The organism is Paenibacillus sp. JT31N11, from assembly GCF_056269285.1.
This window is the reverse complement of record NZ_JBWDNQ010000001.1, coordinates 346,029-403,699: the sequence shown is the minus strand read 5'-3', so window position 1 is coordinate 403,699 and position 57,671 is coordinate 346,029. Positions and strand designations below refer to the sequence as shown.

Annotated in this window: 52 protein-coding genes and 1 pseudogene (2 of these 53 cut by a window edge); 9 read left to right on the top strand and 44 right to left on the bottom strand. The window is 50.6% G+C overall.

Annotated elements, in window-relative coordinates; translation table 11 throughout:
* On the top strand, positions 1–1,009 hold the 3' portion of the coding sequence (locus tag AC0YNV_RS01855; RefSeq protein WP_475765355.1) for a histidine kinase. Its footprint begins 794 nt before the window's first position; only the last 1,009 of its 1,803 coding nucleotides appear in the window; the start codon falls outside the window, past its left edge; it ends in the stop codon at positions 1,007–1,009.
* A 120-nt stretch (positions 1,010–1,129) separates the two neighbouring features.
* On the opposite strand, the gene AC0YNV_RS01850 is transcribed toward AC0YNV_RS01855, so the two are convergent.
* The 12 genes and pseudogenes from AC0YNV_RS01850 to AC0YNV_RS01795 form a co-directional block, all read right to left on the bottom strand.
* Positions 1,130–2,335 carry a multidrug effflux MFS transporter gene (locus AC0YNV_RS01850; protein ID WP_210045732.1) on the bottom strand — a complete coding sequence of 402 codons (1,206 nt, stop codon included), beginning with the start codon at positions 2,333–2,335 and terminating at the stop codon, positions 1,130–1,132.
* Positions 2,336–2,578: 243 nt separating this feature from the next.
* On the bottom strand, positions 2,579–3,328 hold the full coding sequence (locus tag AC0YNV_RS01845; protein WP_475765353.1) for a C40 family peptidase: 750 nt from the start codon (positions 3,326–3,328) through the stop codon (positions 2,579–2,581).
* Positions 3,329–3,515: 187 nt separating this feature from the next.
* A pseudogene (locus AC0YNV_RS01840) lies at positions 3,516–3,971 on the bottom strand (sensor histidine kinase); the annotation flags it as partial.
* A 146-nt stretch (positions 3,972–4,117) separates the two neighbouring features.
* Positions 4,118–5,068 carry a 6-phosphogluconolactonase gene (locus AC0YNV_RS01835; protein WP_475765351.1) on the bottom strand — a complete coding sequence of 317 codons (951 nt, stop codon included), beginning with the start codon at positions 5,066–5,068 and terminating at the stop codon, positions 4,118–4,120.
* Between the two features lie 31 nt (positions 5,069–5,099).
* Positions 5,100–5,810 (bottom strand): PIG-L deacetylase family protein, encoded by a 711-nt coding sequence (locus AC0YNV_RS01830; RefSeq protein WP_475765349.1) that lies wholly within the window; start codon positions 5,808–5,810, stop codon positions 5,100–5,102.
* A gap of 71 nt (positions 5,811–5,881) precedes the next feature.
* Positions 5,882–6,616, bottom strand: coding sequence for a metallophosphoesterase family protein (locus tag AC0YNV_RS01825; protein ID WP_475765347.1), 735 nt, complete (start codon positions 6,614–6,616; stop codon positions 5,882–5,884).
* 22 nt (positions 6,617–6,638) lie between these two features.
* Positions 6,639–7,313 carry an HAD family hydrolase gene (locus AC0YNV_RS01820; protein ID WP_475765345.1) on the bottom strand — a complete coding sequence of 225 codons (675 nt, stop codon included), beginning with the start codon at positions 7,311–7,313 and terminating at the stop codon, positions 6,639–6,641.
* A 194-nt stretch (positions 7,314–7,507) separates the two neighbouring features.
* Positions 7,508–9,076 (bottom strand): extracellular solute-binding protein, encoded by a 1,569-nt coding sequence (locus AC0YNV_RS01815; RefSeq protein ID WP_475765343.1) that lies wholly within the window; start codon positions 9,074–9,076, stop codon positions 7,508–7,510.
* A gap of 209 nt (positions 9,077–9,285) precedes the next feature.
* A complete protein-coding gene (locus AC0YNV_RS01810) occupies positions 9,286–11,043 on the bottom strand; it encodes a sensor histidine kinase (RefSeq protein ID WP_475767256.1) in 1,758 nt (585 codons plus the stop codon).
* Positions 11,044–11,519: 476 nt separating this feature from the next.
* Positions 11,520–12,599 carry an AI-2E family transporter gene (locus AC0YNV_RS01805; protein WP_475765341.1) on the bottom strand — a complete coding sequence of 360 codons (1,080 nt, stop codon included), beginning with the start codon at positions 12,597–12,599 and terminating at the stop codon, positions 11,520–11,522.
* A gap of 196 nt (positions 12,600–12,795) precedes the next feature.
* Positions 12,796–13,581 carry a class I SAM-dependent methyltransferase gene (locus AC0YNV_RS01800; protein ID WP_475765339.1) on the bottom strand — a complete coding sequence of 262 codons (786 nt, stop codon included), beginning with the start codon at positions 13,579–13,581 and terminating at the stop codon, positions 12,796–12,798.
* A gap of 27 nt (positions 13,582–13,608) precedes the next feature.
* Positions 13,609–14,349, bottom strand: coding sequence for a methylenetetrahydrofolate reductase (locus AC0YNV_RS01795; protein ID WP_475765336.1), 741 nt, complete (start codon positions 14,347–14,349; stop codon positions 13,609–13,611).
* A gap of 146 nt (positions 14,350–14,495) precedes the next feature.
* Between AC0YNV_RS01795 and AC0YNV_RS01790 the strand changes: the two genes are divergently transcribed.
* Entirely contained in the window at positions 14,496–15,920 is a 1,425-nt protein-coding gene (locus tag AC0YNV_RS01790; RefSeq protein ID WP_475765334.1) for an RsmF rRNA methyltransferase first C-terminal domain-containing protein, read from the top strand.
* A 501-nt stretch (positions 15,921–16,421) separates the two neighbouring features.
* Here AC0YNV_RS01790 and AC0YNV_RS01785 read toward each other — a convergent pair.
* The 6 genes from AC0YNV_RS01785 to AC0YNV_RS01760 all read right to left on the bottom strand — a co-directional run bounded on the left by AC0YNV_RS01785 (position 16,422) and on the right by AC0YNV_RS01760 (position 22,797).
* Entirely contained in the window at positions 16,422–17,216 is a 795-nt protein-coding gene (locus AC0YNV_RS01785; protein WP_475765332.1) for a Cof-type HAD-IIB family hydrolase, read from the bottom strand.
* Positions 17,217–17,294: 78 nt separating this feature from the next.
* Entirely contained in the window at positions 17,295–18,059 is a 765-nt protein-coding gene (locus AC0YNV_RS01780; RefSeq protein ID WP_379113723.1) for a pseudouridine synthase, read from the bottom strand.
* Positions 18,060–20,042, bottom strand: a complete 1,983-nt coding sequence (locus AC0YNV_RS01775) for an RsmB/NOP family class I SAM-dependent RNA methyltransferase (protein WP_475767254.1) — start codon at positions 20,040–20,042, stop codon at positions 18,060–18,062. It abuts the gene before it with no gap.
* 313 nt (positions 20,043–20,355) lie between these two features.
* A complete protein-coding gene (locus AC0YNV_RS01770) occupies positions 20,356–20,880 on the bottom strand; it encodes a DUF309 domain-containing protein (protein ID WP_475765330.1) in 525 nt (174 codons plus the stop codon).
* Entirely contained in the window at positions 20,881–21,684 is an 804-nt protein-coding gene (gene yjbM, locus AC0YNV_RS01765) for a GTP diphosphokinase (RefSeq protein WP_210045717.1), read from the bottom strand.
* Between the two features lie 18 nt (positions 21,685–21,702).
* Positions 21,703–22,797 carry a quinone-dependent dihydroorotate dehydrogenase gene (locus AC0YNV_RS01760; RefSeq protein WP_475767252.1) on the bottom strand — a complete coding sequence of 365 codons (1,095 nt, stop codon included), beginning with the start codon at positions 22,795–22,797 and terminating at the stop codon, positions 21,703–21,705.
* Positions 22,798–22,990: 193 nt separating this feature from the next.
* On the opposite strand from AC0YNV_RS01760, the gene AC0YNV_RS01755 reads away from it, so the two are divergent.
* Positions 22,991–23,131, top strand: a complete 141-nt coding sequence (locus AC0YNV_RS01755; RefSeq protein WP_475765327.1) for a hypothetical protein — start codon at positions 22,991–22,993, stop codon at positions 23,129–23,131.
* Here the strand turns inward: AC0YNV_RS01755 and AC0YNV_RS01750 are convergent, their stop codons facing one another.
* The 3 genes from AC0YNV_RS01750 to AC0YNV_RS01740 all read right to left on the bottom strand — a co-directional run bounded on the left by AC0YNV_RS01750 (position 23,132) and on the right by AC0YNV_RS01740 (position 26,498).
* Positions 23,132–24,532 carry a L,D-transpeptidase gene (locus AC0YNV_RS01750; protein ID WP_475765325.1) on the bottom strand — a complete coding sequence of 467 codons (1,401 nt, stop codon included), beginning with the start codon at positions 24,530–24,532 and terminating at the stop codon, positions 23,132–23,134.
* Positions 24,533–24,847: 315 nt separating this feature from the next.
* Complete coding sequence (locus AC0YNV_RS01745) at positions 24,848–25,084, bottom strand: ferredoxin (protein ID WP_210045714.1); 237 nt, start codon at positions 25,082–25,084, stop codon at positions 24,848–24,850.
* A gap of 124 nt (positions 25,085–25,208) precedes the next feature.
* Positions 25,209–26,498, bottom strand: a complete 1,290-nt coding sequence (locus AC0YNV_RS01740) for a DNA polymerase IV (protein WP_475765323.1) — start codon at positions 26,496–26,498, stop codon at positions 25,209–25,211.
* 260 nt (positions 26,499–26,758) lie between these two features.
* Between AC0YNV_RS01740 and cimA the strand changes: the two genes are divergently transcribed.
* A complete protein-coding gene (gene cimA, locus AC0YNV_RS01735) occupies positions 26,759–28,372 on the top strand; it encodes a citramalate synthase (protein WP_475765321.1) in 1,614 nt (537 codons plus the stop codon).
* A gap of 78 nt (positions 28,373–28,450) precedes the next feature.
* On the opposite strand, the gene AC0YNV_RS01730 is transcribed toward cimA, so the two are convergent.
* The gene (locus tag AC0YNV_RS01730) at positions 28,451–29,014 is read right to left on the bottom strand and encodes a TlpA family protein disulfide reductase (RefSeq protein ID WP_475765319.1); all 564 of its coding nucleotides are present in this window, start codon (positions 29,012–29,014) and stop codon (positions 28,451–28,453) included.
* Between the two features lie 177 nt (positions 29,015–29,191).
* Here AC0YNV_RS01730 and AC0YNV_RS01725 point away from each other — a divergent pair, with 177 nt between their 5' ends.
* Complete coding sequence (locus tag AC0YNV_RS01725) at positions 29,192–30,493, top strand: MFS transporter (protein WP_475765317.1); 1,302 nt, start codon at positions 29,192–29,194, stop codon at positions 30,491–30,493.
* Between the two features lie 86 nt (positions 30,494–30,579).
* Entirely contained in the window at positions 30,580–31,104 is a 525-nt protein-coding gene (locus AC0YNV_RS01720; RefSeq protein WP_475765315.1) for a M67 family metallopeptidase, read from the top strand.
* Here the strand turns inward: AC0YNV_RS01720 and AC0YNV_RS01715 are convergent.
* The 3 genes from AC0YNV_RS01715 to AC0YNV_RS01705 are packed head-to-tail and all read right to left on the bottom strand — an operon-like array spanning position 31,051 to position 34,289.
* The gene (locus tag AC0YNV_RS01715; RefSeq protein ID WP_210045710.1) at positions 31,051–31,785 is read right to left on the bottom strand and encodes an exonuclease domain-containing protein; all 735 of its coding nucleotides are present in this window, start codon (positions 31,783–31,785) and stop codon (positions 31,051–31,053) included. The genes AC0YNV_RS01720 and AC0YNV_RS01715 overlap by 54 nt on opposite strands.
* Before the next feature lie 20 nt (positions 31,786–31,805).
* Positions 31,806–32,876 (bottom strand): DUF294 nucleotidyltransferase-like domain-containing protein, encoded by a 1,071-nt coding sequence (locus tag AC0YNV_RS01710; RefSeq protein WP_475765313.1) that lies wholly within the window; start codon positions 32,874–32,876, stop codon positions 31,806–31,808.
* 42 nt (positions 32,877–32,918) lie between these two features.
* Complete coding sequence (locus tag AC0YNV_RS01705) at positions 32,919–34,289, bottom strand: ammonium transporter (protein ID WP_475765311.1); 1,371 nt, start codon at positions 34,287–34,289, stop codon at positions 32,919–32,921.
* A 435-nt stretch (positions 34,290–34,724) separates the two neighbouring features.
* Here AC0YNV_RS01705 and AC0YNV_RS01700 point away from each other — a divergent pair, with 435 nt between their 5' ends.
* Both AC0YNV_RS01700 and AC0YNV_RS01695 read left to right on the top strand, forming a co-directional pair.
* Positions 34,725–35,168 carry a MerR family transcriptional regulator gene (locus AC0YNV_RS01700; protein WP_475765310.1) on the top strand — a complete coding sequence of 148 codons (444 nt, stop codon included), beginning with the start codon at positions 34,725–34,727 and terminating at the stop codon, positions 35,166–35,168.
* Positions 35,169–35,192: 24 nt separating this feature from the next.
* Entirely contained in the window at positions 35,193–35,876 is a 684-nt protein-coding gene (locus tag AC0YNV_RS01695; RefSeq protein WP_475765309.1) for a zinc metallopeptidase, read from the top strand.
* Positions 35,877–36,095: 219 nt separating this feature from the next.
* Here AC0YNV_RS01695 and AC0YNV_RS01690 read toward each other — a convergent pair whose 3' ends face one another.
* The 14 genes from AC0YNV_RS01690 to cymR form a co-directional block, all read right to left on the bottom strand.
* Positions 36,096–38,249 (bottom strand): methyl-accepting chemotaxis protein, encoded by a 2,154-nt coding sequence (locus tag AC0YNV_RS01690; RefSeq protein ID WP_475765308.1) that lies wholly within the window; start codon positions 38,247–38,249, stop codon positions 36,096–36,098.
* Positions 38,250–38,539: 290 nt separating this feature from the next.
* Positions 38,540–39,796 carry a peptidase U32 family protein gene (locus AC0YNV_RS01685; RefSeq protein WP_475765306.1) on the bottom strand — a complete coding sequence of 419 codons (1,257 nt, stop codon included), beginning with the start codon at positions 39,794–39,796 and terminating at the stop codon, positions 38,540–38,542.
* A gap of 37 nt (positions 39,797–39,833) precedes the next feature.
* Complete coding sequence (locus AC0YNV_RS01680) at positions 39,834–40,799, bottom strand: peptidase U32 family protein (RefSeq protein WP_475765305.1); 966 nt, start codon at positions 40,797–40,799, stop codon at positions 39,834–39,836.
* Positions 40,800–40,802: 3 nt separating this feature from the next.
* Positions 40,803–41,942: an endolytic transglycosylase MltG gene (gene mltG / locus AC0YNV_RS01675; RefSeq protein ID WP_475765303.1), complete on the bottom strand. Its 1,140-nt coding sequence runs from the start codon at positions 41,940–41,942 to the stop codon at positions 40,803–40,805.
* A gap of 187 nt (positions 41,943–42,129) precedes the next feature.
* On the bottom strand, positions 42,130–42,426 hold the full coding sequence (locus AC0YNV_RS01670) for a DUF1292 domain-containing protein (protein ID WP_210045702.1): 297 nt from the start codon (positions 42,424–42,426) through the stop codon (positions 42,130–42,132).
* Between the two features lie 35 nt (positions 42,427–42,461).
* On the bottom strand, positions 42,462–42,773 hold the full coding sequence (locus AC0YNV_RS01665; RefSeq protein WP_210045701.1) for a DUF1292 domain-containing protein: 312 nt from the start codon (positions 42,771–42,773) through the stop codon (positions 42,462–42,464).
* Positions 42,774–42,781: 8 nt separating this feature from the next.
* The gene (gene ruvX / locus AC0YNV_RS01660) at positions 42,782–43,198 is read right to left on the bottom strand and encodes a Holliday junction resolvase RuvX (protein WP_475765301.1); all 417 of its coding nucleotides are present in this window, start codon (positions 43,196–43,198) and stop codon (positions 42,782–42,784) included.
* A 27-nt stretch (positions 43,199–43,225) separates the two neighbouring features.
* On the bottom strand, positions 43,226–43,489 hold the full coding sequence (locus tag AC0YNV_RS01655; RefSeq protein WP_210045699.1) for an IreB family regulatory phosphoprotein: 264 nt from the start codon (positions 43,487–43,489) through the stop codon (positions 43,226–43,228).
* Positions 43,490–43,537: 48 nt separating this feature from the next.
* A complete protein-coding gene (gene alaS / locus AC0YNV_RS01650) occupies positions 43,538–46,180 on the bottom strand; it encodes an alanine--tRNA ligase (protein ID WP_475765299.1) in 2,643 nt (880 codons plus the stop codon).
* Positions 46,181–46,569: 389 nt separating this feature from the next.
* Positions 46,570–47,640 carry an AI-2E family transporter gene (locus AC0YNV_RS01645; RefSeq protein WP_210045697.1) on the bottom strand — a complete coding sequence of 357 codons (1,071 nt, stop codon included), beginning with the start codon at positions 47,638–47,640 and terminating at the stop codon, positions 46,570–46,572.
* 262 nt (positions 47,641–47,902) lie between these two features.
* Positions 47,903–48,097, bottom strand: coding sequence for a hypothetical protein (locus AC0YNV_RS01640; protein ID WP_210045696.1), 195 nt, complete (start codon positions 48,095–48,097; stop codon positions 47,903–47,905).
* Entirely contained in the window at positions 48,094–48,645 is a 552-nt protein-coding gene (locus AC0YNV_RS01635) for a PRC-barrel domain-containing protein (protein ID WP_210045695.1), read from the bottom strand. Before AC0YNV_RS01635 ends, AC0YNV_RS01640 begins: the two co-directional genes overlap by 4 nt.
* Positions 48,646–48,661: 16 nt before the next feature.
* Entirely contained in the window at positions 48,662–49,816 is a 1,155-nt protein-coding gene (locus tag AC0YNV_RS01630) for a cysteine desulfurase family protein (RefSeq protein ID WP_475765297.1), read from the bottom strand.
* Between the two features lie 64 nt (positions 49,817–49,880).
* Positions 49,881–50,300 (bottom strand): cysteine metabolism transcriptional regulator CymR, encoded by a 420-nt coding sequence (cymR, locus tag AC0YNV_RS01625; protein ID WP_210045693.1) that lies wholly within the window; start codon positions 50,298–50,300, stop codon positions 49,881–49,883.
* A 250-nt stretch (positions 50,301–50,550) separates the two neighbouring features.
* Between cymR and mnmA the strand changes: the two genes are divergently transcribed.
* The gene (gene mnmA / locus AC0YNV_RS01620) at positions 50,551–51,651 is read left to right on the top strand and encodes a tRNA 2-thiouridine(34) synthase MnmA (protein ID WP_475765295.1); all 1,101 of its coding nucleotides are present in this window, start codon (positions 50,551–50,553) and stop codon (positions 51,649–51,651) included.
* 125 nt (positions 51,652–51,776) lie between these two features.
* Here mnmA and AC0YNV_RS01615 read toward each other — a convergent pair whose 3' ends face one another.
* The 5 genes from AC0YNV_RS01615 to AC0YNV_RS01595 all read right to left on the bottom strand — a co-directional run.
* Positions 51,777–53,129: a hemolysin family protein gene (locus AC0YNV_RS01615; RefSeq protein ID WP_210045691.1), complete on the bottom strand. Its 1,353-nt coding sequence runs from the start codon at positions 53,127–53,129 to the stop codon at positions 51,777–51,779.
* Between the two features lie 247 nt (positions 53,130–53,376).
* On the bottom strand, positions 53,377–54,687 hold the full coding sequence (locus AC0YNV_RS01610; protein WP_475765293.1) for a replication-associated recombination protein A: 1,311 nt from the start codon (positions 54,685–54,687) through the stop codon (positions 53,377–53,379).
* 254 nt (positions 54,688–54,941) lie between these two features.
* Positions 54,942–56,285 (bottom strand): Nramp family divalent metal transporter, encoded by a 1,344-nt coding sequence (locus AC0YNV_RS01605; protein ID WP_210045740.1) that lies wholly within the window; start codon positions 56,283–56,285, stop codon positions 54,942–54,944.
* Positions 56,286–56,484: 199 nt separating this feature from the next.
* Positions 56,485–56,964 (bottom strand): hypothetical protein, encoded by a 480-nt coding sequence (locus tag AC0YNV_RS01600; protein WP_475765292.1) that lies wholly within the window; start codon positions 56,962–56,964, stop codon positions 56,485–56,487.
* Positions 56,961–57,671: the 3' portion of a tRNA threonylcarbamoyladenosine dehydratase gene (locus tag AC0YNV_RS01595; RefSeq protein ID WP_475765291.1), read on the bottom strand. The gene runs 45 nt beyond the window's last position; 711 of the gene's 756 nt are visible here — the last part of the coding sequence; its start codon lies beyond the right edge, outside the window; its stop codon occupies positions 56,961–56,963. Before AC0YNV_RS01595 ends, AC0YNV_RS01600 begins: the two co-directional genes overlap by 4 nt.

Below are 57,671 nucleotides of genomic sequence, written 5' to 3'. Positions count from 1 at the left end.
CCATATTCAGTCCGAGCAGCATGAGCTTCATTATATCCTGCTTATTCCGCAGGATGTCTTGTACCGCGTGCCTACGCTGCTGCGGCAGGTTACTTTCATTCTGCTGATCGGCTCATTTCTGATCGGGATTGCCATCACCTATATTTTGACCAAACGCAACTACAATAACTTAAAGAACATTGTGTCGATTATTTCAGCAGCCAAGCATGACCGGCCTCTTCCGATGCAGTTGAATAAGGTTTCGGATGAATACGGCTTTATTTTGCAAAATTTTATCAAAACGTTTATCGAGCAGGATTTTCTGAAAACACAGCTGTCCAATCGAAGCTACGAACTGAAATACATGGAGCTGCTGGCGCTGCAATCGCAGATCAATCCCCATTTTCTCTACAATACCCTGGAAATTATCAACTGGAAGACGCTTGGACTGTCCGGCGGACCTAATGACGCCAGCAAGATGATCGAGCATCTCAGCGATATTTTGAAATACGCCTTGAGCAGCCCGAAGCAAACGGTTATTGTAAACGAGGAAATCCGCTACACGGAAATTTATCTGGAAATCCAGAAAATTAGAAACAAAGACAAGCTTTCGGTTATTTGGGATGTGGATGACGATACCAGATATCTGCCGATCCTGAAGCTGATTTTGCAGCCTTTGATCGAGAACAGTATTTATCACGGAATTAAGGAGAAGACGGGAAGATGCGCAATCAAGATTAAAATCCATCATAAATCACCCAACATATGGATTCGGGTAATCGATAATGGCAGGGGGATGACCAAGCGGCGCCTTAAAGAAGTACGGGATAGGCTTGAAGGTACAGAAGTGCTGTCCGTGCACAGCGGGGACGCTTCCTCCCGGAGCGGCTCCGGTCATATCGGATTGTCTAACAGCAGCAAACGGTTGATTCTATCATATGGAAGAGAGCATGGCCTGCGCATCCTCAGCAAGGACGGATGGGGAACAAGCGTGGAAATCTCCATCCCGATCGAAGCCCGGCAGTCTTAATGAGGCCGCAAAGGTAAAACCTGCAAGTCACCAACTCGCCACAGACAGTCGGCAGTCCTGACAAAAAAGCCTGCACCGCAAAGGGTGCAGGCTTTTTTGCATGCTGGCTGAAGCTGATACTCAAGCAAGCCTTGTCTTCGGCACTCTAACGAGCCCAAAGTAAGCAAGCAGGGCCAGGAAGCTAGTAGACAGCAGAATAACGCCCATAGGAACAGCCGTGTACTCGCCGGCAACCCCGACAAGCGGGGAAACGATGGCGCCAATTACGAACGGGAACAATCCAAGCAGGGCCGATGCGCTCCCCGCGATATGACTCTGCGTCTCCATCGCCAGCGAGAAGGAAGCCGTCGATGTGATGCCGATTGACGCGACAAATATGAACAGCAGCGCAACCAGCGCAAACAACGGGCCCTTCAAAAGAATGACGAGCAGAACCCCGATACTGGTCGTCCCTGCGAGCAGCAGCCCGATCGTCAGGAAGCGGCTCTCCGATACCCGGTGGGCCAAACGGCCAACCACCTGGGAGCCTAGAATCAGGCTGATCCCATTAGTTCCGAATAACAGGGCAAACAGCTGTGGAGACGCTCCGTAAATGTTCTGATAAATAAACGGCGTGCCGGATACGTAGGCGAAAATTCCGCCGATCATAATGCCCTGCGCAAGCGCATATCCCATGAACTGCCTGTCCCTCAGCAGGACCTGGAAATTTTTGAACAGCTCGCCAAGTCCGCCGGGTACACGTTTGTCCACCGGCAGGCTTTCCTCCAGCTTCCAGGCAGCCGTGACAACCAGAAGAATCCCCACGATGCCAAGTGTAATAAACACACCGTTCCACGATGTAAAGGAGATGACGCCGCTGCCTGCTACCGGAGCAATCAGCGGGAACACATTGTTCACCAGCATCAGTATGGAGAAAAACTGGGTCAATTCACGGCCGCTGTAATGATCCCGGACAACGGCACGGGAAATGACAATGCCGGCCGAGGCTGCAAAGCCCTGTATAAACCGGGCCGCAATGAAGAAAATAATATTCGGGGCGACCGCACAAACAAACGAAGCAATTAAATAGAAAACAAGTGAAATCAATAAAGGCTTGCGTCTTCCATGAACATCGCTCAGAGGGCCCATAATCAGCTGTCCCAAACCTAATCCGACCAGACATGCGGTCAGACTCAACTGAACCAACGATGCTTTTGTTCCAAAATCAGCTGCAATCTCAGGGAATGAGGGCAAATACATATCGATCGTAAGCGGACCAAGCGCTGAAAATGCGCCTAAAATCAAGGCAAACCGTATTGAATTTTGTTTCTTTTTTACTGTTGTCATTGCTGCTGCTTCTCCTAACTGCTACTGGAAGTTGGTAAAAAGGTTAGTATCTTCCTTTCTTATATTGGCTATCATTTATTGTAAAAAACGGCTGAATTCTATAATAACACATCCTTCTGCTTCGTAGAGTAATGAAATAATATTAAATTTTCAAAACTTCCGCCGTACTGAACCTGCTGCCGGTATAACACGGCAAAAAAGCCGCCATGAAGGCAGCTCTGTTCGAAAAAATATAAAGTTGGATTAGTCCTCGTGGCGGTCTCCGTGCCGGTTGCCGGATTTCCATCCTTCGTTATGTTCCCAATGAGATGACTGATTGCCCGTTTGCTGATCCGTCGGAGCCTTAACCGCTGGCTGTGAGCTATCTTCTGCGGGCTGTGAGCTATCTTCTGCGGGCTGAGTTGTCTGATCATCCGATTGCTGATCTGCCGGAGCATTCACAGCGGGCTGCGAACCATCATCAACAGGCTGTGATGCCTGATCTTCCGAAATGACACGACGTGCCGTAACAAAATCATGATCCCACGTGCTTCCCGCAAAATCGGAAATTGTAACGCCTATGCCGACCCGGTAAGTGTGGAGCAATTGTCCGTCACCCATATAAATCGAGACATGATTAATCGTTCCGTCTCCGTTCGTATCGGAGAATACCAAATCGCCGGCCTGCAGATCGCTTTTGGCTACTTTGGTTCCAGCCTTCGCCTGCTCGCGCGAGGAACGGGGAAGATCAATCCCATTTTGCTTGAATACATATTGGACAAAAGAGGAACAATCAAATGAGCTGGTTATTCCCGATTTTGCCCCAAACTTATAAGGAACGCCCAGAAACTGCTTTCCTGTTGCAATCACGTTGTCCGCAGTTGAGGCGCTGGAGGAAACAGCCGCTTGAGCTGACTGGGGTGTGATTAGTATGCTGCCGGAAAAGGCAACCGTGAGACTGAAGCCGATTCCTGCGATCATTTTGACCATGTGGTTTTTTTTCATGTTGTCCATGTCTCCCTCCCAATAGGAAAGTTGGATTTGGCGATCACCTGATACCACCATAACACAACTTTAAACGCCCACCATTTCCCATTGGTTAAGAAAACCCTTTCACCACCTGCATTTCCCTGCGATTATGAGAGATTGATGAGAATTTGCTGAGCAGATTAGCCTTGACAAAATAGACAGCATAAGTCTGTCAGTCCCTGAAACCTTCCTCTGCAGAGCTGCCGTTATCGAACTGCGTTTGTTCACGCTTCAATAGAAGTGTCACCGTTGTGCCGAGACCCTGTTCTGTTGCGAGCTGAACCTGGCCCCCTGCGATACGTGCCCGCTCTTCCATGCTGAACAATCCCACGCCCTTGGTGTGAGATTTCGCATCGAAGCCATGACCTTTATCCCTGATTTGCACGGTGATTCCCGCATCGGTCTCAAGCATTGACACTTCGGCTTCAGCCGCGTCGGCATGCTTGGCGATATTGGTCAGCGCTTCCTGAACGATGCGGTAGATCGCTGTTTCTGCCTGTATATCAAGCCTTTTGCGGAGATTGCAGGTAAACTTTACATCGATACCGTAATGCGAGGAATAATTCTCGATATAGGTTCGAATCGCCGGCACCACGCCGAGATCATCCAGCACCGAAGGACGAAGCTCGCTTTATCATGATACCCTGAATTAATGATCCGATGATCACGTCCGATCAGCTCTTCCCGCTTCCCGCTCATATTGCGAGATTTCACAAAATTTCTTGTTCACATAGGAGAGCCAAACAAAGCCGGGCCCATTCCTCAAGCCGGATCTCAATTAATTTCCGCATCAAGCGGACCGGCGAGTTCCCTCAGGAAAAACAATTTGCCCGGAAGTGTCGGCATATAGGTGGAAGGCAGCCACATGTCGGGGCCGTAGCGCAGTGTTGTCCAGAGCGAAAGCCCCTGCCACTGCATGCCGCGCCCCAGAGCGCCGTCGCAGCCGCCGATGACCCTGTCGGATTGGAGAAACAATCCTGGTCCAATGGTATTCGCGCGGCAGGGCACCAGCGTTGTGCGGCTTTTGAAGCTGGTGACGGCATTTTGTTCAATGGTCAGAGGATGGAGCTTCGCGCCAAGCCGGTGCGTCTCTTCCCGCCACTGCTGTTCAGTGCTGAATTCCGCAGCGAAATGCGGCTCCCAGAAAGCAATATGCAGCATGCGGCCGATCCCGAAGACGGTGATAAGCTCGGCCCCATCCTTCCTCAGCCTCTCTATCCTGGATGCATAAGCCGGCAAGCTGTCCGCTGTAGCAAAATTTCGCTGCATTACCGGAACCGTCAGCTCGCCAAGCGGCCCGTAGAATGCCTGCTCCATCGCATATTGAAAAGATCCTTTATTCTCCGGCGGCAGCGTGCGCCCATCCCCGTCGCTCCATTCATCCATGTTAAAGCCGTGGACATGCGAGCAATCCACCTGCCACTCTTTCAGAAAATAGACCGCCCATTTATACATTCCCATCGGTCCAGCCGGCAGTATGATCGCCAGCTTGCGGCCCGCTTCTTTGCTTATCCGGATTTCCCGGGCGATTTCATGGCCCATCTTCACATCCAGCTCCTGCACCTCTTCACAGGAAACCGGCTGAAAGTCCGCATGCCAAAAGGCTTGAGGCTCCTGAATGCTTTCCGGGCTGTTCGCGCAGCATTGGTCGATTCTGTCCATATCCCAGCCCGCAGGATAGAAGCCTTCCAGCATGGAATCCTTCAGCGTTCGCATAAAATTCATCGCCGTCACGCTCCTGTTCTTCTATTAACCGTTAAGGGAGAAGCCGCTCCGTTGTCAGACGCGGCCATGCCTGGCATTGCTGAAAGCCTTCCGCGTACGCTTTGCCGCACTGCAATCCGCGAAATTTGGAAACGGTCCGGACAAAATCCAGAAAATCGATGCCGTCATGCTCATACAGCCATTTGATCTGGCTCTGATGACAGTCGTTCATTTGAATTTTAACATCAATGAAATCCGATATATCCACATATTCGGTCGGCAGAAAGCCTACGCCCGCAAGCGTATCCATATAGAAAATCGGGGCAACTTTTTCATGTGCGGGCAATCCGTTTTCGACTGTATAATGGGGCACGGTTGCTGCGAAGCTGGCATCAAACACCGCCCTGGATACCTCCATATGATCCTTCATATAATCCTCGGGCGGGTGCGTGATGATATAATCGGGCTTCACCTTGCGGATCACCCCGGCCAGCCGCCCGATCAGATCGGCCTCATCCGACTTGACCGTCAAATCGGGCTTATTCAGGCTGATGACCTGAGCGCCGATCAGGGCCCCCGCATTCCTGGCTTCCTGCTCGCGAATCTTGATCAGATCCGCAGGCGCAATGACTTTATGCCCTTTATCCCCATTCGCCACATGCACCATCGTAATTCCATGCCCCTGTGAAGCAAGCTTTGCCAATGTTCCGCCGCAGCCGATTTCCAGATCATCCGGGTGACACCCGACAGCGAGCACATTCACGTGGATTCCTCCTCCTGTCGTTCCAGCTCCTCATCGCCTTAGCCAGATCGTTTATTCTCCTTTTTATCCATTCATCTCTTCTGTCTGCCCCGGTACACAGCCGTTCTGAGCTCCAGCGAATAAGACTCCAATTCAGGCATCTCCGCCTCAACCGCCTGCCGGATCGCAAGATCAATATCATACGGGACTCTCACCAGCTGGATGCCAAAAGGGGACAGCTCCGCACTATGCAGCTGCCCCTCCAGTATCGCATAAGAAGCCTGGTTAATCTCCAGGGGGTTGCCCACGCTTCCCGCATTAAATAATGTTTTTCCTTCGAAATTCTGCACGTAAGCATTATGAACATCGCCATATCCAATAACATCCGCATCGCCCGCATACTCGCAATATTCGGAATGCCGGAATAAGGACAGTCTCGACTCATGGGTATCCCATGGCTGAATCCGTTCATGCACACTGCGGGGTGAGGCATGGAACAGTCTGATATGTCTGCCGCTCATTTCAAACTCATGGATCATCGGCAGACTCCGGAGGTAATCCAGCCGCCCCGGGCCCAAATTGTTCTGATGCCAGATGATTGTGGGGTATTCGCTGTCTTTAGCCATAATCTCATCCCAATTTCCCCTGACCACAATCGTACAGACCTCTCTGACGCGGTCAACTGCCTTATCCCCGCTTGGACCTTTGCCAACCAGATCGCCCAGACAATAAATGGTTGAGATCCCCCGTTTATGAATATCCGCTACCACCGCGTCCAATGCAGGGATATTCCCGTGAATATCCGAAATAACGGCTATTCGATCCATGAAATCACCTCAGTGTTTTCGTTTAATTGACCTTGTGGCGCGCACTCAGAAATGCGATGACTTCTTCCAGACTCTTGTCTGTCATGGAGTCGATCAGAAGATCATAATCCGCAAACGCAAACTGTCTGGTCATTTCGTTCGGCACGACCACGCAGTGAAGTCCGGCCGTCCTGGCGGCATTGAAGCCATTCAGGGAATCTTCGAAAGAAATCGCTTCATCCGCCGCAACCTGAAGCTTGCCCAGACTTTTCAGGTAGAGCTCGGGATCCGGTTTAACCTTCGATACCTCATCCGCTGTCGTGACATAATCAAAGTACTCCGTCAGTTGAAATTGATTAAAGAAAGGCTCAATCCATGAGATGGTGGAACTTGTCGCCAATGCCGTCTTTAAATTCAGCTTCCGTGCCGCCTTTAAATAATCCATCACACCGGGACGCAGAGCCGATTCGAACAACAGCTTCGAGTAAATAGCCTGAAACTTCGTACGGACGACTTCCGGGTCAATGGTTTCTCCAAGACAATCGGATATGTACGTGTAGGGATTGAAGAGATCATGGCTGGTACCTACGCATTTGGCGTATTCCGCCAGGGGCAGCTCCGCTCCATATTCGCGGTATACCTCGCAAAATGCATGATAGGATGGCGTTTCCGTATCAATAATCAATCCGTCAAAATCAAATACAACTGCTCGAATCATGCAGGATCACTCTTTTCTGTCAGGATGTCTGTCTGTTAACGGAGATCCATTTCACCGGGCTCCTACTCAAAATCATACAACAGATTGATGGGCAAGTGTAACTTATCAATAGAATCATTTTATGCGTGTTTACGGCTGATCCATGCAAACAGGGATGCTCCATTTTGGAACATCCCTGTTTTACGCCTGGCTTTTTATTTTTTGCTTGCCAGATAGGTATCGATTTGCTTTTGCGTCTCCTGCAGAATCTTGTCAAGACCATTGTTTTTCTGCTTCTCAATATAATCCGCGACAGCTTCATCCACATTTTTGACCATCCCGAATTCAATCGGTCTGCTGATTTCCTCCGTCGCCTGATCGCGCTTGGCTATTTCATTCTTCATGGCATCTTCGGCGATAAACAAACCGTCAATCGGGGAGTTCACATTGTTTGGCTGGCTGGCGAATTCCGCTTCCTTCAACCAGAAATCCTGGCCGTAGGTCATTGTCGGACGCATGAACTGCGGCTTCCAGAAGGCCCACTGCCCGCCCCACTCCATATAGTTGCTGGTTGTCGTCGTCATGCCTTCCGGATACTCGGTCGCTTCGCCATTGAGCACATAGGTTTTGCCTTCAATGCCGTACTGCACCAGATCGTACAGCGTCTTGTCGGTTTCTATCATATCCAGGAAACGCAGAACACGATCGGGATGCTTCGAATTCCGGTTGATGGCGACTACATTGGCCAGCGCAGTCCGGTTAACAAACTTTTTATCGGGATAGAGCAGCGACGTTTGCTGCTTGTAGTTCGGATCGGCGAAGCCCGGATCAGCATTCGCCCATTCATGGGAGGTGACGGTGAAGAGCGTTTTGCCGTTTCTCCACTGCGCGGCTCCGTCCTCCTTGTCGATCATCGCATCGCGGTTGATCAGCTTATCATCATACCATTGCTTGGCCAGCGCCGCTGCTTCCTTGAAGAAGGGCTGCTGCTCAATCGGTTGAATCTTGATAGCCGGATCATTCAGGTAGAAGCCGAGCCCGTGAAAATTAAGATCCACCCACTCATCACGAATCATATAAATGGATAGCGGCGTCGTCCGCGACAGCTTCTCGTTCGGATACGCTTTCTTCAAATCACGCAGCAGTTTATCGATATCTTCTATCGTTTTGATGGAATCGGGAGCTATCGTGATTCCGGCCTTCTCGGCCAGATCGGCCCGCCACCCGGCGAACTTGCGCTCATTCATCTTCATCGTCCACGGAAGCCCGACGATTTGACCGTTTACGGTAGCCGCGGACAGCGTTCCCTGCTCTTCATATTTTTTGTTCAGATTGGGAGCATATTTCGGAAGCAGGTCATTAAGAGCCATATATGAGCCTTTAGCCGCCATTTGCTTGTAAGACAGCCAATCGCCGTCGAAGTTCATATCCCAGTCGTCCCCGGATGCGGCCATGACCAGCATCTTATCCTTGAAATCGCCGAAAGGAATGAAGTTGACAGTGAAGCGGATATTAAGCCCCTTGGATTTCACATAATCGCTGATTGCAGACCAGACCTCATCGGTCGCCGCCTTCTTGTCCCCGCCAAAATAAAACTTGAGCAGCACCTCGTCTTCCTGCTCCGGCGCCGGTTCGGCCGCTCCGTCGGTTTTTTCGGACGTATTGGCAGGCTGATTCGACTGATTCGGCTGATTGCCCTCATTGCTGCTGCTGCACGCAGCAAGCAGCATTACAATTAGCAGCGCGGCCATGAACAGCGGTATTCTTGATTTTCTTCCTGGCATCTGGACTTCTCCCCTTACTTGATCGAATGATGTTTCAAATCTTGATAGTATTATCATAAGTTTGGGGGCAAAAGGTTACTATGAGCTAATCTTATCCTTTGCGGTGCGATATTAGCCTGTTGACCGAGACTTCTGCTTGAGGGAAGGCGCACACTATTCTTAAGCTTCCTTAGTATGGTGCCGTGCGCAAATAACGGCAAAAACCGACCCTATCGGACGGCTTCCGCCACCTCCCCCCGCAGCGTCTCCTCTTCAAGAATCGGATGCCGCAGGGTGATCTTCGTCCCGATTTCCGGGCCTGTTTCGATTTTCAGCTTGTAGTTGTCACCAAAATACAGCTTAAGGCGGTCATTCACATTCCGCAGCCCGACGCCTCTATGCACAGGCTTGCCGCCATGATCCATGTCCCTGTTCAGCTGTAAAAGCGTCTCGTCCGGAATGCCTTTCCCATTGTCCACAATATCGATGACCATATCCTTTCCTTCCCTGCGGGCGGAAATCAGAATTTTGCCTTTCTCAAAATTGTCCCGTATGCTGTGCTGGATGGCATTCTCTACCAGTGGCTGAAGCAGCAGGCGCAGAAACGGACTCGACATCGCTTCGCTGTCGCAGGCATACAGGATTCGCACCGTTTGGCCCATCCGGGCCTGCTCGATCAGGACATAGGCCTTGACCTGCTCGATTTCACGCGCCAACGTCGTAATTTCATTCCCCTGATTCAAGCTCAGCCGCAGCAAATTGCCAAGTGCCGAGACCATTTCACTGATATCGCTCCGCCCGTGGCTCTCGGCCTTCCAACGAATGGACTCCAGCGTGTTGTACAGAAAATGCGGATTGATTTGATGACTGAGCACCTGGAACTCCAGCTCCTTCTTCTTCCTCTCGGACCGGGAGGCCTCCTCTACCAATCCTTCTATCCGCTGCGTAAGACTGTTTACCCCCCGGTACAGCCAGCCCACCTCGTCCCCGCGGGAGGAATAGGGAAGCTGCCTGAAATCCCCGGTTTCCATTCTTCTCATCAGCCGGACCAGCTTAGCAATAGGCTGCGTATAATTAATCGTGATATAGACGACTACGCCCAGGCAGCAGATTAAATAGATAATGAGAAAAATAATGAGCAGCCGGTTAATCTCATCAATCGTTCCCGTTAATTCCTGAAGAGGCGTAAGGCTGACAATCGACCAGGGAACGGAATCCATTTTGACAAAAGTAGCCAGATAGGTTGTGCCCTCCATGGTAATGGACTGCGAGCCCTCCCTTCCTGAATGAATAAGCTCATTAAACCGCGGCGAAGGGAGCAGGCTGCCTGTCCATTCATTACGGCCGGAATCGAAGAAAATCATGCCCTCATCATTGAGAAGCAGCAGCTTCTGCTCAATCAATTGATCCGATGGCGAGAAGAAACGCTTCAACTGGTCCTCGGACAAATCGGTCGCAATGATTCCGCGGGGAATCTGATCGTAGAGTCCCGAGAATCTTTTTACATAAGAAAGCAGCGGCTTGGAATATTTGCCCCGCTGGGGCATGGACAAATGCCATGTCGGACTGATCGAGGCTTTGGATTCCAGAAACCATTCCTCTTCTCCAACCTCTACGGATTCACCGATTGTGCTCATATAAGAGGGATAGTGGGAGGGATTGATAGGGTACACATGCACCCGGAATGCATCGATCAGGGGCGTACTCGGATACAGGATCGTCAACAGGTTGACCGTGAACGCTTCTTCCTCGGCCTGATTGCCGGGCTCCTTCTCCAGCAGCTCCTGGAGCTGTTTGTTGCCGATGAGATCATTCACCTGGTCGTTGACAGAATTCAGATAGATTTCGAAATTTTTTCTGGCCTGCTGCAAATAGCTCATGGACATGGTCGTATTGGCATGGGAAATCCCTTCGATCGATTTGATATGCGCGTAATAAGCGAACAGCAAAAAAGGGACGATAATGATCATAAAAAAGATCAAAATCATCCTGTTGCGAAAAGACGATGTGAAGCGCAAAGAGACTTTATTCATCCGTCAATTTTCAAAAGAAGCATGATGCGCCTCCCCCTCTCTTCGATGATGATAGCCATTAGGACATCAATGTTCTACAATCTTATACTTGTTGCAAATCAAGATGCAATATGGCATTCTTAACTCTTTGTGGGACATTCATGCCGGATTGCTGCCCTTGATACAAGGAGTGCCAGCGATTTTACAAATCCATTGGATATGGCAGGTCCGCTGCATATTTATAGAATACATTATTTGGTAACCGTCTGTTAATAGACAATCCTCGCAGCAGATCTGCCATAGAAAAATAACGGGATACAGAGACGTGCAAGTCTCCTATCCCGTTATTTATTCTTGCTTATGATTCGGCTGCATTCATCATATTCATATCCGCATGTCTAACTTCATGTCATATCACGCTTCTTGCAAGTGTCCCGATGTCCCGATCCAAGTTACGCATTCTCCCAGCTCTGCTTGAAGAACAGCTGATAGACCTTCGTTACAATGATCTTGAGAATCATGTAAATCGGTATAATAAGCAGAATCCCAATAATTCCGGCCATATCTCCTCCCACCAAAGCAAGGATGATCGTCGTCAGAGGATGGATATCCAGCTGTTTGCCAAAAACATACGGAGCAATCAGATTATCCTGGATTTGCTGTGCCACCAGAATAATAATAAGCGCCCAGATTGCCGTCGTAGGCGATTCTATAAACCCGATAATGACAATCGGAACCGCCGAGAGAATCGCACCGACAAATGGAATGAAATTCAAAATAACAGCCACTACGGTAAGCAGCAAAGCATAAGGCAGCCCGATAATGAGAAAACCGCAATACATCAGAACACCCAAAGACAGATTCACGATCACTCTGCCCACGATAAAACCACTTAGCGCATTGTCGATTTCGTCCATAACCTCGTTTCCTTCATCTCGAAACCGTTTTGGCATAAAGCTGACAATTTTGCGCCCGAAATTCCCGCCTTCCTTTAGCATATAGAACAAAATGATCGGGAAGATAAACAGGATGATGGCGAAATTGGAAATGATCGAGAACAGGCTCGTAAAATAATCCGTCAGCACGCCAAAACCTTTGTTCAGAAAATCGGTTAACCGGTTGAGCGGGCTAAGGTCCCCAGGGAACAGATTTCCGATAAATCCGTTCTTCTCCAGCTTCTCCACCTGCTCGCTGAGCGTATTGAACAGGGTCGGCGCATTATCAACCAGATTCACAAGCTGCGTCCGCAGGGAAGGCCATACCCCGATGCTGAAACCTACCAGAACGATGGCAACAACCAGGTAGATCAGCAGGATCGACAGCGCCCGGTTTATTTTATAGCGTTCCATCATGTTTACAAGCGGCCGGAGCAAATAATAGAAAAACACCGATAGCATCAACGGAACAATGATAATGCTGAATAGAGACAGGATGGGCTTGAAAATAAAATCCACCCGCGATCCCAAATAAATGATCCCTATCACCAGAAGGATCGCGATACACAATCGGATAAAGCTGTTCAATTTGATCATTGCTTGTCCTCCCCTGTCATTTCCGGTTTCCTTTATTTACCCACTTCCAGCACAAATCCGACCGTTTCTCTCACGCTCTCATTATCTCCTATGAATCCCCGTGCATCAACCGGCTGGTCCTGTTATCAAAAAAAATGACCACCCGTATGCTCTATACGGACATGGTCATCAAAAATTTCATATTTCGTTAATTTCTCTATTTCCCCTTCACAGCCTGAAATAAAGCCGACTCCCCTGTAAAGCTGACCAGTTCTCCAGCTTCATCCCTGGTGATCGAGAAATAATCAATCACCTGCGGCTCGGCCTGAAGCATGGATGCTGCCAGCGCAGCCCGTTCGTCTTCCGGCAACCCGGATCTCTCGCACCAGGAACGATAATCAAACGTTTTCGGAAAACACGTCATCCCTTCAATCCGGAATCCCGTCGTTTCGATCATACGGATCCATTCGGATTTTTTATAGGCGCGCACATGGCTTGCGTCTCTGTGCTTCTCGATCCGGTTATAGAATTGATCGAACGCGTCGTTCTCCGGCGTAATATTGTCAATCAGCAGCAGCCTTCCACCTGGCCTTACGACCCTAAGCGCTTCCGCCAAAAAAGCTCCCACATCGGCAAAGTGATGAGCGGCGATCCGGCAGGTGACCAAATCAAAGGAATGCTCGTCAAAAGGCAGCGCCTCCGCATCCCCCGCAACGAAATCAATATTGGCATGTCCATCGCTGCGGATAAACGCAGCTGCGGTATTGAGCATATCCTCCGTCAAATCATAGGCAATCACATGATGCACCAATGGAGCGAGCGCTTTGGCCACATGTCCCCCGCCTGTTGCAATATCCAGTACGTTCATCTGCTTATTGGCATTGGATGCGGCAACCAGCTGCGCCAAATCCTCGCCTTTGGCATGAAGCGGACTTGTGATATACTTTTCGGCGTTTTTGCCGAACTGCTGCTGTACCTGTTTTTTGATGGAATCTGACGACATGAATTTTCCTCCTTTATGTTCCAGCTTTTATTGAAAAATCCCCGTTAAATAAGCGGCAATATCATTTTTGATCGGCATGAAGTAGATATTGCTGCCACTTCCATAAGCATAATCCAGCGCCTTGCGGCCAAACGCAATATTCCATTCCAGCGTAGGCTCGAAATCCGCAGGGAAGAGGGCTTTATTTTTAACCTCCCAGTAATTTCTGGACTTCACGGACGTTACCGGCGATACTCCCCAGAAGGTATCAACTGGCTCCAGCAGCTTCAGGTACTTGTCCATCATGCGAAGATCAAAAAAAGGCTGTGTGAAAAATCCGTCAGCCCCCGCATCGAGCTTTCTTTGTGCATACTCATATTCGGCCTGCACATCGCTTCGATAGGGATCCAATGCGGCATAAATCCGGGTCTCGGGGCTTGCGGCCTTGATCTTCCTGATCAAATCGATGCTGGTGGTCGGATAAACGGCACGGCTCATATCCTGCGGCGCGTCGCCGGTAATGACGAGAATCTCTGAAATGCGATTGCGGTGCAGCTCTTCTAATAGTTTCATAGGAACATCGGGATCAAAATCAATAGCCCTTATATGCGGGATACTGTTCTCAAAATAGGGTTTGGATATGGCCGTGCCTTCCCAGCTGCGGATGCTCAGCCTGAGCAAATCCGGTATATTTACCGTATTGACGGATGGAAAATGGGTTTTGATAAATTGAAGCTCCTGCTGCAAATGCTCCGCTAGTCTTGGAACCAGTTCAATCGATATTCTCATAGGCACTCCTTTTTGTTGATAGCTTTATATCAAATTATAGCATGAATAGATTGCCGTATCAGGCTGTCCATTCGCCTCTTTATGGTATAATAATCTGCATTGTATTGCCCAGCCTGCCATCTCTGCTGAAAAGGAGCTAAAATACCGTGCCCGTCACACTCCCGGATGCTTTCATCCATCAAATGCGCCAGCTTCTGCCCCATGATATGGAAGCCTTTCTCCAGAGCTACAACGCCTCCCGGACCTTCGGCCTGCGGATCAATCCGCTCAAGCCCGCTGCCGGGCAGCCGCTGCTTGCGGAAGCTGTCCGGCAGTTCAGGCTGGAGCCTGTCCCATGGTGCGGAACCGGCTATTATTATGAAGAAGCGTCAAGGCCCGGCAAGCATCCATACCACATGGCCGGACTTTATTATATCCAGGAGCCCTCGGCGATGACGGCCGCGGAGCTGCTTGACCCTCAACCAGGCGAGCTTATTCTTGATCTGGCTGCTGCTCCAGGCGGCAAAACGACCCAGATCGCCGGAAAAATGGCCGGTCAGGGCGTTCTGATCGCGAATGAGATCCATCCCGCCAGAGCCAAAATATTAAGTGAAAATGTGGAGCGCTGCGGCATTGCCAACGCTATCGTGACAAGCGCCGCCCCCGATGAGTTATCCCGCCAGTTTCCGGGGCTGTTCGACCGGATTATGCTGGACGCCCCATGCTCGGGCGAAGGCATGTTCCGCAAGGATGAAGCGGCCATCAGTGAATGGTCGGTGGCGCATGTTGCCATGTGCGCGGCCAGGCAGGCGGATATTCTGGATCATGCCGCCATTCTGCTGAAGCCCGGAGGAAGGCTGGTTTATTCAACCTGCACCTTTAACCGTCTGGAGAATGAAGAGACGATTGCTGCCTTCTGTTCCAAATATCCGGCGTTCAGCGTTATGCGACTGGAACGCATATGGCCGCATATAGAACGGGGAGAAGGCCATTTTGTCGCTGTGCTCCAAAAAGCCGGGACTTCTTCCCCCGCGTTTGCTGGAGATGCTGGCGACAGCCCGTCTGCCGCGGAACAGCACCCGGGCAAGTCAAAGCGTGAGCGCCGCCGGAATCACACCGCAGCGGGAACCAACGGCCTCGAAGCGGATATGGCGCTCATGCGCGCCTTCGCCGAAACAGCGCTGCCCGGCGGATGGACGCTGGGGCCAGGCGAGCCGCTTCGCTTCGGCGACGCCCTCTATTGGCTGCCGCATCCGGCAAGCGGCGGCACAAGCCCCATCGGGGCAGGGGACCTTAACGGTCTCAAGGTCCCCCGCCCCGGCCTGCACCTCGGCGACGTGCGCAAGAACCGCCTGGAGCCGGCGCATGCTCTGGCTATGGCAGTCCCGGCTGGCGCCGCCGCATGGATGCAGAGCTACCGGCCCGAGGCGCCGGAGATCGCCGCCTTCCTGCGCGGAGAGACCCTTCCCGCACAGGAGAGCAGCACCGGCTGGGGCCTCATAGCCGTAGACGGCCTCCCGCTTGGCTGGGGCAAAGCCAACGGCGGCCAGATCAAGAACCACCTGCCCAAAGGGCTGCGGCGCTTCACCTGAAGGACACCAGCACGCCAGCTCCCGACACTCCCCGGCAGCTGCCTTCCATAATTGAGCGGCAGTCTCTGCGTATCACAGCAGGACATATGCCCAAATATGGCCGCAGCCTGGGCTGCTGTCCAGTCGCATGCCGGTTTTCTTCATACTATACTGTATACCGAGTACCGAAGATCATCATGAATGACCAGAAGAAACGGTGCCGGAATTATCTTTTCAGGGAGAAATTTGCTTGTCCGGAGCTGTCGGAGGATACGGAGGTTTCACTTCGGCCGGCGCAATATTGGTCCTGTTCATTCTGCTGGTCATCTTAACCTGCCGAATCCTGTACGGATCAATCCCGTTTGCGCACAAGAAGAGCTGGCGCCGTCCTTGGGCGGCGCATCAAGCTTCTTTATTTCAGAAAATACATATGACGGAAAGGCAGACTTCCTTACAGTAGTTAAGAATAAAACCGCCTGAGGGAGTTCCCTCAGGCGGTTTTGCATTCCCTATAAAGCCTCATCACCAGGCATAAGTACGCAGCGCATATGCGACACCATCTTCTTCATTGGAGAACGTCACCGCGCTCGCAGCTGCCTTAACCGCCTCCGGCGAATTGGCCATCGCAACGCCAAGTCCCGCGAAGGTCAGCATGCCGATATCGTTATAATAATTACCGATAGCCATCACCCGGCTGCTGTCGATGCCGCGCACATGCGCAAGCTGGGTAAGCGCCGTGCCTTTGCCGGCTTCCGGATGCTGTACATCAATAAAATATTCTCCGCTGCGTATCGGCTTTAGTCCGTCCTTCCACAAACTCCAGTCCGCCTCGATCCTGTCCATCTCCGCCGCGCTGCCAAATACCGTAAACTTTACTAGACCCTCCGGCAGAGGTGCGGCGCTATCCCGCCAAACCGGCTTCACCTCATAGCGTCCGTACATGGCCTCCGCTTCCGTGGTGATGCCTTCAATCATCAGATCAAACGCCGTGTTTATATCAAAATGATAGCCGCCCTGCAGGCAGTACTCCCGGAAACGGGCAAGCTCAGTGCCGGATATCGCATATTGATGAATCACCTCTCTGCGGTCCGCATCGACCGTCGCCGCTCCATTATGCGTAATCATCGTACCTGAGAGACCAAGCTCAGCGAGTACCGGCAGCGCATTGTTCGGCCCCCGTCCCGTGCACAGCACGATCTCCGCTCCGCGGGAGGCTGCCTCCCGCACAGCGTCACGCACGGCCGGAGTCAGTACATGACCGTCTGTGAGAAGCGTTCCGTCCACATCAAGCGCAATCAAATCATACTGAATCGACATCCTGTCCTTACCTGCCCTTCACAAAATCACGGTTGTTTGCCTCAACAAACAGGCTTAATTTATGCACAGCAAATACGTCTAGCTGTTCTTGACCTTCGCCTCTTTAATCAACATGAGCTGCTCCAGCTCCGTTTCCGTAAGCGGACGGTACTCACCAAGGGACAAAGCCGGATCGAGCGCAAGCGGTCCCATGGCGACCCGTTTCAGGTAGATGACTTTTTTACCCACGGATTCAAACATCCGCTTAACCTGATGAAATTTGCCTTCATGGATCGTCAGTGAAATTCGACTGTGCACTGCTCCCTCTCCCGCGGCTTCTTTACCGGTTATATGAAGCTCTGCAGGCATCGTCTGATACCCGTCGTCCAAAGCAACTCCCGCAGCAAAAGCATCCACATCCTCCCGGGTGACATCCCCCAGTACGACAGCCTCGTACGTTTTGGGCACATGCTTGCGCGGCGACAGCAGCTCATGAGCCAGACGGCCGTCATTGGTCAGCAGCAGCAGTCCCTCCGTATCCTTGTCAAGCCGACCGACAGGAAATGGCTGAAGCACCCGATCCACCGGATCAAGCAGCTCGATTACGGTTTGATCCCATTTGTCCTCCGTTGCCGAAATGACCCCCTGCGGCTTGTTCAGCATCACGTAGATCACTTCCTGGTACACAACCTTCTCGTCATCGAACAGGACAACCGCTGTTTCCGGATCAAGCGTGAGACCGTGATCCTTGGCACGGACGCCGTCCACGCTCACGCGCCCCTGTTTAATCGCTATTTTCACTTCGCTTCGCGAGCCGCAGCCCATATTGGCCAGCAGCTTGTCGAGCCTCATCTTCTTTGCCACTTATATCAACCTCCAACCGGCAGGCAGCTCATTCTTGAGCCAGCCTTCTCCGCCAACCTTGCCCCATCCAATGGGAAAATCATCCGCGCAAACCAGCACATAACCCTTTGCCGCGGCTCCAGCCGGCGTACTATGCTCCAGTTCGTGCGGATCTCCGTCCCGCGCATCGGACCGGCCATCCGGCTCCCCGGCCCGAACCAGACGCTCTGCATCGATATGCAGCGTCTCGCCCTTCAAATACCGGAGCGTCGCTTCATCATCCGCGCCCAGCCGCAGACTGAGCGCCGCTTCCCCGCGCCGCAGTCCCAGGGCCAGCGCCTGCGACGGCTCAAACCGGTGCGGGCCGGCTTCGCCGATGTACCAGCCGGCCCGCACGACCCGCAATCCGCCGAGCGAAGGCATGCCCGGCGGCTGCAAATAGACACGCGAGCCGTAAGCAACCAGCTCGCCGGTCCACTGCTCCGCGCCGATCAGCTGCTCGGCCGCGAATTTCCCCCAGGACGCCGCGGCATCCGGAGCCGTTCCGGGGCTGCTGCTCCCCTTGTGGGCGGAAGCGCGCTTATCGTCCCGCGCGACTTTTCCCCCATAGCTTATGCCGCCTGTTTTGTCCGCCCTTCCGCCGCGGAGGCCCTTCTGCCCGGCATGAATTCTGACGCTGTCCTGAGGATGGCTGCCCTGCCGGCTATGGGCTTTTTTACGGCTGCGCTCATCAGCATGACCTTGTCCACTGCTGTCTTGCGCTCCGTTAGCCTGACGCTTCGCCCCGGAATACCGTTCCTCGCGGACAGGCCATTGCGGATAACCTGACTTCTCTTGTTCATCAATCCCAGCTTTGCTGGCGGCAGTCCGCTTCAGCTGCCCGCCGTGGCTTGGCTTCCTTCCATGACGTTCAGGCTCCGCACCTGTTACGGCACCGCTTCGCCCGCCGTCGCTTGTCAGCTCATCAGCATCAACCGGTTTGCGTTTATACAGGACCGCTGCATAATGCCCTTCGCCTCCGGTCAAATGCGGCCACAAACGGACCGTACCCGAAATGCTTGCCAACCGCGCACGGCCCGTTTCGGCGTTCTCTCCGAGCTGGCCGACAAGCAGATTTCTTCCGGCTATCCGTTCCATGTCAGGATCTGTATCATTAACGGCACCAGCAGCCTCGGCAGCGCTCAATCCGATCCAATCCGGTCTGCCTGCCGCCCAACCATGGGCAAGCTCAATGGGGACAATCTCCAGCAACGGCTCCGCAATCAATAAAGCGGCAATTTGGGCTTCGTTTTCTTCAGGCGAGAACGTGCATGTCGAATAGACCAGAGTGCCGCCCGGCGCCAGCATCCGGCTCGCATGAACGAGAATATCCCGCTGCATGACGCTGCAGCGTTCCACTGAATGACGTTCCCACTCGGCAATCATCGATTCGTCCTTACGGAACATTCCCTCTCCCGAGCAGGGGGCATCCACCAGAATTCGGTCGAACCATCCCTCGAATACCTCCGCAAGCCTCCCTGGTTCCTCGTTCAGAATAACCGCATTCCGTACTCCGGCCAGCTCGATATTTTTGGCGAGCGCCTTCGTCCGTTCCCTGGCATTGTCGTTGGCTACCAGCACGCCGCTGCCCTGCAGCTTGGCCGCCAGCTGGGTCGACTTGCCCCCGGGAGCCGCGCATAAATCCAGCACGCGTTCGCCAGGCAGAACGCCGAGCAGCTCCGCGGGCACCATTGCGCTGGGTTCCTGAATATAGTAAAGCCCCGCATGATAATGCGGGTGCTTGCCTGGGCGGTCGGCTTCCTCATAATAGAACGCCCCCTGTTCCCATGGAACACCTGTCAATCTATCCGAAAGCAGCGATAGCTCGGCAAAAGCCGCCGCCGTCAGCTTTAATCCGTTTACCCGCAGTCCGAATTTGCGCGGCCGTTCATAAGAAGCAATAAAATCGTCATATTCGCCCTGCAGCATGATTTTCATTTTATCCGTAAACGATTGCGGCAGCATGATGCCCACTTGCCAAAACCCCTCCTGCCGTTTCTCTCGTTCATCTAAAAGCAAAGCATTTTTTTACCTTTGTAGTCATTAACATATTGTATTATACAGCGCCTGGCTTCACCAACTGCTTTTTTTCAGGCAATTCCGTCCAAGTGAGAACAAATGGCTGCTGCGAGGCAGATTTCTTCCCTCAGATTCCCATATTTAAAATAAACCGCCTGAGCCGCTTCGCCCCCCTATCCGGAGCAGGCCAGCGACAGACGGTTATTATCCCGGGTGGATATGATTGTGCCGGCAAGCCGGCTATCCGGGTTCATGACGCTCATAGCTCATCCTCCGCATGCAGGCGCTGCTCCAACGGAATTTGCGACATCGCCCCGACAAGCTGGCGAAGCTCATCATCCTGTACAAGCAGCCGAAAAGCTGCGAACGGAGGGGGCCCCGCAAGCCCGGGTCCAGGCCTCGTCAGAACAGTTTCACCGGCGGCTTCAGAGGCTCGATTGCCCTCGTCCACCATCCGGTTCACCCAGGAATGGAGCGGCGCAAGAACGCGGGCGATGTCTTGACGGAGCATTCCCAAATCCAGTCCCATCAGAACATCCGGGTATGAAGCAAGCTTATTCTCTGCTTGCGTGAACAGCTTCACAGCGCCCGAGTAATTATCATTGCGCCAATGATGCAGACCGACTGCAGCCTGAAGAAGGCCTTGATACAACGTATTCCGACCTTCCTCAAGCCACAGCTCCTCCATCACCTCATGGCATTCAAAGTAATCCTCGTCCATATTGAAAAGCACGATAAAATGAACGAAACGCTCATCATACCGTTCCTGCTCCCTGCCTCCCACTTACGAGCCTCCGCTCTTCTTGACCTTGATCAGCGCTGTACGGATTTCATCAGCCAGCATGCGGATGGCATAGCCGTCTTCTTTCTCCCACAGCTCGTTGAACCGCAGCTGGAATTGGACGGCTTCTCTGACCCTGTGGAAGAAATACAGGTCCTGGATATCGCTCAGCACACTCGAGACCATATTTGATTTTTCTTCGAAATCGCGCTGGGCATCCAGAATCTCCTTGCGGATGCTCGACATCTCCGAATCCAGTACCGCTGCGGCTTCGGCCGCTGTCTTGAGCCGGGTCCGCACATCATCAGGCAGGCTTTCTTTATATTTATAGTTAAGGGAATGCTCGATTGTTGCCCAGAAATTCATCGCGAGTGTCCGGATTTGCACCTCTGCCAGCACGATTTTAAGGCCGATTGCCGTCTGGACAGGATATTCTACAATCATATGAAAGCTGCGATAGCCGCTGTCTTTGAAATTCGTGACATAATCCTTCTCAAACACCAAGGTTAGATCCTTGCGGTTGCGGATCAACTGCGCCACACGATGAATATCATCGACGAATTGGCACATGATGCGGATTCCCGCGATATCCTCAATGCCCGTTTCGATGCTTTCCATGGGAACATTCAGACGCTTCGCCTTCTCCAGAATGCTTGAGATCCGTTTCACCCGTCCGGTTACAAACTCGATCGGCGCGTAGGTCTCTCTTGTTTTCAGCTCTGTACGAAGCGTCTTGAATTTCACCTTCAATTCCTCAACAGCCTGCTCATAGGGCTGTAAAAACAGCCCCCAATCTCTACCGTCCATCCAGCCGCCTCCTGTCTGTTATCTATGATCCGCACCGACTGCATCGGCGATCGTTTGATATCCGTCTCTGTGCAAGAGTGCTTTCATTCCATAAGTCAGCTCCCGCAGCAGCACCGGCCCGCGGTAAATATACGCCGTATAGATTTCGACCAAACTGGCTCCGGCGCGAATTTTATCGTATGCATCGTCCGCGGTAAAGATGCCGCCAGAACCAATAATGGGCAGTTTGCCGCCAGTCAGCCTATACACTTCGCGTATGACCTCCGTGGAGCGTTCCTTCAGCGGCCTGCCGCTGAGGCCGCCGGTTTCGCTCGCGTGCGGATGCCGGAGCCCCTCCCGGCTGAGCGTCGTATTCGATGCTATAATCCCGTTCACACCGCTCGCCGCAATGGTCTCCACGGTATATGCGAGCTGCTCGTTCGTCATGTCCGGCGCAATCTTGACCAGCACCGGCTTCACGGCCCCGCCGTTTGCCTTGGCCTGAGAACGCATCTCCTCCATAACGGTGGAAAGCAGCAGCCTCAGCTCATCGCCATGCTGCAGGGCGCGAAGGTCAGGTGTATTCGGCGAGCTTATATTGACAACGAAGAAATCGCCGTACGTATATAACGCTTTAATGCAGGCGCGGTAATCCTCATGCGCCAGCTCATTAGGCGTTGATTTATTTTTGCCGATATTGACGGCAATCGGAATGCTCCTCTTCTTCCCGTCAGCGAGCCGCTGCGCCATTGCTGCCGTTCCCTCATTATTGAATCCCATCCGGTTCACGAGCGCCTCGTCGGGCGGCAGGCGGAACAGTCTGGGGAGTTCATTACCTGCTTGTCCTTTGGGGGTCACCGTACCCACCTCAGCAAAGCCGAAGCCCATATTGGCAAACATATCCACCGCTTTCGCGTTCTTATCCAGGCCGGCTGCCAGCCCTACCGGATGGGGGAAATGTAGACCGAATACATCCACGGCAAGCTCCGGGCATTCCTTGACTCCGTACAGCGACCGCATCATAGCCGGGATTCCGGGAACCCGGCCCGCGGAATGCAGACCGTCTATAACGAGATGATGGGCTTTTTCCGGATCCATCCGAAACAGAATTGGTTTGGCTACTTTATACAACAACTTCTTCACTCCGTTCATCATGTTAGCTCTACGCAACATTTTAACGTGTTCAACTAAAAAAAGAAAGAGCCCGGCTCAGGCCATCAGCAGCACGAGCGGGCATTTATACTGTCTTTGTCGTTATTGCGGGCTATCAGGAAAACGGATACAATGAGATCACATCCTATTACCTATAAGAGAAAGGTTGATCCACATGAGCCAAACCAAGAAGAAACCGCCCATTCTAAAAACCAAACCAAAAGAAGAGGTTAACAAGAGGGCGCTGCTGTGGATCGGTGCCGTTATCGTTGTGATCGTCGCAGCAGTTGCGCTTCTGCTCGTATTCGAGAATTAATTAGTTCAGCCAGCGGTACACGACTTCCGGATTCGTTTCATCCTGCATCGGCTGCAAGCTGAAGCGCTCTGCAGCCGGCTTGGGAGCATCTGCAGGCAGAACCCCGCTCTTGATCTCCACCTTGGTCCCAAGTGGCACAAGATCGAACAGCTCCTCCACATCCTCCTTGTTCATCCGTACACAGCCATGCGATTCATCCTTGCCGATGCTTTGAGGCTCATCCGTTCCATGAATGGCATAACGCGTTCCGGACAGCGTCATTCCCCTGCTTCCAAACTCGCCGTCATCGCGCCCGTTCGGATTCTTGACCTTCTCGCTGATGTAAAAGCTTCCTGAAGGCGTCTTCTCGCCGCCAAGACCCACGTTATAGCTGCGGATGATGACATCCCCGCTCACGACGGCCAACGTGTGATTCTCTTGATCGACGATAATGGACAGCGGTTTATCCGGAAGCTCCATTTGCGCCGCTGCACTTGACCTTTCATTACCATTCGACTCTGCGCCGCCTGATCCGTTCCCGGCGGAATCGCCCCGGGCAGCTGCAGCCGCCTTTTGCCTCTGGAGAATATCCGGGAACAGCTTCCTCATTAATGAAGTTTCGCCGGACAGGACATTGTTCGGATAGGGGCGCACCATATCCTCAAGTTTGTTTGGCCAATGTTTAAACAGCTCCCGGTACTGTTCAATCGCGCTGGTCAGCGTCCAACGCTGCTCCTGCTGCTTGCTCCAGCTTCCATAAGCCTGTTTGGCTCCGGCTGCATCGCTTGGCTGGCAATTACAGGCTATCGCATCGTGAAGACTGACATTGAAGGCTTGTCCTTCTCCCTGCCGCTTGGTTGACAGCAGCATGCGGGTATTACCCGTCCATTTCCGCCAGCTGTCGTCCTGCTCCAGCATCACGGCAAGTCCGAGATCGGCCGACTTCTCCCCTCCTTCCATCAGTACGCCCATCGCCTTCCCCAGACCGCTGCTGTCGGCAGGCTTTACGAATGCCACCCGGACATCCGGACCGGAATTCTCTTCAGAGCCGGCCGGCAAATCATCAACCGCAGCACTCTGATCAGCAGCTTGTTCATCCCGGCTGCTTGGACCATCGGCAAAAGGATCAGTCAGAACAGCGCCCAATAGGAGCAGCAGCGCAATCAATGAACGGATAACCAGCTGCTTCATGCGCCGGCGGCGGTTCCACTGGGCAATCAGCTGCTGCGGCTCATTGGCAAGCGGATGCTGTTTGCGCTCAAATGCTTCATATATGCTGCCTGCCTTGAGAAAGCAATAATTCGCTTTCGCTTCTTTTTCTTCAATCACATACTGTTTGCCTAACAGGTACCATGCCATGCGATTATCGGGATGGTTTTGTACATAACGCTTCAAATACGCCATATCGTCCTGCTGCTCCATAGCCATCCCTCCCTGGAATCCGAGCTAACTACTATATCGGCAAAAGGCCGCCCGATTTGGAATCGAACGGCCCTAAATTTAATATTTTTTTATAAATTAGCGCAAAAAAGCAATAAAAAATAAGCCAAAACGTAAGAAGAACCGACTTCGCCATCTTTTTGGCAACAAAGTTAGTTACATCCCCAAAAATATAAGCAAAGGTTTATGGATTTCTATCCTTTCTTATATTTCAAAAAAGAATCCCGCCCTTGTCAGCACAAGAAACGGGACTCTTCCATATTACACGCGCTATGCTCAGGCTATACGCTTTTGGTATTACATATTGAAAGGTACGTCTGCGACTTTGATAGAATCGGTAGGGCAGCCGTCTGCCGCATCCTGCAAATCATCATATAAATCCTCAGGAATCTCCGTATTTCCTTTATTTGCGTCACCATCGAAAATCACTTCAGCCAGACCTTCATCGTCGTAATCATAAATATCCGGTGCCGTTGCTCCGCATGCTCCGCAAGCAATGCACGTATCTTTTTCAACCCAAGTGAATTTAGACATCGTATACCCTCCCAAAAGTGTTATGCATACACGCAGGTACAAATTCTGCAAAAAAGTTCGGCATGCATCAGCTTAGTTTTGTAAGCGCGTAACCATTGTTGCATATAAACGTAATGAACAGTCCTTACTCATCACTATATAACATATGCTCGTCTGTTTGCAAGGATGTCCCACGAATTCGCTTGTTCCGGATCAGTGCGGACGGGTCTTCGCCAAGCATGCTTGCCGTAAGCACCGCATCCTCTCCGAATTTATCGCGAAGCAGATCCATTGCCCGCGTCAGGGCTTCCTTGCGGGGCTGCTCTTCGTAGCTGAAAAGATCAAGCTGCATAGCGGTCTCACTCCGTGATGTCAAATTCTGCAGCGTCACACCAAGCAGCCGTACGGGGTCGCCTTCGCGCCAATGCTTGTCGAGCAGCTTGCAGGCTTCGAGATGGATCTCAGCCGTTGTATCCGTCGGAACATGGAGTGTTACCGAGCGGTTAACTGTCGTCATATCCGGTTTGCGGATAATGACTTGGATCGTGGCAGCCACCAGCTTCTGGCGGCGCATTCTTCTGGCTGTTTGATCGGCCAGATTCAGCAGGATGCGATGCGCCTCCTGCCGCTTGGTTACATCTTGCGGAAGTGTCGTTGTATGCCCGATAGATTTATTCCGTTCTCTGACAGCATTCACCGGAGAATAATCATATCCGTGCGAGGCCGACTTCATCCAGGAGCCTGCCACACCGAAATGCTTTACCAGCATGGCCTCTTCCGCCGCCGCGAGCTGACCGATTGTATGGATATTCAATTTTTTCAGCTTCTCGCCTGTTTTGCGCCCTATTCCAAACAGCGAGTCACAAGGCTTATGCCAAAGCAGACGCGGCACATCACGTATCCGCAAAACCGTCATCCCATTGGGTTTGTGCATATCCGAAGCCATTTTGGCGAGCAATTTGTTAGGCGCAACGCCGATTGAGCAGGGCAGATTCCATTCGGTTTGGATCCGATGCTGAATATCCCGGGCAATATCGAGCGGTTCCCCGAAAGCCGACGACCCTGTAATGTCAAGATAGCATTCATCAATCGAGGTTGCTTCCAAGAGAGGCGTGTATTGACTGGCAACCGACATAAATCCGCGTGAGTACTTGCGGTACAGTTCAAAATCGGGTTTGATCAGAATCATTTCCGGGCACAGCTGCAGGCCCTGCCTTACGGTCATTCCGGTTTTAACGCCCTTCTGCCTCGCTGTATAGGAGGACGTTACGATAATCCCTCTGCGCTGCTCTACACTGCCGGCAACTGCCGTCGGCTTTCCTTTATAAATGCCTGGTTCCTCCGCCTCATGAACCGAACAATAAAATGCGTTCATATCCAGGTGAATGATGATACGGTTTTTTCTGACTTCCTGATCTTCACCGGCCTGTTTCATATTCGGTTTTAACCGCACATAGACTTAAAACAAGCCCTGGTGCCGTCTGCTCCAAGCTAATAGACGCCAACCAAGTCTTCATAGCTTCCGCACCTCCTATATGAATATGTAAAAGCTTCGATTGTTTCTAGCATACCACAAAAACCGTTACTAAAATGAACAATCCCGACAGGAGCGCGTTTAGCGACAGCCATCAGGTCTTATGCTATAATATGAAATTATGACTTTTCAAAGTATGGATAGAGGAGGGCGTCCAAGCAATGACCAACATTATCTCGGTTTTCGATACGACGCTGCGTGACGGTACGCAAGGCGAAGGTATCAGCCTGTCAGCGGACGACAAATTAAAAATCGCCCAGAAGCTCGATACGCTTGGCGTTCATTATATTGAAGGCGGCAATCCGGGAAGCAACAGCAAGGATATTGAGTTTTTCCAGCGTGTCAAGGCTTTGAAGCTGAATGCCAAACTAACCGCTTTCGGCAGCACGCGGCGCAAGAACAGTGTGGCGGAGCAGGACAGCAATCTGCTTCGTATCGTGGAATCCGGCGTACCTGCGGCAACGCTGGTCGGCAAATCGTGGGATTTCCATGTCCATACCGCACTCCAAACAACACTAGAAGAAAATTTATCCATGATTTATGACTCCTTCGCCTTTCTCAAAAGGAATCATGTAGAAGCGATTTTTGATGCCGAGCATTTCTTTGATGGATACAAAAATAATCCGGAGTATGCCCTCTCCGTGCTGCGCAAGGCTCAGGATGCCGGCGCAGATTGGATTGTGCTGTGCGACACCAATGGCGGTACTCTGCCTACGGAAATTCATGATATCGTCAGCCGCGTCCGCGCCGAGCTTATTGCCCCGCTTGGCATCCACACCCATAACGATTGCGAGCTCGCCGTCGCCAATACGCTTGCGGCTGTACAGGCGGGCGCACGTCAAATTCAAGGCACGATTAACGGATACGGCGAGCGCTGCGGAAATGCCAATCTGTGCTCCATCATCCCGACTCTGCAAATCAAAATGGACTATCGCTGTATCGCAGACGAGCAGCTTGAGTCATTAACGACCACAGCCCGCTACATAAGCGAAATTGCCAATGTGCATATGCCGGTGGGCCAGCCTTATGTAGGAAATGCGGCATTCGCCCATAAAGGCGGCATTCATGTATCGGCGATTATGAAGGATTCCAAAACCTACGAGCATATTCAGCCAGGTCTTGTCGGCAACAAGCAGCGCATTCTCGTATCGGAGCTTGCCGGACAAAGCAATATCATTTCCAAGGCGCAGGAGCTTGGTCTTGATGTGAACGCCAATAACGAAAAAACAAAACAGATTATGGAACGGATCAAGGAACTGGAGCATCAGGGCTATCAATTTGAGGGAGCCGATGCCTCCCTGGAGCTGCTTCTTCGTGACGCCTTCGGCGAGATGAAAGAGCTGTTCAAGCTGGAATCGCTGAAGATGCTTGTGGAAAAAAACAATGGCAGCATGAATGCGGAAGCCATCGTCAAGGTTAACGTGGAAGGCCAAACCGTATACACCGCCGCCGAAGGCAATGGACCTGTGAACGCTCTGGATAATGCGCTCCGCAAAGCACTGGTCCAATTTTACCCAAGCATCAACAACATTCATCTGGCTGACTACAAGGTGCGCGTCATTGATGAGAAGGATGCCACCGCCGCCAAGGTCCGGGTGCTTATCGAATCCACCGATTTCAAAAACACCTGGAATACTGTTGGCGTGTCGAGCAATGTTATTGAAGCCAGCTGGGAAGCTCTCGTGGACAGCATACGCTATGCCATGATGAATATGGCCAAGGTAGATGGCAATAAGGACCAGCCGCGCGCAAGCCTGGGTCTTGTGAACCATTAAACGACCGTTTTATAACCCTCAAACAATTAATGGACATGCCTACGGGTCTCAAACCCATCCGGCATGTCCATTTTTTTATCAGGCCGCAGCCTTCTGATCATCTTCCACCTTCAGCCACTTGTCAATCCGGTCCTGCCATTCCTGCCTGGAAATGACGCCCGTAATCCGCTCCCGTACAATCCCTTGACTATCGATCAACAGGCTTGTCGGAAAAGACGATACCTTGTAGAGATCCGTAGCATTCCCGTCTCTGTCCATGAGAATCGGGAAGGTGAGCTTCTGCTCGTCCACAAATTCGCGCGCCTGCCGTTCCTTGTCATAGCTTGTCGCATTAATGCCATACAAATCGACGCGGCCGCCGTATGCTTGTGACAGCTCTTCCATGTCAGGCGCCTCCAATTCGCAAGGATAACACCACGACGCCCAGAAATTGATTAAAACCAATTTGTCCTGTTTTCCGCCGATCGCAACTTTATTGTCGTTCAAATCGGGCAGTTCAAGCGTTGGCGCAGTGAATCCGGGCTTGGGCAGCATGTCTGCCGACGCAGCCAAAGCTTCACTTTGCTTGCTTTTATTTTGATACACTGCGATTCCTGCCAGCACAAGTACAACCGTGAGCAATATCCATGTCCGTCTCATCATAAGCCTTCTTTCCTTCTGTAAAAAGCGTCCCGCAGTCTGTCCAGGCAAGCTTTTCTATTGTGTTTCCCTCGCCCTGCGGATTCTTAAGCTCCCTATATGTTACCATGTTGGAGAATGGAAGCTCAAGTCGGGGGGCACATTACCACTACAACAGATACCATGGGAGTGTAGACAATCATGAACAAGACCAAATCCGGAGCCGCCACTAAATTCATCACCCCAATGCGCACTACCGAACTTGCACCTTCCGAAGGCGGCGCTGCATCTGACAATAAGCCAAAAAGCAGTGGAAAATGGCGGGAATATGCTGCTTTATCCTCGGTTCCGCTCGTACTGGTTCTGGGCAATTCCATGCTTGTGCCGATTCTTCCTGACATGGAAACCAAACTTAATATATCCAGCTTTCAGGCCAGTCTGGTTATAACCCTATTCTCGGTATCCGCCGGAATCATTATTCCTGCTGCCGGTTTTTTATCGGACCGCTACTCCCGCAAGGCCGTGATGCTCCCTTCTCTCGCCTTATACGGCTTAGCCGGTATCGGAGCGGGCGTAGCCGCCCTGATGCATTCATATGGTTTCCTGATAGCCGCAAGGGCTTTACAGGGCATAGGAGCCGCCGGGACAGCCCCGATTGCCATGGCATTGGTCGGAGATAAATATAAGGATGGCGAAGAGAGCGAGGCGCTGGGTTTAATTGAAGCCTCCAACGGAGCAGGCAAAGTGATCAGCCCGATACTTGGTTCCTTGCTTGCTCTGATTATATGGTACGCGCCGTTGTTTGCCTTTCCTGTCTTCTGTGCGGCTTCCTTCCTGGCTGTCAAGGTAATGATCAAGGAACCAGCCAGCGATAAGGAAAGCTCGACGCTTAAGCAGTATATTTCCGATACGGTCAAGGTGTTTCGTGAAAAGGGACGATGGCTGACATCCGCCTTTGTCGCCGGTTCCCTCGGCCTGTTCATCTTATTCGGAGTATTGTTCCGGTTGTCCGATCTGCTGGAAAAGCCGCCTTATTCCATAGACGGTGTGGCCAAGGGCGGGGTCCTTGCCATCCCGCTGCTTGGCCTGGTGGCGACAGCCTACTTGACCGGCCGTGCAATCAAAAACAACGGGACGCTCATGCGGTGGCTGATGCTGATCGGGCTGGCTCTGATGTGCGCGGCGCTTGGCGCCTGTGCTTTTCTGCACAATAATATTTACGCCCTGATCGGCTTCGCCACCCTGAGCAGTATTGGAACCGGTCTCCTGCTTCCCTGCCTGAACACGCTGATTACCGGTTCGGTGGACAGCTCTCATCGCGGTATGGTTACTTCATTATATAGCAGTCTGCGGTTTCTGGGCGTTGCCTTTGGCCCGCCGATATTCAGCTGGATGGCGGACCGGTCGGACACGCTGCTCTTTGGAGTCGTCTCCGGGCTTTCACTTGCCGGCTTATTTCTTATTCTGGCGTTTGTAAAACCTCCTCAGCAGGCCGGGGGCTAACCATTTCCATTCCTTATAAGCGGTGCTTCAGTCAAGCTACCATCTACGGTATAATGGTTTCAAACAGGACCAGGAGGCGGATTGGCGTGGACAAGCGGGATAAACAGCAATCTGGGATTACGCTCACTGCCCGCTTAAGCATAGCCCAGATAACTGGAGAGGCTCGAATTCAACTAATTGAATCCTCTTTGTCAGCTTACCCCCGCGAGGCATGCGGTGTCCTCACAGGCTCCATAAGAGAGCCCTTGCAAGGAACAAGCGATGGCATTGTCCGCGTGGATGCTGTCCATCCCATTCCCAATGCTGCAGCGGAACCATTAAGCACTTTTTCCTTTGATCCCCATGAATGGGTCCAGACGATGTACCGCATACAAAAAAACCGACAATCGCTTGTCGGTTTCTATCATTCGCACCCTGCTTCGCCCCCCCTTCCGTCAGATGCGGATCTTCAGGGTTTGCAGCACGTCAAAGCCGCATCCTACTGGATTGTTTCGCTGGCGGAGCAGACATGTCCTGTCATAAGCGCTTTTGGTGTTAACGGAATTTCACTTTATCCATTAATGCTTGCTCAGATAGGCATAAAGGTCGCCGAGTGTCACCACGTTACGTGAGAATATCCGCTTCAAATAAACAAGCCACAGCTGCGCGGTCATGATGGAATCCTCAAGAGCATGATGCCGCTGCGTGATGCGAATGCCGCTATCCTCAAGCAGCTCATCAAGGCCATAGCCTTCTCGTCGCGGCTCCAGCCATTTGGCCACCATCATCGTATCCAGCACCCGATGGGTCAGATTTACCTTGGAGGTCCGCCACAGTGCCGCGTTCAGAAATTGCCTGTCATGGCCGCTGGCATGGGCAATCAGCATTCTTTTACCCACAAATTCCATAAAATCATGGAGAACCTGCATCAAATCCGGCGCACTCTCCGCCATTTCATTCGTAATGCCTGTCAGCTCAGTTATATGTCTGGGAACTTTGCGTCCCGGGTTTACAAGTGTATAGAAGGACCGCTCCTCAAGAATCGTTTCCCCTCTTAAGGTTACAGCACCCACCGACAGAATCTCATCGCCATTGGCAGGGTAGAAGCCCGTAGTCTCCAAATCAAATACGACCACTTCCATCTCTTTCAGTGATTGATCCAGGATGGATTCTTTCCGCTGCTCCTTGGACATGGAACGTATAAAGGCCATCTGCTGGGCGTTTTGCGCACCCATCATTGAAGCGATCGCCGGCGTAATGCCGCCCATTTTATACAAATGCCACATCCGTCCGACGCCTTTTTGCTCCTTCATGGTATCCCCTTTCGCCTCCCCTATAGCCCGTTCATCGTCTCTTTATAAACTCGCCGCTGCAATTTCTTCCCCAGGCGCAAAGCAATTTTGAGCTCATCGGTTAGCTCCTTGGTCATTCTGCTGCCTGCAAGCTTGCCATTATTGGCATACAATCCATCTTCCTGACGCTCTGTCGTCATTAACCGAATACGCAGAACCAACCGGAAAGCCCCGGAATATAAATCGGCATCCTGCTGCGTAAAATCTCCGCTCAGCAGCAGTCCCTGAATCCGCTCAAGCGTTGAGGTTGTCCTGATATTGCTGCGGATGCTCATGAGCCGGATGGCATTGACCATTGGGATGTAGGCACCGTATTTGATATCCAGACTGCCCGCATCCTCGCCATATTGCTCTTTAAGCAGCTGACCGAAAACACCTACCAGCATTTTGTGGCGCATCGTGTTATTCAGCATGCTTCTCACGATAGCCGGGTTATCCAGCAAATCGGCATAAAATTGATTTTGGAATACGGTCATTAACTCCAAATCTCCATAAATCAGCCGGCTGTCGGCAATGATGAGCAAATATCTTACACGTTCCCAGTTTGGTTCCGTGAACCATTCCTTCAATCTGGATCTCCATTCGGTCAGTGATTGACGCCACTCGGAGTTCGAGCTGATAACTTTGCCTTCACATGGCGGATAACCAAGCTGCTGCAGCAAATCGACTATGGTTTCGGAGAATATTTTAAAATAGAGCGATACTTTCTCCTGAAGGCGTTCATCCTCCGGATCTTCGTAAACAATACCGCTATCCTGATCACTGGATAACGTCTGTTCCTCTCTGCCCCCGCTGCCGAACAATAAATAAGCGTAAAGCACGGGTGGGGTTCCATGCCCCAGCCGTGCCATTTGCGCTTCCGAGAGGATAATTGCACGCTTGATAAAAGCGTCATGCACCTCATTTAAATCGGTATAAAATTGTTCGACCGTTTGTTCCGAGAGCAGAGCTTCCATTTGCTCGTGGATTTGATCCCGCAAGCCGCGCAGCGTCTTCACATCATCAGCGGTGCCGATGAGCGCCAGCAGCTGAGCATAAATCGAATCGCTCATGCATCCCTCTCCCCTGGCCAGTATGAAAGCTTATGATTTGGATTACAGGCTTTGTTGAGCTTTTTTCATTTGCTCAGGGTAGCCGTAAGTACCATGCTCAGAAAGATCAAGTCCGATAATCTCTTGTTCTTCCGTAACACGGAAGCCCATAACAAGCTTCATAATACCGAGCAGCAGGAACGATGCGCCGAGCGCATAAGCACCGCAGACAACAACGGATTCGAATTGAACCCACAGTTGATGCCAGCTGCCTGTATCGATCAAACCGCCTTCACCGACGCCAACTTGCTCAGCCAGTGCTTTTGTTGCGAAGATACCGTTAGCCAGCGTACCCCAAACACCTGCGGCGCCGTGAACAGACATGGCATAAATCGGATCGTCCACTTTGATTTTCTCAAAGAATTTTGCACTGTAGAATACAAGCACACCTGCAACCAGACCGATAACAACTGCTGCCCATGGATCAACGAACGCACAAGATGCTGTGATGGCAACGAGTCCGGCAAGCGCACCGTTCAACATCGTGGAGATGTCAGCTTTGCCGTTAACCAGCCATGAGATCAGAAGCGCTGCCACTGCACCGGCTGCCGCGCCGAGTTGTGTATTGAATGCCACATAACCAAAGAATCCTTCGCCGACTGTAAGAGCCGAACCTGCATTGAAACCAAACCAGCCAACCCATAGAAGCAGTACAGCAAGTGAACTGAATACTTGGTTATGACCGAGGATTTCGTTAGCGGAACCGTCTTTGTTGAATTTTCCGATACGCGGTTTAAGCAGCACGGTTGCTGCGAAAGCTGCAAGCGCACCTGTTAAATGGACGACCGTCGAACCGGCATAATCTTGTGCGCCGTCCTTGGCCAGCCAGCCGCCTCCCCAGATCCAGTGAGCGACAACAGGATAAATTAATGCGGTAAACAAAATCGTGAATACGAGATATGCCGATAATTTCGCGCGTTCCGCGAATCCGCCCCATGCGATGGTCAGCGAAATAGCTGCAAACGCCAATTGGAATAGGAAGAATACGCTCGAAGGATAAGCTTCACTGGTAGAATCTCCTACAACAGATGGGCTAAAGAAGAAATTGCCTGAGCCGATAAAATTATTGATTGCATGATCGACGTTGTCTCCTCCGAAGATCAAACCATAACCTACTGCCCAGAATACCAGGGAACAAAGACCTACTGTGAAAATTGTTTTACCTGCTACGTGCCCGGCATTTTTCATCCGGGTCGATCCTGCTTCCAGCAGAATGAAGCCGCCTTGCATAAGAATAACGAGAACTGCTGCAACCAGAATCCAGACCGTGTTAATCCCCAGACTCAGCGTTGCCGGAGTAGGATCTTCCGCAAATGCCATTGCGGGGAAGACCAAAGATAACGCAGCAATCGATAAGACCAACTTCTTAACCATGACGACCACTCCCTAAATGTGTAATGTTTCTTGACATGCTTGGAAAGACTTAATGTCATTATAGTCAGAAGTGCTCATTTTGACAATACGGTTTTTCGAATTTCTACAAAAAAATCAAACATTCGTTACTTCCAAAGACCCGAATGTTAAGTTTTTTCACAATTTCAACTCCAAAATCATCTATTAAAGGGTTTATCCTTCGCCTTTTCCATTAGAAACTCTTATTTGTCAACTCTGAATTTGTTTGTAAAATCTTAAAAATCAGTGAGGATTATGAGGCATATTCTAAACAATTAACAATTTTGAAAGCATTACGTTTGACTGTATGGTTATAGATTCTGTATCATATACTAATAAGGTAAGCTTGGATAGGAAGGCAATTTGTCCATTTATACAGATCCCTTGTGTTCGTGTAATTAATGAAAGAAGGTGAGAATGTTGGCGGAAAAATCTTTGTACCGTATTGGCATGCTTTCAAAACTGGCCGACGTCAGCCCTCGCACAATCGATTTCTATACTTCGATTGGATTGATTCAGCCAGAGACGCGTTCAGCCAAAAATTACCGCTTATACAGTGATGAAACCTTAATTCGCCTCAAACGTATTGTACAAATGAAGAAAGATAAATATTCGCTTGATGAAATCAGAGAAAATATTAACGTATGGCGCAAGGTTTCATCCGAAGAGCAGGTTTCAAGCAAGCTTACAGACCTGCAGCTCCATCTGGAACAGCTGCAGCGCGAAGTAAAGGAGCTTGAGCCGGTTTTGAGCCAGATGAAGCCCCAGCAGGCCAAGCAGGTCTTCAAACGGCTTGTTCCGCAAACAGCGGCTTGTGTAGAGGCATTGGTGCTGCTCCTGAATAAGGGCGGACTAATGTAAAATTAAATAATGGAGGGACTTCAGATGCTTTTTTTTCATCCCATGGACTTTCTGATCATCATTGCCTTCGGTTTGTCGCTTTGGGCTCAGTTCCGGGTTAAAGGAACGTTTAACCGCTGGGCTGAGGTGAGAACGATGAGCGGGATGACCGGCTATGACGCCGCCAGAAGAATGCTCGATGCGAACGGCCTGCATGATGTGCCTGTTGAGCCTTTACCAGGAAGGCTCTCCGATCACTACGATCCGATCCATCGGGTTGTACGGTTGTCGGAGCCCGTCTATTACGAGAACTCCATCTCGGCCGTTTCTGTGGCTTGTCACGAGGTCGGTCATGCCATACAGCATCAGCAGCATTATCCGATGCTCGTCGTTCGCCACCGTATCTTCCCGGTCGTCAGATTCGCTTCCGGGGTCGCACCTTTTATGCTGATTGCCGGATTCCTGTTCCAGGCAAGCGGACTTATCGGCCTGGGTATTATATTCTTCACCTGCGCCGTCGCTTTCCAGCTCATTACACTGCCGGTTGAGTATAATGCCAGCAACAGAGCACGGGACTTGATGATTGCGGAAGGCTTTATTACAAACGATGAAGAGCGGGGCGTTGCCAAGGTGCTGAACGCCGCTGCATTGACCTATGTTGCAGCCGCCCTCATCTCTCTGCTTGAGTTATTGAAATATATTATGATCTTCACACAAAGCAGAGATTAATATCGCAAAAGACAGCTAAGAGGCGGGGAATCATCCCCGCCTCTTTTATTTGTTATACGAATCAGTGAATGCGTTCTTAGCCTTTGCCGCTTCACTCCCTCATAAGCCTGACAAGGAATACTTTTGCCACGCTAATAATGCGGTTAAGAGGAGAAGTGCAATCCCCATGCAAAAAAAACCGGGCATTCTCATGCCCGGTAATGTTCGTCAAGTTTCGTTCTAACGTTCTTCCGTGCGGAAACGGGATAATGTTTCCTTTAAGCCAGTCGAGACAGTCTGAAGCTTATCTGATAGCCCGACAAGCCCTTCGCTGATATTCGTCTGTTCATTGCTGAGGGAGGCCACTTCCTCGGAAGTTGCAGATGATTCTTCGGCAACCGCACTGACATTTCCCATTGCTTCCGACAAAACAAGCTGTGATCGATCCAATACCATAATCGATTCCGTGACGGAGCTGAGGCGGTCAACGAACTGACCCATCTGGCTCTGAACCGTTAAGAAAATCTGATTCGCTTCTTTAACGGAACCAATCTGTTCCTGGAAGATCGGGTAGGCATCGGAAAGCACATTAACCGTCTCATCAATTTCTTTCTGGATGGTATCGGTAAATTGTCCGACCACATCAATGGATTGGCGGGATTGATCTGCAAGCTTCCGGATTTCGTCAGCCACCACCATAAAGCCTCTTCCTGCCGCCCCTGCACGAGCTGCCTCAATGGTTGCATTGAGGGACAGGATATTCGTCTGTTTGGATATATTGTTCAAGACATCCAGAATCTTGCGAATCGATGACGTGCTTTCTTTGAGACGATCAACCTTCTCAACCATTGATCGGGTCATTTCTTCAGTTTGGCCCGTTTTCTCAATGAGACTGTTCATATAAACCGTCCCTTGACGACTGGCATTCTCAACCTCAGCGGCAGAAGTGCCCATCTGTTGATTGGCATCCATGACTTCCTTCATCTGGTTGCTGATCTCGGTTGTCAAGTCGCTGCCTTTCTCCGCCTCCATCGCAAGGCTTGTAGCCCCATTGGCAATTTCCTCAGTCGCTACCGCAATTTCCTTGGCGGATACAGCCGTTTTCTTCGACGCATCGGTCAATTCGCTGGCAGTGCTGAGTACATCCTGCGCTGACTGCGTGGTTTGATTAACAAGCGTCGTGATCTGCGCCATCATTTGATTGAAGCTTTGTGATAATTGGCCGATTTCATCCTGTGACTTTACATTCGACCGTACAAATAAATTCCCGTTCTCGCCTTCATTCATCAAATTGCGGAGTCTGCCGAGCGGAATAGCTACCATACGGATGACCAGGAATCCGATACCAGCGGCAATAACAGCCGATATTGCGGCAATTATCCAGGTCCAGCTGCGGATTGCGGCTGCGTCTTTTACCAGTTCCTTGACAGGCACCGTACCAAGCAGCTTCCAATTCATCGTATCGAATTGATGATACATAGCCAAAACTTCATTCCCGTTCTTATCATCCACCTGCATCGATCCATCCGCTGCATTCTTCCCTTCCGTAGGAAGAACGACCAGAGAGTCCTTCTCCAGCAGTTCCGGATCATCACTATAGATAATCTTGTTTGTACTGCTCACGATGGTAATTTCACTGTTGTCGCCGAGCTGCAAATCTTCCATCTGTTTGGTGATTTGTTTCAGGAATATCTCGACCACGACAATATAATTGCCTTGGTTGGTTACGGTATTTTTCAGCACTCGGCTAAGCGCAAACGAAGGCTCTGTCAAAGAGCCGCTGTACCCTTTCACTTTGGTTGGCAGCCATATAAGCTTGCCATCCCCGTCAACAATTTGCTGCATCCAATCCGACTTTTGAGCTTCTTCTGCATTAATCGAGCTTCCGCCAACCGTAATGCTTGTTTCTCCTGCCTTGATTGGAATGATTGATGCTCCTACAATCGTACTGTTGCCGATAACATAGGTTTGAATTGTATCGGTCAGTTTTTTCATAGCATCAAATTTCTCATAGGCTTCTTTTGAAGCGTCAAGCATCTGCAGGTTTTCCTGTACTGTTTTGTCCAGCATAATTTGCATTGTCAAATCTTCATAGTTGCCGAACATAAGATCCAGTTTGCCCTTGGATTGAGAGAGTGCAACTGAGCTCGACTCGGATACCTTCTTCTTGATTATCGACTTCGATGTAGAATAAGAAAATAATCCGACAAACAGCACACATACCAGAATCGCACTGAAAATAATTAGAAACAGCTTGGTTCCCACTGACTTAAGCGGACTTGTAAATTGAAAGTTCTTCAAACTTTTTACAGACGAACTGTAAAGTGCCTTCGCATCCTTTTTCTTTTCTTCTGCGCCCGTGTTTGCTTTCTTGTCCTTGTTCGTCCATTTCATCGACCAGACACCACCTGATATAATGTTTGTTTGCAATTGTGCTCGTACGTCTGTGTTAATGAGTCGTTCGCTGCCATGGTTATATGTAAGAAAATACGAAAAAAATTAATTTGTGTGCTGAATCCTCCTAACGTCCCAAGCCTTTCCTCACAATCTGGCGAAAATCAATATCCTATATATCGGTAATGAAGGCCATCATTGTTAGCCAATTTCATCAAAAATTCATAAAAAAAACCTTTCCTGGTGAAAGCTCACCGGAAAGGCACATGACTTTAGTCTTATGAAGGAACCTAACTTACGCGTACCCGTTTGCGCATCATATCCATCGGCTTGACCGGATGCTCGGTCTTCATTACGATAGATTGCAGCGGATGGCGCGCCGCATCTAGCGTTGTTCCTGCTTCATCGGTAATTGGACCGACGATCTGCTTGAAAAAGGTGCCCTGCGGGCCAAAGAACTCCACTTCTTGTCCGGGCTTGAAATGATTGCGCTGCTGGACAACGGCAAGCCCTGTAGATGAATCGTAGGACAGAACAACGCCGGCAAAATCATACGGAGCCGCCTTTTCCTCCGGCTCATAAATATGATCCTCCGCACCAGGCGTGTCAAAGAAAAAACCGGTGTTGAGCGGACGGTTGGCCGCCTTGTTCAAATCATCCAGCCACTCTTGCTTCATTATATAATGCTCCGGGTCAGCCATATAGGAATCGATAGCCTGCCTGTAAGCATTAACGACCGTAGCGACATAGTGAACACTTTTCATCCGGCCTTCTATTTTGAAGCTGTCGATGCCCGCTTCAATTAAATCTGGAATGTCTGACAGCATGCACAGATCCTTGGAGCCCATGGTGAATTTGTCTTCATCGGCACCGAACATCGGCCTGTCTTCCTCAAAAATATCATATTTCCAGCGGCAGGACTGGGAGCAGCCGCCCCTGTTGGAATCTCTGTCTGTGAAATGATTGGACAGCACGCAGCGGCCCGAGAATGAAGAGCACATGGCCCCATGGATGAACGCCTCTATCTCAATATCCACATGTGCCTTGATCTGAGCGATTTCCTCCAGGCTTGTTTCGCGGGCAAGCACCACGCGCGGCAGTCCCTCTTCTTTCCAAAATTGGACAGCCTGCCAATTCAGCGTAGATTGCTGGGTGCTCAGATGCACCTCCAGCTTGGGGGCTACTCGCTGTGCCGTCTCAATAATGACGGGATCAGCAGCAATGATGGCCGCAATTCCGGCTTTCTGGAGATTTTGAAGATAATCCTCCAAGCCTGCAATATCCTCATTGTGGGCATAAATATTTGTAGCTACGAATACCTTCGCTCCATAGCGTGCGGCAAATTCGACGCCTTCCTTCATTTCTTCAAAGCTGAAATTGCCGGCTCCCGACCGCAGACCATACTTCTGGCCACCAATATATACGGCGTCTGCTCCATAGTGAACGGCAAATTTAAGCTTTTCCAAATTCCCTGCCGGCGCCAGCAGCTCGGGTTTGGCGAGCCGATGACGTTTACCGGTTAAACTCGGCGATGTTAGGGTCGTCACGGTGTCACCTCCTGAATAATCGTTATCGATTTAAACTTTAATACACCTGTTCTTTATAGAAAAAGCCGTAAGACAGCTCGCGCGCGGGATCTTGTACAGCCTTGATTGAATCAAGCCATTCCTCCTGAAAGGAATAGTCTGCCGGACTCTCAAAATAAGCATCGATAGCGGCACGGTAGCTGCGTACGACGGTCTCGTTGTACTTGGCCGATTTAAGCAGTCCCTCAATCTTAAAACTGTCAATCCCGGCTTCCATGAGTTCATGCAGATTTTCAATCATGCAGATATCATCCGAGCTCATGATATGCGTCCCGTTCGCATCCTCATAAATGGGAAAGCGTTCGTCCGGCCGTTCGACCTCAATCAAATACAAACCGTCCTCATATGTGCCATGCGCAGTTCCTCCCTGCATATCCCCATCCACTTCGTCGGCATTCGCCGATTGTCCCTGATGATCCAAATAATTCTGCACAAGCGGCCTCTTGGAATGATAAATATTCGTTAAACCATGAACCTGCACCTGCACCTGCAGCTTCGTGTGCGCCTTGGCTTCCAGCACCTGCTCCATATTCAGCTCGCGTGCAAGCACTACCCTTACAGCGCCGCGGCGTCCCCAATAATTAGCCGTCTCATAATTGGTTGAAGTCATTTCCGCATTCCAATGAAGCTTCAAGTGAGGAGCAGCCATGCGCGCAGCCATCAGAACAGCAGGATCTCCGAATACAATGCCATCCACGCCAGCAGCTGATAAAGCCTGGATATAGTCAGGCAGCGTTTCTACTGTCGCATTATCCATAACATTGTTAAGAGCCGCATAGACAGCAACACCCTTGTGGTGCGCTATCCTGACCGCGTCGGCCATAGCCGCAGCATTGAATTCGCCCGGCAACCGCAGGCCGTATCGGGATTCACCAAGCACAAATGCATCTGCGCCCGCTTCAATCAGCCGCTCCACCTCTTCCAATGAAGCGGCGACTGTGAGCAGCTCGGGTTTCGTTGTCATTATCTACCCTCCCTGTTTCGCCGTCTCATTGCTTTTGGCTATATTTTGATTATGCTCTTTCAGAGTGCGGCCGAACAAATGCTCATGGCTGCCGTCTTTTTTGGTCACATAATAAAGATAATCCGTTTTCTCCGGCAGCAGGGCAGCCTCAATCGATTTGAGGCTTGGCGAAGCAATCGGACCTGGCGGCAGGCCTTTAATCCGGTACGTATTATAGGGACTATCCACTTGGGTATCCTCTTCCAGCAGCCGCTCTTTGGGTGCAGGAAGGGAATATTGTACGGTAGCATCAATTTGCAGAGGCATGCCTTCGGCAATCCGGTTATAGATAATTCCAGCCACGATTGGCCGTTCTTTCTCCACCACAACCTCACGCTCAACCAGAGAAGCAATGGTCATCAGAGAATGAAAATCGATTTTACGCTCGGCAAGCGTCTCTTCCCAGTTCTCCGGAAGCGAATCCAGCTTATGATCCAGTTCTCCCAGCATACGGGTAATGATCGCCTCTGCGTCGCTGCCTTTCTCCATCTCGTAAGTTTCCGGGAACAAGTACCCTTCCAGGCGATGCTTCATCTGCTTGCTGTCCTTAGGGATATCCCTCACAGCCTCCGCATCCCCCCAGGTCCGATCGGTATCAGCCAGCTTGAGGAACGCCTCCCGGTCCACATAGCCGTCTTTGCTTAAGGTATCGGCGATTTGTTCAATCGTAAAGCCCTCCGGGATGGTAAATCGGATCGTTTCCTTCTCCAATATTGCTCCCGCATTCAAGGCAGCAATAACCGAATCCTTGTCCATGCCGGGATTCAAGGCGTACACGCCAGCTTGAAACCTCGGGCCCTCATCCTTCAAACGCAAATAATATTTGAAAAGAAAGGCATTCCGAATAATTCCCTCTTCTTCGAGAGTATCGGCAAAATTAAACGGAGACATTCCTTTTTTGAGCTCGATCTGTTTGGCTTCACCTTTTGAGGCAGGGCGCAGGCCATTCCATATGTAGAATGCGATACTGGCTGTTATAACAATAATTAAGCCTAACAGTGTAAGTATGACCCATAGGGTTATTCGTCCACGCCTTGGTCCTGCTGGGCGATTATTATTGTTTACCGGCTTCTCACTCACCGGCTGCTGGTCTGATCGATCCAAGGATATATCCTCCATTATAATGAAATCGCGGAAAAGGACGGCCTTGCGCCGCCCCCATCCTTGAAGCATCAGAGACAGCTTCAGCTTCGGCTGATCATCCCTGATCTAATCTATGTGAAGAAATTTTACCATTTTCTTCTTATTATTTCAGTTATCATACTTTGATAACCAATTGAGTTGGGCTAAGCTACGGCTGCTGATCCCCGTCAAACAACAAGTCGTCATAAGCTTCTGCAGCAGCTTCCCATTCCTCATCATCCTCAATGGACTCCAGTGACGGCTCTGAACCGCCAGTAAGAATTCGGAAGAATGCTACTTCATCCGACTTTCGCATGAGAGCGGATTGCAGACCCGCATAATCTGAACCGCCAACACGGAACTCAGCTACAATTCTCAGCGATTCTGTCTGTCCGTCCTCGCCGACCAACTCGACTTCCTGCCCGTAAACAGCCTTCAGGACGGAAATTCTCTCGACAGTGGACACCGATTATGCACACCTTTCTTCAGAAAAAATAATTCTTAGCCTTCGCTCTCCTCGATTTCGGCAAGAAGTGTATTGAAGGTTTCTTCAACCATATTCCACTCTTCTTCGTCCTCGATCGTATACAGCTTCAGATCATCGCCTTCTTCTTCATAACGGAAAGCGTAAACCTCTTCAGCTTCTTCCGAATCCTCGTCGGAATCTGCATTCAATGGCACAACCATCATATATTTCTGATCGGAACCGTCTACCTCAAACTTCATGACAACCTCGAATTCTTCCTCGTTGCCTTCTTCATCTGGAATGTAGATGATTTCCGGCTCTTCGTACTGCATGTCGTCCTTTGTCATCGTTACCCTCACCTTTTCGTTTTAGAATCGAGATAATTTTGCAAAATGAGCGCTGCCGCCATTTTGTCCACCACTAACTTTCGCTTCTTCCGGCTGACATCCGCTTCGAGCAAGGTTCTTTCTGCCGCGACGGTTGTCAGACGTTCGTCCCATAGGTGAACGGGTACATTTAGCTTTTGCTGCAATGTTTGTGCGAATGCGATGCAAATTTCGCCACGCGGACCGATGGTTCCATTCATGTTTTTCGGTAAACCGACCACAATTTCGCTTACTTCATGCTCACGGACCAGACTTTCAATCGCATTGATTTCACTATTGTCGCGACGCTTCTCGACAATACCGAGTCCTTGAGCAGTCCAGCCGAATGCGTCACTGACGGCAACTCCGATTCTGCGGTCGCCGTAATCCAATCCCATAAGACGCATACGCCAGATGACCTCTTTCATTGAAAATTACGTACGATGCTTGCTTAAATACGAGCGTACGAGTTCTTCAATAAGCTCGTCTCTTTCTTTTCTGCGAATTAGACTTCTGGCGTTGTTATGCCGCGGAATGTACGCGGGATCTCCGGACAACAGATAGCCGACAATCTGGTTGATCGGATTGTAATCCTTCTCCTGCAGAGCATCGTAAACAGACAGCAGTATCTCTTCTGAAGAAGTCTCGGGTCCCTCCGCCTTCACGTCGAATTTCATTGTCTTGTCCATGGAACTCATCGCCAGCACCTCACTTTCCAAGTCGCTTAAAAACGGTAATATAGCTAATCATATCACATTTCCCTGGGATAGAACCAGTTCTTGCGCAATTTGCAGCGCTTCTCCTAATTTAGACGGATCTTTACCGCCAGCCTGGGCCATATCAGGGCGTCCGCCACCGCCTCCGCCGCAAGCTGCCGCTGCCGCTTTAATGATTTTTCCGGCATTGTAGCCTTGTTTGACGAGCTCAGGAGATACCGCTGCCACCAGATTGACCTTGTCCTCTGAAACGGCTCCAAGAACGATCACGGCTTCGCCGAGCTTTGCTCTGAGCTCATCCACAATGCCGCGCAGCGCATCCATGGACGGCGCATTGACCTGACTCGTCAGAACCGTAACCCCGTTCACAGTCTTCGCCTGCGATTCCAGAGAGCCTGCTTCAATGCGGCCAAGCTTGCTTTGAAGCGATTCATTTTCCCGGCCTAGCTCCTTCACTTGCGCATTCAATGCTTCAATCCGTTTTGGCACTTCATTCATATTCGATTTCAGCAATCCGGCAGATTGCTTGAGCAGATCCAGCTGGCTCTCTACATATAGATAGGCATGGCGGCCGGTAACCGCTTCGATCCGGCGGACACCTGAGCCGATTCCGCTTTCGCCTACCAGCTTGAACAGCCCAATCTGCGCCGTATTGGCAACATGACAGCCGCCGCATAGTTCAAGGCTGTATTCTCCGACGCGCACGACACGCACGACATCGCCATACTTCTCGCCGAAGAGTGCCATAGCTCCCATTGCCCTGGCTTCGGCCAGCGATTTATAATCGATCTGCAGCGGCGTTCCGATCCAGATTTGTTCATTAACACGGCGTTCAATATCACTCAGCTCCTCGGCGCTGATGCTGCCGAAATGGGAGAAGTCAAAGCGCAGGCGCTCAGGCTCAACGAGAGATCCCGCCTGATTGACATGCTCGCCAAGAACATCTTTAAGCGCGCGGTGCAGCAAATGAGTTGCGGTGTGATTCTTAACGGTCGCTTCACGCGTTTGTCTGCTGACAGCGGCTTGAACACGATCGCCGATACGCAGCGTTCCGCTTGTAACAAGGGCGTGATGAACCGGTTGTCCATGCGGCGCTTTGGTTACATCCTCGACAATCAGCGTAAAGTCGCTTCCTGTAATCATCCCATGGTCGCCGACCTGTCCTCCGCTTTCTGCATAGAAAGGCGTTTGGTCAAGCAGCACAAGAACGCGGCTGCCTTCACCAGCCTCGCTTACCGACTCCTGGCCGCTGACGATGGCAATCACCGTTGCCCCTTCGGCTGTCAGCTCATCATAGCCGATGAATTCCGATTTCTCGGTGAAATTCGCAAGCGGACCGCCCTGCACATTCATGCTGCCCGTATCCTGTCGCGCTGACCTCGCCCTGTCGCGCTGCGCTTCCATTGCTGTGTCGAAGCCTTCGCGATCTACCGTCATACCCTGTTCTGACGCATAATCCTCGGTCAAATCAAACGGAAATCCGTAGGTATCATACAGCTTGAACGCATCCGGACCATTGATTTCCTTCTGGCCGGCCGTCTTGGCCGTTCGTACGAGTTCATCCAGCAGCGCAAGACCATCCGACAGCGTTTCGTGGAAACGCTCCTCTTCCGTGCGGATGACCTTCTCAATGAATTCCCGTTTCTCAACAACTTCGGGGTAGTAGACACCCATGATATCGCCTACTACTGCGACCAGTTCATGCAGGAAAGGCCGGTCTACGCCCAGCGATTTGCCATAGCGGACCGCACGGCGCAGCAAGCGGCGGATAATATAACCGCGTCCTTCGTTTGACGGAAGAACGCCATCTCCTACGGCAAAAGCAACTGTACGGATGTGATCGGCAATAACCTTTAATGCGATGTCATGCTCCACATTGGCCCCATAACGAACGGAATCGCCGGCAATCTGGCAGGTCTGATTGATAATCGGACGGAACAGATCCGTGTCAAAATTGGAATCCACATCCTGAAGGATCGATGCGAAGCGTTCCAGACCTGCGCCGGTATCTATGTTTTTGTTCGGGAGCGGCGTATAGCTGCCGTCCTTGTTATGGTTGAATTGTGAGAAAACAAGGTTCCACACTTCCAGGAAGCGCTCATTCTCCCCGCCAGGCCAGCATTCGGGATCACTCAGATCGCCGTATTTGTCCCCGCGGTCATAGAAGATTTCCGTACAAGGGCCGCATGGTCCTTCGCCGATATCCCAGAAGTTCTCATCCAGCTTGTAGATCCGCTCTGCAGGCAGACCAATCTTCTCATTCCAGTAACGGAAGGCTTCCTCGTCTTCGGGATATACCGTCACCGACAAGCGATCCGGCTCAAAGCCGATCCACTCGGGGCTCGTCAGAAATTCCCAGGCCCAGGTTATAACCTCTTCCTTGAAATAATCGCCGATCGAGAAGTTGCCCAGCATCTCAAAAAACGTATGATGCCGGCGCGTTTTGCCCACATTCTCGATATCATTGGTGCGGATGCATTTCTGGGAATTGGCGATTCTCGGATTATCCGGAATGACACGGCCGTCGAAATACGATTTAAGCGGGGCCATTCCGGCATTAATCCACAATAGGGAAGGATCGTTATGCGGTACGAGCGATGCGCTTGGTTCGATTTTATGGCCTTTGCTTTCGAAGAAAGCGAGCCATTTGGAACGGATCTCACTGGCTTTCATAAAGAATCAACCTCCATCATAAATTGAAAATAAAAAAAACGCCCCCTAAAAACAGGGACGAATCATTCGCGGTACCACCCTGGTTATTGCCACGAACACCAGCAGGGAAGAAATCTCTTCCGACCGGTAATCCCAATATGGGCAATCTCCTTAAGCGGGCGTTAACGGGCCCAACCGGTGAAGTTCTTTCACACTCCGAAACCAGCATTCAGCGGTTCTTCGCCAATAGAATTCTCTCAGCCGACGCAGTATTGCTCTTCATGCAAGCAATCTGCGAAGAAATTCTTTCTCTGATTGGCGGGCTACAGCCTACTATAGTTTCATCTACGCTTTGGCAGTCATGCAATTGACTTATTTGCATTTAGTATAGCGACACAGCAGGCCTGCTGTCAAATGGTCTTTCGGCGCACATAATAGGCGAATATATGCTGAACGACGACCTTCAGGGCCGCAAAAATCGGCACCGCCAGAATCATCCCCACCATGCCCGCCAGTTCACCCCCAACCAGGAGGGCAAAAATAATCGACAATGGATGCATATGCAGCGTCCTGCCTACGACCTGGGGGGATACGACGTTGCTCTCAAGGATTTGGCAGGCGGTATTGACAATAACGACCATCAGCACCATCTTCATCGATATGGTGGATGCCATGACTAGCGCAGGCGCCGCGCCGAAGAACGGTCCGAGATAAGGAATAATATTCGTAATCGCCACCACGCTTGCAAGAAGCAGCGGATAGGGCATCCCGATGATCCAGTAACCGATATAGGCCAGAATGCCGACAATCAGACAAACGAGAAATTGCCCACGGATATAGCTGCCAAGCGCATTATCGATATCCTTGATGAGTCTTACAGCATGGTTGCGGTGGGTTCTGGGCACATAAGTCAGCACCGTGCGCTCGAAGACATTGAAATCCTTCATAATATAAAAGGCCAGAAATGGGATAATGAATGCGATAAAGATGACGTTGAGCATCGCCCCAATATTATTGACAAAATCAAAAATCGCATCGGATGACTGTTTTTCCAGCTTATACAACGAATTATTGATCCCGCTGCGGATGCTTTCCGGCAGAAATGATGTATTGTTCAAATCATTTACCAGGCTCTGCGCACGCATCGTCAAATCCGGCATATGCTGATTAAGCTCCTGCAGCTGCTCCAGAAACATCGGGATCGCATTGATAAGCACTACCGTAAGCGAAGCACAGAACACAGCGTAAATCAGCAGCACCGCCATCGTTCTCGGCACTTTCCGTTCATTAAGTAAATTCACGATCGGATTCAACACGTACGAAACAATCATGGCAATGAGAAAAGGAGCCAGAACGGCTTTGAGAAATCCGTAGATGTGCACGATGATCGGCTTCACCAACAGGAGTAAATATAAAGAAATCAGCCCCAAAATCAGATATATGAGCCAAGCAAAAAAGCGGTTGTTAGTAAAGCGCTCCATACTCGTCCCCCCGCACGACCCTTAGGAACCTGTCCAGAATCGTTCTTCCGTACAGTATATGTACAAGGCAGGGAATTCATCCTTTGTAATTGCGGAGTGCCGTTTAATTCCAATCACCGGTTGGCGGGTTTAGCCAAAAAAGTCCACAAAAAAAGACGGGCCTTTCGGCCGCCTTTTTTAAAAACCTATAGAATTTATAATCGTTTCAACTCGCTGAGCCGCCATAGGACGTCCATCAGGCGTTTCTTCTTGCAGACCCTTACTAATTTGCATGAATCTGAGGAATTTCCTCTTCAAAAAACAAATCGTCGAGCGAGCTTAACGTGCCATCCTCTTCCACTTGAAAGACAGACATTTTATCGCCATTGACTGTCAATTCAATGAAGCATCCCCAACAGTAATACTGGTGGGATCCGATTTTCCCGATATCTTTCGAGTTGCAGTTTGGGCATCTCATGTTTCATTTCTCCCTATATCCGAATCAGAAGCGGCGACCGGCTCCATAAATGCCTCAATGCCGGCCGGAACGATAATCGCATTTTCCCCGAGCAGGACAAGATCAGCATCGCGCGGAGCGGGCAGCCACTTGCGGCCTTCCATCAAATCCGCTATAAACCCATCTGTCAACTCATAGCCTACTATTTGTGTACCCAGTAAATCCTCAAAATAAACATCCGATACCCGGCCAAGCTGCTCGCCGAGGTCCGTAACGATCGGCAAATCCTTCAAATGGACAAGCCCGGTGTGAAAAGTCCGCTGAACCTCAACGGTTTCCTTCTTGCGGACCGATGCCTCATTCATGACGAGAACGGCGTCACCGCCGCAGATCAGAACCTCACTCCAGCGCACGGTCTTCATGGCGGATAAGAACCGCCTCCCGGCATCGAGCACTATTCCATCAAGCTGCCAATGTTCGTTAAACCAGACGTCTTTTACATAGCCTACATGCTTGCCTTTGCTGACTTCAATAACAGGAAGTCCAATCATATGCTGTAATCGGATCAAAGGGTTTGGAGGCCTCCTAGGCATTAGTACGGATGCGGTTGTAAAAAGTTTCAACTTTTTTTGCCGCAATCTCAAGTTCCTCCAAAGTATTCCCCAAACCAAAGCTGAAACGTACGGCAGACGATAATCTCTCCGGCGGCAAAGCCATCGCTTCCAGCACATGAGACGGCTCGAGTGCTCCCGCAGTACAGGCTGAGCCGCTTGACGCTGCGATCCCTTCCAAATCCAGGTTCATCAGCATCGTCTCCGTATTCAAACCGATAAAGCTGACATTAATAATATGCGGTACTCTCAGCGTATCGTGGCCATTAATGATCAATCGCTCAGAGCCGACTATCCTGCGCATACTATCTATCCATTTATAACGAAGCTCGTCCATAAAAAGTTTCTTTTCCTGCCATGAATTCACAGAATGTTCAATCGATTTGGCGAAACCTACGATTCCAGCCACATTTTCGGTTCCTGCACGCCGTTTTCTTTCCTGCAAACCGCCATATAGCAAAGGCATGATAGATGTCTGTTTGGAAACATACAAAGCACCGACTCCCTGCGGTCCGTTAATCTTATGGGCTGAGAAGCTCATCAAGTCGACCGGCATACCCTTCAGATCGATCGGAAGCAAAGAAAGCGCCTGAACGGCGTCCACATGAAAGAGAACCCCTCGCGAACGGGCAATTTCGCCAATTTCCTCGATGGGCTGTACGGTTCCGGTTTCATTGTTGGCATACATCACACTAATAAGCGCTGTCTCTGCAGTGATCGCCTTCTCCACGTCCAGGGGAGATACACGGCCATCCGAATCGACCGGAAGGACGGTTAACTGAAATCCTTCCTTCACTAATGCCTCGCAGGTATGCAGCACCGCATGATGCTCCACCGCCGATGTAATGATATGTGTTTTTCCTTTATGCTTGCCTGCTCTTGCCGCACCCGTGATAGCGGTATTGTCGCTCTCCGTGCCGCCGGAAGTAAAAACGAGCTCCGAAGGCTGGCAGCCCACCGCTGATGCAATAATATCCCGTGCATGATTGAGCCGCTGACGCGCCGCACGGCCAAAATGATGAATACTCGACGCGTTGCCGGGTTCACCCGTATAAACCTCCATCATGGCCTTGGCCACCTCAGGATGGAGAGGTGTTGTTGCTGCGTGATCCAAATAAATTAAAGCCATCGTTCCTTCACCCTTACCGGCCTTTCGGGCCTTGACATTATCCCGTCAAACCATGCTTTCATTCTTAGATATAAAACATGTATGAATCGATTTCACCATTCTCTTTATAGGAGATCAGGTCCGCAAGAGTGGTAGAATCCAGCACCTCAGCTATGCTGTCCCGGATGCGAAGCCACAGATCCCGCTTGGCAGGGTCGTCTTCTTCTGTAAAATCAACCGGAGAAATCGGCCCTTCCAGTATCCGGATCACATCGCCGGAAGTAATGGATTCCGGTTCCTTGGAGAGAATATAGCCGCCGTATGCGCCGCGGATGCTTTTGACAAGTCCCGCATTCCGCAGCGGCGCAATCAACTGCTCCAGGTAATGCTCCGATAAATTATTTCGCTCCGCAATGCTTTTCAGTGATGTGGGGCCTTCCCCGAATTTATTGGAAAGCTCCATCATAATGGTCAATCCGTAACGTCCTTTAGTTGAAATCTTCAACTTCGACACCTCTTCTTCATTTGAAATATATCTGTATTTAAGGTAGGTTGGTCTATACACTTCTAAATCATGGTATTCCCATAACATATATATGTTAACATACGAAATGCGCTTTAGGGGAAAAAAGCTTGACTACTTCATGAAAAAGTTTATCAAATTATGCTACAATAAAGAAACTTATGAGCAAACCTTCTTTTCAATATAACAGGATGTACCCGCTCATTGTAATAATCAAGGTGGTGAATCAAGGGTGAGTAACAGTCAAATTCGCGTAGTTGTCGGCATGTCCGGCGGTGTGGATTCATCCGTCACTGCCCTACTGCTCAAGCAGCAAGGCTATGATGTGATCGGCATATTCATGAAGAACTGGGATGATACAGACGAATTCGGCCACTGCACAGCAGAGGATGATGCCGAAGATGTAAGGCGCGTCTGCGATCAGATCGGTATTCCTTATTATACCGTCAATTTTGAACAAGCCTATCAGGATAAGGTATTTGCTTATTTTCTGGACGAATACAGGCGCGGACGCACGCCGAATCCGGATGTCATGTGCAACCGTGAAATCAAATTCGGTGAGTTTCTTCAAAAAGCACTGGATCTGGGCGCCAATTATTTGGCAACGGGTCATTACGCACGGCTTGAACAGCTGGACAATGGAGAATCGCGCCTGCTGCGCGGTATCGATGGCAATAAAGATCAAACCTATTTCCTGCACGCATTGAGCCAGCAGCAGTTGGCTAAAGCGATGTTCCCAATCGGACATCTGCCCAAACCGGAAGTGAGAAGAATTGCGGAGGAGTTCGGGCTTGCAACGGCCAAGAAGAAGGACAGCACCGGTGTTTGTTTTATCGGGGAGCGCAACTTCAAGGAGTTTCTGAGCGGCTACCTGCCGGCCAAGCCCGGAATAATGGTAGATATCGAAAGCGGCGAAACGAAGGGCCGTCATGATGGCTTGATGTATTACACTTTAGGTCAGCGTCAGGGACTTGGCATCGGCGGCTCCGGAAACGGAGAACCCTGGTTTGTCGCAGCCAAGGATCTGAGCGAAAATATATTGTATGTCGTACAAGGAGACAAGCATTCCAGCTTGTACTCAAACTCGCTTACCGCCACAGGCATCAACTGGATCGCCAATGTGAAGCCGGAGGGCGCTGCCCGCTGTACCGCCAAATTCCGTTACCGTCAGCCGGATCAGGGCGTCACCCTGAAGCTGAGCAGTGACGGCTTGACCGGTGAAGTTGTATTTGACAGCCCGCAAAAAGCGATCACCCCCGGGCAGGCCGTCGTATTCTACGATGGCGATATCTGTCTGGGCGGCGGCACAATAGACCAGGTTCATCAGGATTAAGTCTTGAAGATGAACCTAAAGCAGCCTCCTGCCGTCCTCTGGTTTGCAGAATTAATGCTATAAAGCCAAAAAAGGGATTGCCTCCATCATGATTCATGACGGGGACAATCCCTTATTTTTTTATATTAACCGGTATCGACTTGAAGCTCCTGTACAGGATTAAACGCTTCTTCCGATCGTTTGCGAATTAAAATTCGCGATACACGTAAATGGTCTGTTTCTTCAATGATAAACTCATAGCCGTCGGGGTGATATACCATTTGATCGCGAGTCGGCGGTATCTCAATCTGTGCATACATCCATCCGCCTATCGTATCATAATCATCGCTTTCAATATCGATGCCGAAGTAGCTGTTGACTTCTTCAATCAGCATCATCCCGCTTACGGAATGGGAATATTCATCCTTGCGTTCAACATCCGGACGTTCCTCATCGAATTCATCCTGAATTTCCCCGACGATTTCCTCCATGATATCTTCCAGCGTCACAAGCCCCGATGTACCGCCATATTCGTCAATCAGGATGGCGATCTGCGTCTTTTTCTTCTGCATCAGCTTTAAGAGTGTACTGATCTGCATGGATTCGGGCACTGTTGTCATTGGGCGGGTAATCTGGCGAAGATCCGAAATGCCCGGAGCCGTCGTCACTTTCAGCATGTCTTTAATATGAACGAAACCGATAATATTATCTTTGTCACCATCACATACGGGATAGCGGGTATGCATCTCCTTGAGTGCGATCGCCTGATTGTCATCAAAGGAGAAATTGGCATACAAGCATACCATCTCGGTCCTGGGAATCATGATTTCTCTGGCATTCGTCTCGGCAAAATCAAATATGTTATCAACGAGTGCGAGCTCTGTATTATCAATAAGACCGGATTTGTGGCTTTCTTTCATCAAGATACGGATTTCTTCCTCCGTATGCGCCAAGGTGTGCTCGGAAGCAGGTTCAATACCGATCCGTGTCAGCATCCAGTTGGCAGTGCCGTTTAAGAACCATATGAACGGGAACATAATTTTGCGGAAAACGATGAGCGGCATGGCAGTCCACATCGTCACATCTTCCGACTTGCGAATGGCGATTGTTTTTGGAGCAAGCTCACCAAGCACGATATGCAAAAACGTGATGATGGAGAATGCAATTGCAAATGAAACCGTAGAGATTACCGTCTCATTGGAGCCCAGTTTAAGCATAATCGGCTCAATAAAGTGCTTGAGCGCCGGTTCTCCAATCCACCCGAGACCGAGCGAAGCGAGCGTAATGCCAAGCTGACAAGCGGACAAATACGCATCCAAATTGTTTGTCAACATCGAGGCAAAACGCGCACGGCGATTGCCGTCTTGTACGAGTGTGTCGATTCGGCTGCTTCTCACCTTCACCATTGCAAATTCGGCAGCTACGAAAAAACCATTCAAAAAGACAAGCAACAAAATCAAAACACCACTCCACAATATGGGTAACGGGTCACTATTCAACGATTCCCTGTCTGCCGCTTGTCGCTTGTAAGGAACGACGGTAGCAACGACAGGTGCACCTCCTTCTGGCCATGAAAATTATAATAAAAGTTTATAATCTAAGATTAGTCGAATGCTAACTTTACGTCAAACGTGGTGAATGCTGCATGTGGTCATTTTCGAGTCTATAGTAATGAATATTCGGTAAAGGTTGACCTTTATGCACATTTTACTTGCTCTTGCTTACTTTTATAAAGAAACTCGTCGTTTAACGCCCATTTCGCCGCTCTTGATTCTGTCTGATTTTATCTTCCATTCCCTGCTGGGTAGCCTCGTAAAACGTTTTATTGCGGATTTTATCAGGCAGATACTGCTGTTTGACATAATGCCCGGGAAAATTATGCGGATATTGATAACCAACATGGCCAAGCTGCTCCGCACCGCTGTAATGGGCATCCCGCAGATGAAGCGGAACTTCTGCCGAGCCTGCCGCCTCAATGGCATTCATGACATTGCCGATGGCCACCGCCGCAGCATTCGATTTGGGACTCTCGACCGCGAAAAGAATGGCCTGCGCAATATTGTATTTGGCCTCCGGCCAGCCGATCTTGTGATAGGCATCCATAGCTGTAACCGCCTGCACCATAGCCTGCGGATTGGCAAGTCCGATATCTTCGCTGCAGGCGACAATAAGCCGCCTGATGAAAGTCATAGGGTCCATTCCAAGCTTCTCGACCGCATACAGGAACCAGAAGAGCGCCGCATCGCTGGAGCCCCTGACGCTTTTGTGGAAAGCCGAAAGCACATCGTACTGCGTGGATTCATCCGCTCTGATGGTCGGCATCCGGATTGATTCTTCCGCCACTTCAAGCGTAATCCGTACGGACCCATCCTGCTCCGAAGGCGTTGTTACAGCTGCGAGTTCGATGGCATTTAGCGCTCTTCGGATATCGCCCCCTGCCTTGTTCGCAATATGCTGCAGCGCCTCTTCCTCAACATGCAGATCCATAAAGCCCAGGCCCTTCTCCTTGTCAGCCAGCGCCCGCCGCATCGCTTCAAGCGCATCCTCACGGGTCAGTGCCTCCAGCTGAAACAAGGTGGATCTCGACAAAAGCGCTCCGTTCACATAATGAAACGGATTTTCCGTCGTTGCTCCTATGAATACAATGACACCCTGCTCGACAGCCGGCAGCAAGGCATCCTGCCTGGAGGAATTGAAGCGGTGCACCTCGTCCAAAAACAAAATGGTTTTACGCCCATACATGGACTTGTTCAGCCTGGCTTCCTCTATAACCGCACGAACATCCTTGACCGTGGCATCCACCGCATTCAGTTTGACAAACTCCCCTTGTGTTCTCCGGGAGATAATATGGGCTAGCGTGGTCTTGCCGCAGCCAGGCGGTCCATACAGCAGAATCGAGGATACCTGATCCGCCTCGATTGCCCGCCGAAGCAGCTTGCCCCGGCCGACTATCTGTTCCTGTCCGATATATTCGTCGATGGTTTGCGGTCGCATCCTGTCTGCCAACAGCTTGGCTTTGGAGGAATCCGTCGTTTCCTGATAATTGAATAAATCCATTCATAACACTACCTTTGCAAGATTCGCCCCTGGAATCATTTATGTCTGTATAATACTGTCATCATAACATACAAGCACAAATGTTCGCTACCCGGCAGGCATCTCTCTAAGTCAAACTGACTAAGCTTCGCATGAGTCAGATTCTTTCCTTGGATAAAACAAAACAGCTCTCCGTGATGGGGCCCTGCCCTGAAAAAAGGGGCCAGCATCAACGGAGAACTGCCGTTTGCTTTGACATTTACGATATCCGGCTCTTATCCACGAAAAGTCTGGACGAGCAGATAAATATTCAATACCGCGATCACGACCGCCACAACCCATGCCAGAATTTTGAGCCACAGCGGGTTGGCGAACTCCCCCATCTTCAGCTTGTCGCTTGTGAACTTAACAAGCGGAATGACGGCGAATGATAATTGAAGCGACAGGATAACCTGACTCAGGATCAGAAGATCCATCGTTCCTTCTTCACCGTACAGCATGGTGACGATTACGGCCGGAATGATGGCGATCAGCCTCGTGATCAGGCGCCTCAGCCAAGCTTTGAGGCGAATATTCAGAAAGCCTTCCATCACGATCTGACCGGCCAGCGTTCCCGTCAGCGTCGAGTTCTGACCTGCCGCCAGAAGCGCTACTCCGAACAAGACGCTTGCGGCGGTCGTACCCAGAAGCGGAGCCAGCATATGGTAGGCATCATCAATCTCTGCGATGCCGGTATTACCCGAAGTGTGAAAGGTCGCCGAGGCGACGATCAGGATAGCCGCATTGATGAACAGTGCGAAAAACAAGGCTATCGTCGAATCCCAGGTCGAATATTTAATGGCTTGACGTTTACCCAGTGTCGTTTGTTCAAACTGGCGCGTCTGGACGATGGAAGAATGCAGATACAGGTTATGCGGCATGACTGTCGCGCCTAGTATCCCAATGGCGATGTACAGCATTTTCGGATCGGTAATAATTTCACTGCTTGGGATGAAGCCTTTCAGTACGCCGCTGATTTCGGGTTTTGACAGAAATAATTCAACCAGGAAACAGCCCCCTATAGTAACGATCAGCGTAATGACTAGAGCTTCTATATATCGGAAACCTTTATTTTGCAGCAAAAGAATAAGCAGAACATCAACGACCGTAATCATAATACCGACGATCAATGGAATACCGAACAGCAGGTTTAGCGCGATCGCAGAACCGATAACTTCAGCCAGGTCGCATGCGGCAATAGCCAACTCACACAGAACCCACAGCATCATCGCAACCGGTTTGCTGTAATGATCCTTACAAGCCTGAGCCAAATCCCTGCCCGTAACAATTCCAAGCTTCCCGGCAAGAGCCTGCAGTAAAATCGCCATGAGATTAGATAGTAAAATAACCGATAACAGCGTGTATCCAAACATGGAGCCGCCTGCTATATCCGTTGCCCAGTTGCCGGGGTCCATATATCCGACAGCCACCAGGTAGCCGGGACCCGCAAAGGCAAGAAATTTACGAAACCATGATCCATTCTTCGGTATTTTCATGGAACGGTATACTTCCGGAAGCGATGACGAAACCCGTTCATTCCGCCAGCCTGTTTCTTTTACAACGGGTGCTGATTCATTCATCTTGCCCTCACCTCTCGATGTCATCCAATATCTACTCCCTACATGTATGCCAATGCTTTTGAATTGTTTCCTCATTTCATTGTACACCCACAAAAAAGTTTGTCAAAGGCAACTTTTGTTGATATGCACAAAAAAAACCGCATCAATGTCATCATATCTCATGATTTCACTGAAACGGTTCTTTATTCGCGGTATTTGATTATTCCTGCTTGTCCACTGCCGGAGTATCCTGTGAAGGGGCAGCGTTGATCTTTTTCTTTGCCGGACGCTTGCCGGAACTCTTGGGCTTGGGCTTTACCGGTGAACGGAAGCGCATAGCGGTCCAGGTATCATCAAGCGAAACTAACGATACCCCTTCCCAGCCTGCCGATTTCAACACATTCCAGCCGCGGTCGCGGTTAAGATCCGTTTTGATCTTGGACGTGCCTTTTGGATAGCAGATCCAGACCATGCCGTCATCCTTGGCCGCCTCCATGACAATAGGTGCATGCTCATTCAAATCGGCAATACTGGGTGCAAACAATAGTACAAAATCGTAAGAGCCGGCCAGCTTGGGATCATAGGCGACCGATTCCCCGCTGACGCTCAGCTCCTCCAAATAATCAGGAGATGGCGGCTCCAGAATCAAAGCCCGCATATCCAGAGAAAGACGTAATTTATTCACTAAGGCTGCGTTCACGGTGTTTGTCCTCCTGCTTGTAGCAAATCTTTAACAACGACACTAACCATGATAAGACCCGCCACCGGAGGAACAAATGCATTGCTGGCCGGCGGCTGCTGAGCCTTGCGAATTTCCGGCGCATTATCGGGCACGATCCGCTGGGTAACATCCTCACGCGGCTTCTGCGGCGCCTCTGTCGAGAACACGACCTTCACGCCTTTTTTGATCCCGTCCTTGCGCAGCTTCGTGCGAACGACGCGGGCAATGGGATCCATGGACGTTTTGGAAATATCCGCCACCTGGAACTTCGTCGGATCCATTTTGTTGGCGGCGCCCATGCTTGAAATAATCGGAATTTTACGTTCCAGACATTGCTTGATGAGATGGATCTTGTACGAAATGGTATCGGACGCGTCAACCACATAATCCAGCTCGTATTCGAACAGCTTCTCATAGGTCTCTTCGGTATAAAACATCCTGAGCGAAATCGCATCGCAATCCGGATTGATCAGCTTGATCCGCTCCCGCATGAGATCGGCCTTGGGCTGGCCCACTGTAGTTGTGAGCGCATGGATTTGCCGGTTGATGTTTGTGATATCCACAACATCCTTGTCAATCAGAATAATACGGCCCACACCGGTTCGGGCAAGCGCCTCTGCAGCAATGGAGCCTACTCCCCCAATGCCAAGCACGGCGACAGTGCTCCGCTTCATGATCTCAAGGCC

Coding starts and splice junctions, on each gene's coding strand:
- AC0YNV_RS01850 (WP_210045732.1), bottom strand. CDS start 2,335: ATGACAACAGTAAAAAAGAAACAAAATTCAATACGGTTTGCCTTGATT.
- AC0YNV_RS01845 (WP_475765353.1), bottom strand. CDS start 3,328: ATGGACAACATGAAAAAAAACCACATGGTCAAAATGATCGCAGGAATC.
- AC0YNV_RS01835 (WP_475765351.1), bottom strand. CDS start 5,068: ATGAATTTTATGCGAACGCTGAAGGATTCCATGCTGGAAGGCTTCTAT.
- AC0YNV_RS01825 (WP_475765347.1), bottom strand. CDS start 6,616: ATGGATCGAATAGCCGTTATTTCGGATATTCACGGGAATATCCCTGCA.
- AC0YNV_RS01820 (WP_475765345.1), bottom strand. CDS start 7,313: ATGATTCGAGCAGTTGTATTTGATTTTGACGGATTGATTATTGATACG.
- AC0YNV_RS01815 (WP_475765343.1), bottom strand. CDS start 9,076: ATGCCAGGAAGAAAATCAAGAATACCGCTGTTCATGGCCGCGCTGCTA.
- AC0YNV_RS01810 (WP_475767256.1), bottom strand. CDS start 11,043: ATGATTTTGATCTTTTTTATGATCATTATCGTCCCTTTTTTGCTGTTC.
- AC0YNV_RS01805 (WP_475765341.1), bottom strand. CDS start 12,599: ATGATCAAATTGAACAGCTTTATCCGATTGTGTATCGCGATCCTTCTG.
- AC0YNV_RS01800 (WP_475765339.1), bottom strand. CDS start 13,581: ATGTCGTCAGATTCCATCAAAAAACAGGTACAGCAGCAGTTCGGCAAA.
- AC0YNV_RS01795 (WP_475765336.1), bottom strand. CDS start 14,349: ATGAGAATATCGATTGAACTGGTTCCAAGACTAGCGGAGCATTTGCAG.
- AC0YNV_RS01785 (WP_475765332.1), bottom strand. CDS start 17,216: ATGTCGATTCAGTATGATTTGATTGCGCTTGATGTGGACGGAACGCTT.
- AC0YNV_RS01775 (WP_475767254.1), bottom strand. CDS start 20,042: ATGCTGCCGCAATCGTTTACGGATAAAATGAAAATCATGCTGCAGGGC.
- yjbM (WP_210045717.1), bottom strand. CDS start 21,684: ATGGACGGTAGAGATTGGGGGCTGTTTTTACAGCCCTATGAGCAGGCT.
- AC0YNV_RS01755 (WP_475765327.1), top strand. CDS start 22,991: ATGAGCCAAACCAAGAAGAAACCGCCCATTCTAAAAACCAAACCAAAA.
- AC0YNV_RS01750 (WP_475765325.1), bottom strand. CDS start 24,532: ATGGAGCAGCAGGACGATATGGCGTATTTGAAGCGTTATGTACAAAAC.
- AC0YNV_RS01745 (WP_210045714.1), bottom strand. CDS start 25,084: ATGTCTAAATTCACTTGGGTTGAAAAAGATACGTGCATTGCTTGCGGA.
- AC0YNV_RS01740 (WP_475765323.1), bottom strand. CDS start 26,498: ATGAAACAGGCCGGTGAAGATCAGGAAGTCAGAAAAAACCGTATCATC.
- cimA (WP_475765321.1), top strand. CDS start 26,759: ATGACCAACATTATCTCGGTTTTCGATACGACGCTGCGTGACGGTACG.
- AC0YNV_RS01730 (WP_475765319.1), bottom strand. CDS start 29,014: ATGATGAGACGGACATGGATATTGCTCACGGTTGTACTTGTGCTGGCA.
- AC0YNV_RS01725 (WP_475765317.1), top strand. CDS start 29,192: ATGAACAAGACCAAATCCGGAGCCGCCACTAAATTCATCACCCCAATG.
- AC0YNV_RS01715 (WP_210045710.1), bottom strand. CDS start 31,785: ATGAAGGAGCAAAAAGGCGTCGGACGGATGTGGCATTTGTATAAAATG.
- AC0YNV_RS01710 (WP_475765313.1), bottom strand. CDS start 32,876: ATGAGCGATTCGATTTATGCTCAGCTGCTGGCGCTCATCGGCACCGCT.
- AC0YNV_RS01705 (WP_475765311.1), bottom strand. CDS start 34,289: ATGGTTAAGAAGTTGGTCTTATCGATTGCTGCGTTATCTTTGGTCTTC.
- AC0YNV_RS01700 (WP_475765310.1), top strand. CDS start 34,725: ATGTTGGCGGAAAAATCTTTGTACCGTATTGGCATGCTTTCAAAACTG.
- AC0YNV_RS01695 (WP_475765309.1), top strand. CDS start 35,193: ATGCTTTTTTTTCATCCCATGGACTTTCTGATCATCATTGCCTTCGGT.
- AC0YNV_RS01690 (WP_475765308.1), bottom strand. CDS start 38,249: ATGAAATGGACGAACAAGGACAAGAAAGCAAACACGGGCGCAGAAGAA.
- AC0YNV_RS01680 (WP_475765305.1), bottom strand. CDS start 40,799: ATGACAACGAAACCCGAGCTGCTCACAGTCGCCGCTTCATTGGAAGAG.
- AC0YNV_RS01665 (WP_210045701.1), bottom strand. CDS start 42,773: ATGACAAAGGACGACATGCAGTACGAAGAGCCGGAAATCATCTACATT.
- ruvX (WP_475765301.1), bottom strand. CDS start 43,198: ATGCGTCTTATGGGATTGGATTACGGCGACCGCAGAATCGGAGTTGCC.
- AC0YNV_RS01655 (WP_210045699.1), bottom strand. CDS start 43,489: ATGAGTTCCATGGACAAGACAATGAAATTCGACGTGAAGGCGGAGGGA.
- alaS (WP_475765299.1), bottom strand. CDS start 46,180: ATGAAAGCCAGTGAGATCCGTTCCAAATGGCTCGCTTTCTTCGAAAGC.
- AC0YNV_RS01645 (WP_210045697.1), bottom strand. CDS start 47,640: ATGGAGCGCTTTACTAACAACCGCTTTTTTGCTTGGCTCATATATCTG.
- AC0YNV_RS01640 (WP_210045696.1), bottom strand. CDS start 48,097: ATGAGATGCCCAAACTGCAACTCGAAAGATATCGGGAAAATCGGATCC.
- AC0YNV_RS01630 (WP_475765297.1), bottom strand. CDS start 49,816: ATGGCTTTAATTTATTTGGATCACGCAGCAACAACACCTCTCCATCCT.
- AC0YNV_RS01610 (WP_475765293.1), bottom strand. CDS start 54,687: ATGGATTTATTCAATTATCAGGAAACGACGGATTCCTCCAAAGCCAAG.
- AC0YNV_RS01605 (WP_210045740.1), bottom strand. CDS start 56,285: ATGAATGAATCAGCACCCGTTGTAAAAGAAACAGGCTGGCGGAATGAA.